Source organism: Pseudarthrobacter sp. J1763 (assembly GCF_050490295.1).
Classification (GTDB): domain Bacteria; phylum Actinomycetota; class Actinomycetes; order Actinomycetales; family Micrococcaceae; genus JBNPEO01.
Map to the genome: position 1 here is coordinate 1 of NZ_JBNPEN010000012.1, position 57,671 is coordinate 57,671.

51 protein-coding genes and 1 tRNA gene (1 of these 52 running past the window's edge) are annotated in these 57,671 nt (G+C 57.4%); 36 read left to right on the top strand and 16 right to left on the bottom strand.

Features of this window, described 5'->3' with window-relative positions:
- Nucleotides 1-12 precede the first annotated feature (12 nt).
- Nucleotides 13-1,314, bottom strand: coding sequence for an ISL3 family transposase (locus ACQQCD_RS11365; RefSeq protein WP_364275828.1), 1,302 nt, complete (start codon nucleotides 1,312-1,314; stop codon nucleotides 13-15).
- A gap of 27 nt (nucleotides 1,315-1,341) precedes the next feature.
- Between ACQQCD_RS11365 and ACQQCD_RS11370 the strand changes: the two genes are divergently transcribed.
- From ACQQCD_RS11370 to ACQQCD_RS11380, 3 genes are read left to right on the top strand one after another with little or no spacing between them, the layout of a single operon-like run.
- Complete coding sequence (locus ACQQCD_RS11370) at nucleotides 1,342-1,806, top strand: RNA polymerase sigma factor (protein ID WP_430268497.1); 465 nt, start codon at nucleotides 1,342-1,344, stop codon at nucleotides 1,804-1,806.
- Nucleotides 1,807-1,808: 2 nt separating this feature from the next.
- Nucleotides 1,809-3,242 carry a hypothetical protein gene (locus ACQQCD_RS11375; protein ID WP_430268498.1) on the top strand — a complete coding sequence of 478 codons (1,434 nt, stop codon included), beginning with the start codon at nucleotides 1,809-1,811 and terminating at the stop codon, nucleotides 3,240-3,242.
- A gap of 10 nt (nucleotides 3,243-3,252) precedes the next feature.
- A complete protein-coding gene (locus ACQQCD_RS11380) occupies nucleotides 3,253-3,771 on the top strand; it encodes an 8-oxo-dGTP diphosphatase (RefSeq protein ID WP_430268499.1) in 519 nt (172 codons plus the stop codon).
- 78 nt (nucleotides 3,772-3,849) lie between these two features.
- On the opposite strand, the gene ACQQCD_RS11385 is transcribed toward ACQQCD_RS11380, so the two are convergent.
- The 6 genes from ACQQCD_RS11385 to ACQQCD_RS11410 form a co-directional block, all read right to left on the bottom strand.
- On the bottom strand, nucleotides 3,850-5,004 hold the full coding sequence (locus ACQQCD_RS11385) for a bifunctional 2-methylcitrate synthase/citrate synthase (protein ID WP_430268500.1): 1,155 nt from the start codon (nucleotides 5,002-5,004) through the stop codon (nucleotides 3,850-3,852).
- Nucleotides 5,005-5,089: 85 nt separating this feature from the next.
- Nucleotides 5,090-5,995, bottom strand: a complete 906-nt coding sequence (gene prpB / locus ACQQCD_RS11390; RefSeq protein ID WP_430268501.1) for a methylisocitrate lyase — start codon at nucleotides 5,993-5,995, stop codon at nucleotides 5,090-5,092.
- Nucleotides 5,996-7,513 (bottom strand): MmgE/PrpD family protein, encoded by a 1,518-nt coding sequence (locus tag ACQQCD_RS11395; RefSeq protein WP_430268502.1) that lies wholly within the window; start codon nucleotides 7,511-7,513, stop codon nucleotides 5,996-5,998.
- On the bottom strand, nucleotides 7,510-8,172 hold the full coding sequence (locus ACQQCD_RS11400) for a GntR family transcriptional regulator (RefSeq protein WP_430268503.1): 663 nt from the start codon (nucleotides 8,170-8,172) through the stop codon (nucleotides 7,510-7,512). Before ACQQCD_RS11400 ends, ACQQCD_RS11395 begins: the two co-directional genes overlap by 4 nt.
- Nucleotides 8,173-8,243: 71 nt before the next feature.
- Nucleotides 8,244-8,975, bottom strand: a complete 732-nt coding sequence (locus tag ACQQCD_RS11405; protein WP_430268504.1) for a response regulator — start codon at nucleotides 8,973-8,975, stop codon at nucleotides 8,244-8,246.
- Nucleotides 8,972-10,615 (bottom strand): sensor histidine kinase, encoded by a 1,644-nt coding sequence (locus tag ACQQCD_RS11410; protein WP_430268505.1) that lies wholly within the window; start codon nucleotides 10,613-10,615, stop codon nucleotides 8,972-8,974. Before ACQQCD_RS11410 ends, ACQQCD_RS11405 begins: the two co-directional genes overlap by 4 nt.
- 200 nt (nucleotides 10,616-10,815) lie before the next feature.
- Between ACQQCD_RS11410 and ACQQCD_RS11415 the strand changes: the two genes are divergently transcribed.
- From ACQQCD_RS11415 to ACQQCD_RS11460, 10 genes are all read left to right on the top strand, one after another.
- Nucleotides 10,816-12,153, top strand: coding sequence for a cation:dicarboxylate symporter family transporter (locus ACQQCD_RS11415; RefSeq protein ID WP_430268506.1), 1,338 nt, complete (start codon nucleotides 10,816-10,818; stop codon nucleotides 12,151-12,153).
- A gap of 259 nt (nucleotides 12,154-12,412) precedes the next feature.
- A complete protein-coding gene (locus ACQQCD_RS11420) occupies nucleotides 12,413-13,312 on the top strand; it encodes a ParA family protein (RefSeq protein ID WP_430268507.1) in 900 nt (299 codons plus the stop codon).
- 16 nt (nucleotides 13,313-13,328) lie between these two features.
- The gene (locus ACQQCD_RS11425; RefSeq protein WP_430268508.1) at nucleotides 13,329-14,180 is read left to right on the top strand and encodes a segregation and condensation protein A; all 852 of its coding nucleotides are present in this window, start codon (nucleotides 13,329-13,331) and stop codon (nucleotides 14,178-14,180) included.
- Nucleotides 14,177-14,785 carry an SMC-Scp complex subunit ScpB gene (scpB, locus tag ACQQCD_RS11430; RefSeq protein WP_430268509.1) on the top strand — a complete coding sequence of 203 codons (609 nt, stop codon included), beginning with the start codon at nucleotides 14,177-14,179 and terminating at the stop codon, nucleotides 14,783-14,785. The genes ACQQCD_RS11425 and scpB overlap by 4 nt, the downstream gene beginning before the upstream one ends.
- Before the next feature lie 95 nt (nucleotides 14,786-14,880).
- Nucleotides 14,881-16,080 (top strand): pseudouridine synthase, encoded by a 1,200-nt coding sequence (locus ACQQCD_RS11435; protein ID WP_430268510.1) that lies wholly within the window; start codon nucleotides 14,881-14,883, stop codon nucleotides 16,078-16,080.
- Nucleotides 16,081-16,083: 3 nt separating this feature from the next.
- Complete coding sequence (locus ACQQCD_RS11440) at nucleotides 16,084-17,190, top strand: prephenate dehydrogenase (RefSeq protein ID WP_430268511.1); 1,107 nt, start codon at nucleotides 16,084-16,086, stop codon at nucleotides 17,188-17,190.
- Nucleotides 17,187-17,900, top strand: coding sequence for a (d)CMP kinase (cmk, locus tag ACQQCD_RS11445; RefSeq protein ID WP_430268512.1), 714 nt, complete (start codon nucleotides 17,187-17,189; stop codon nucleotides 17,898-17,900). The genes ACQQCD_RS11440 and cmk overlap by 4 nt, the downstream gene beginning before the upstream one ends.
- A 55-nt stretch (nucleotides 17,901-17,955) precedes the next feature.
- Nucleotides 17,956-18,633, top strand: coding sequence for a lysophospholipid acyltransferase family protein (locus ACQQCD_RS11450; RefSeq protein WP_430268568.1), 678 nt, complete (start codon nucleotides 17,956-17,958; stop codon nucleotides 18,631-18,633).
- Between the two features lie 10 nt (nucleotides 18,634-18,643).
- Nucleotides 18,644-20,191, top strand: coding sequence for a ribosome biogenesis GTPase Der (der, locus tag ACQQCD_RS11455; protein WP_430268513.1), 1,548 nt, complete (start codon nucleotides 18,644-18,646; stop codon nucleotides 20,189-20,191).
- A gap of 178 nt (nucleotides 20,192-20,369) precedes the next feature.
- A tRNA-Pro gene (locus ACQQCD_RS11460) sits at nucleotides 20,370-20,446 on the top strand.
- A 111-nt stretch (nucleotides 20,447-20,557) separates the two neighbouring features.
- Here the strand turns inward: ACQQCD_RS11460 and ACQQCD_RS11465 are convergent.
- On the bottom strand, nucleotides 20,558-21,277 hold the full coding sequence (locus tag ACQQCD_RS11465) for a hypothetical protein (RefSeq protein WP_430268514.1): 720 nt from the start codon (nucleotides 21,275-21,277) through the stop codon (nucleotides 20,558-20,560).
- A 108-nt stretch (nucleotides 21,278-21,385) separates the two neighbouring features.
- Between ACQQCD_RS11465 and gcvH the strand changes: the two genes are divergently transcribed.
- From gcvH to ACQQCD_RS11490, 5 genes are all read left to right on the top strand, one after another.
- Complete coding sequence (gene gcvH, locus ACQQCD_RS11470) at nucleotides 21,386-21,772, top strand: glycine cleavage system protein GcvH (protein ID WP_430268515.1); 387 nt, start codon at nucleotides 21,386-21,388, stop codon at nucleotides 21,770-21,772.
- Between the two features lie 76 nt (nucleotides 21,773-21,848).
- On the top strand, nucleotides 21,849-22,331 hold the full coding sequence (locus ACQQCD_RS11475) for an FHA domain-containing protein (RefSeq protein WP_430268516.1): 483 nt from the start codon (nucleotides 21,849-21,851) through the stop codon (nucleotides 22,329-22,331).
- Between the two features lie 26 nt (nucleotides 22,332-22,357).
- Nucleotides 22,358-23,080: a MerR family transcriptional regulator gene (locus tag ACQQCD_RS11480; protein ID WP_430268517.1), complete on the top strand. Its 723-nt coding sequence runs from the start codon at nucleotides 22,358-22,360 to the stop codon at nucleotides 23,078-23,080.
- Nucleotides 23,080-23,592 (top strand): bifunctional nuclease family protein, encoded by a 513-nt coding sequence (locus ACQQCD_RS11485; protein ID WP_430268518.1) that lies wholly within the window; start codon nucleotides 23,080-23,082, stop codon nucleotides 23,590-23,592. Before ACQQCD_RS11480 ends, ACQQCD_RS11485 begins: the two co-directional genes overlap by 1 nt.
- 251 nt (nucleotides 23,593-23,843) lie before the next feature.
- The gene (locus ACQQCD_RS11490) at nucleotides 23,844-24,437 is read left to right on the top strand and encodes a MerR family transcriptional regulator (protein WP_430268519.1); all 594 of its coding nucleotides are present in this window, start codon (nucleotides 23,844-23,846) and stop codon (nucleotides 24,435-24,437) included.
- 188 nt (nucleotides 24,438-24,625) lie between these two features.
- Here the strand turns inward: ACQQCD_RS11490 and ACQQCD_RS11495 are convergent, their stop codons facing one another.
- Nucleotides 24,626-25,426 (bottom strand): ParA family protein, encoded by an 801-nt coding sequence (locus ACQQCD_RS11495; RefSeq protein ID WP_430268520.1) that lies wholly within the window; start codon nucleotides 25,424-25,426, stop codon nucleotides 24,626-24,628.
- Nucleotides 25,427-25,727: 301 nt separating this feature from the next.
- Here ACQQCD_RS11495 and ACQQCD_RS11500 point away from each other — a divergent pair, with 301 nt between their 5' ends.
- Together ACQQCD_RS11500 and ACQQCD_RS11505 are read left to right on the top strand one after the other, a co-directional pair.
- Entirely contained in the window at nucleotides 25,728-29,129 is a 3,402-nt protein-coding gene (locus tag ACQQCD_RS11500; RefSeq protein ID WP_430268521.1) for a pyruvate carboxylase, read from the top strand.
- A 102-nt stretch (nucleotides 29,130-29,231) separates the two neighbouring features.
- Entirely contained in the window at nucleotides 29,232-30,611 is a 1,380-nt protein-coding gene (locus ACQQCD_RS11505) for a MinD/ParA family ATP-binding protein (RefSeq protein WP_430268522.1), read from the top strand.
- A 90-nt stretch (nucleotides 30,612-30,701) separates the two neighbouring features.
- Here the strand turns inward: ACQQCD_RS11505 and ACQQCD_RS11510 are convergent, their stop codons facing one another.
- A complete protein-coding gene (locus ACQQCD_RS11510; protein WP_430268523.1) occupies nucleotides 30,702-32,513 on the bottom strand; it encodes an AMP-dependent synthetase/ligase in 1,812 nt (603 codons plus the stop codon).
- Between the two features lie 126 nt (nucleotides 32,514-32,639).
- Between ACQQCD_RS11510 and ACQQCD_RS11515 the strand changes: the two genes are divergently transcribed.
- Nucleotides 32,640-33,704, top strand: coding sequence for an ROK family glucokinase (locus ACQQCD_RS11515; RefSeq protein WP_430268524.1), 1,065 nt, complete (start codon nucleotides 32,640-32,642; stop codon nucleotides 33,702-33,704).
- A 14-nt stretch (nucleotides 33,705-33,718) separates the two neighbouring features.
- On the opposite strand, the gene ACQQCD_RS11520 is transcribed toward ACQQCD_RS11515, so the two are convergent.
- From ACQQCD_RS11520 to ACQQCD_RS11530, 3 genes are all read right to left on the bottom strand, one after another.
- Entirely contained in the window at nucleotides 33,719-34,192 is a 474-nt protein-coding gene (locus ACQQCD_RS11520) for a hypothetical protein (RefSeq protein WP_430268525.1), read from the bottom strand.
- Nucleotides 34,179-34,994, bottom strand: a complete 816-nt coding sequence (locus ACQQCD_RS11525; RefSeq protein ID WP_430268526.1) for an alpha/beta hydrolase — start codon at nucleotides 34,992-34,994, stop codon at nucleotides 34,179-34,181. The genes ACQQCD_RS11520 and ACQQCD_RS11525 overlap by 14 nt, the downstream gene beginning before the upstream one ends.
- A 61-nt stretch (nucleotides 34,995-35,055) precedes the next feature.
- Nucleotides 35,056-35,868, bottom strand: coding sequence for an alpha/beta hydrolase (locus ACQQCD_RS11530; RefSeq protein WP_430268527.1), 813 nt, complete (start codon nucleotides 35,866-35,868; stop codon nucleotides 35,056-35,058).
- A gap of 110 nt (nucleotides 35,869-35,978) precedes the next feature.
- Here ACQQCD_RS11530 and ACQQCD_RS11535 point away from each other — a divergent pair, with 110 nt between their 5' ends.
- Entirely contained in the window at nucleotides 35,979-36,695 is a 717-nt protein-coding gene (locus ACQQCD_RS11535) for a lysophospholipid acyltransferase family protein (protein WP_430268528.1), read from the top strand.
- 61 nt (nucleotides 36,696-36,756) lie between these two features.
- On the top strand, nucleotides 36,757-38,187 hold the full coding sequence (locus ACQQCD_RS11540) for a class II 3-deoxy-7-phosphoheptulonate synthase (protein ID WP_430268529.1): 1,431 nt from the start codon (nucleotides 36,757-36,759) through the stop codon (nucleotides 38,185-38,187).
- Here the strand turns inward: ACQQCD_RS11540 and pknB are convergent.
- Together pknB and ACQQCD_RS11550 are read right to left on the bottom strand one after the other, a co-directional pair.
- Nucleotides 38,184-40,280 (bottom strand): Stk1 family PASTA domain-containing Ser/Thr kinase, encoded by a 2,097-nt coding sequence (pknB, locus tag ACQQCD_RS11545; protein ID WP_430268530.1) that lies wholly within the window; start codon nucleotides 40,278-40,280, stop codon nucleotides 38,184-38,186. The genes ACQQCD_RS11540 and pknB overlap by 4 nt on opposite strands.
- 105 nt (nucleotides 40,281-40,385) lie before the next feature.
- Nucleotides 40,386-41,756, bottom strand: a complete 1,371-nt coding sequence (locus ACQQCD_RS11550) for a LysM peptidoglycan-binding domain-containing protein (RefSeq protein WP_430268531.1) — start codon at nucleotides 41,754-41,756, stop codon at nucleotides 40,386-40,388.
- 264 nt (nucleotides 41,757-42,020) lie between these two features.
- Here ACQQCD_RS11550 and ACQQCD_RS11555 point away from each other — a divergent pair, with 264 nt between their 5' ends.
- On the top strand, nucleotides 42,021-42,374 hold the full coding sequence (locus tag ACQQCD_RS11555; protein WP_430268532.1) for an Rv2175c family DNA-binding protein: 354 nt from the start codon (nucleotides 42,021-42,023) through the stop codon (nucleotides 42,372-42,374).
- 72 nt (nucleotides 42,375-42,446) lie between these two features.
- Here ACQQCD_RS11555 and ACQQCD_RS11560 read toward each other — a convergent pair whose 3' ends face one another.
- The gene (locus ACQQCD_RS11560) at nucleotides 42,447-43,541 is read right to left on the bottom strand and encodes a polyprenyl synthetase family protein (protein WP_430268533.1); all 1,095 of its coding nucleotides are present in this window, start codon (nucleotides 43,539-43,541) and stop codon (nucleotides 42,447-42,449) included.
- A gap of 142 nt (nucleotides 43,542-43,683) precedes the next feature.
- On the opposite strand from ACQQCD_RS11560, the gene dinB reads away from it, so the two are divergent.
- The 12 genes from dinB to murG all read left to right on the top strand — a co-directional run.
- Nucleotides 43,684-44,838, top strand: coding sequence for a DNA polymerase IV (gene dinB / locus ACQQCD_RS11565; protein ID WP_430268569.1), 1,155 nt, complete (start codon nucleotides 43,684-43,686; stop codon nucleotides 44,836-44,838).
- A gap of 107 nt (nucleotides 44,839-44,945) precedes the next feature.
- Entirely contained in the window at nucleotides 44,946-45,314 is a 369-nt protein-coding gene (locus ACQQCD_RS11570; RefSeq protein ID WP_430268534.1) for a DUF3040 domain-containing protein, read from the top strand.
- A gap of 301 nt (nucleotides 45,315-45,615) precedes the next feature.
- Nucleotides 45,616-46,047, top strand: coding sequence for a division/cell wall cluster transcriptional repressor MraZ (gene mraZ / locus ACQQCD_RS11575; RefSeq protein ID WP_430268535.1), 432 nt, complete (start codon nucleotides 45,616-45,618; stop codon nucleotides 46,045-46,047).
- 213 nt (nucleotides 46,048-46,260) lie between these two features.
- On the top strand, nucleotides 46,261-47,259 hold the full coding sequence (gene rsmH, locus ACQQCD_RS11580; protein WP_430268536.1) for a 16S rRNA (cytosine(1402)-N(4))-methyltransferase RsmH: 999 nt from the start codon (nucleotides 46,261-46,263) through the stop codon (nucleotides 47,257-47,259).
- Entirely contained in the window at nucleotides 47,256-47,918 is a 663-nt protein-coding gene (locus ACQQCD_RS11585; RefSeq protein ID WP_430268537.1) for a hypothetical protein, read from the top strand. Before rsmH ends, ACQQCD_RS11585 begins: the two co-directional genes overlap by 4 nt.
- Before the next feature lie 49 nt (nucleotides 47,919-47,967).
- A complete protein-coding gene (locus ACQQCD_RS11590) occupies nucleotides 47,968-49,764 on the top strand; it encodes a peptidoglycan D,D-transpeptidase FtsI family protein (protein WP_430268538.1) in 1,797 nt (598 codons plus the stop codon).
- A gap of 92 nt (nucleotides 49,765-49,856) precedes the next feature.
- Complete coding sequence (locus tag ACQQCD_RS11595) at nucleotides 49,857-51,476, top strand: UDP-N-acetylmuramoyl-L-alanyl-D-glutamate--2,6-diaminopimelate ligase (protein WP_430268539.1); 1,620 nt, start codon at nucleotides 49,857-49,859, stop codon at nucleotides 51,474-51,476.
- 6 nt (nucleotides 51,477-51,482) lie between these two features.
- A complete protein-coding gene (locus ACQQCD_RS11600) occupies nucleotides 51,483-53,000 on the top strand; it encodes a UDP-N-acetylmuramoyl-tripeptide--D-alanyl-D-alanine ligase (RefSeq protein WP_430268540.1) in 1,518 nt (505 codons plus the stop codon).
- Nucleotides 52,997-54,106, top strand: coding sequence for a phospho-N-acetylmuramoyl-pentapeptide-transferase (gene mraY, locus ACQQCD_RS11605; RefSeq protein ID WP_430268541.1), 1,110 nt, complete (start codon nucleotides 52,997-52,999; stop codon nucleotides 54,104-54,106). Before ACQQCD_RS11600 ends, mraY begins: the two co-directional genes overlap by 4 nt.
- The gene (gene murD / locus ACQQCD_RS11610) at nucleotides 54,088-55,689 is read left to right on the top strand and encodes a UDP-N-acetylmuramoyl-L-alanine--D-glutamate ligase (RefSeq protein ID WP_430268542.1); all 1,602 of its coding nucleotides are present in this window, start codon (nucleotides 54,088-54,090) and stop codon (nucleotides 55,687-55,689) included. Before mraY ends, murD begins: the two co-directional genes overlap by 19 nt.
- Before the next feature lie 3 nt (nucleotides 55,690-55,692).
- Nucleotides 55,693-57,060 carry a putative lipid II flippase FtsW gene (ftsW, locus tag ACQQCD_RS11615; RefSeq protein WP_430268543.1) on the top strand — a complete coding sequence of 456 codons (1,368 nt, stop codon included), beginning with the start codon at nucleotides 55,693-55,695 and terminating at the stop codon, nucleotides 57,058-57,060.
- Between the two features lie 6 nt (nucleotides 57,061-57,066).
- Nucleotides 57,067-57,671, top strand: the 5' portion of a protein-coding gene (gene murG, locus ACQQCD_RS11620) for an undecaprenyldiphospho-muramoylpentapeptide beta-N-acetylglucosaminyltransferase (RefSeq protein ID WP_430268544.1). The gene runs 493 nt beyond the window's last position; only the first 605 of its 1,098 coding nucleotides appear in the window; its start codon is at nucleotides 57,067-57,069; its stop codon lies off the right edge, out of view.

Here is a 57,671-nt window from a genome sequence, read left to right on the forward strand (position 1 = left end):
GGCTCTTCGGAATCAAGGGTGTAGCGAGGGTCTGAAACCTCCGGCCTCGAGCAGGCTCCTGGCTGTGTAGTTCGCGAGGTTGCGGAAGCCGAGCGCGGAGCCGCGGAGGTGCTCGAGTCGGCCGTTGATCGCCTCTGTCGGACCGTTGCTCGTGCCGGGCAGGTCGAAGAACGCGAGGACGTCCGCGGCGCGCTGCTTCAACGTCCGACCGAGCCGGCGAATCTCGGCCAGCATCGCGGGGACGCCGCTGCTGACGGAATCGATCACCGACCGCATCATCTCCTTCGCCTTCTTCTTGTCGGGTTCGCGGTAGGCGGCGACGATGCGCTGGTAGATGCCCCAGGTCGCTTCGACCTCGACGTGCTCCTCGACCGCGAACACCGCGTCCAGCCGTGCGGTCTGCTTCTCGGTGAGGAAGCTCACGCCGGTGTGGAGGGTGCGGCGGACCCCGTAGAGCGGGTCCCCGGCGTGACCGCGGTGCCCGAGAGTGTCCTGCTGAACCCTCTGCCGGGTCCGGTCCAGGGCGTCACCGGCGAGCCGGACGACATGGAACGGATCCATCACCGGGACCGCGTCGGGGAGTTCCTCGGACGCGGCGGTCTTGAACCCACTGAACCCATCCATCGCGACCACTTCGATCTGCTTCGACCACTCCTTGGGCCGGGCGGCGAGCCACTGCTTGAACACCGCCTTCGACCGACCCTCGACCATGTCCAGCAGCCGTGCGGGACCTGTCTTGTTGCGGGCGGGCGTGAGGTCGATGATCACGGTCACGTACTTGTCACCGAACCGGGTGTGACGCCAGACGTGCTCGTCGACGCCGATCGTGGTGACGCCGTCGAACCTGGCCGGATCGTCGATCAGCCGCCGCTTGCCCTCGGCGAGGATCGCGGTGTTCGCGGTGTGCCACGACACACCCAGGCCTGCCGCGGCGCGGGAGACGGTGAGGTGGTCGACCACGATCGCCTTCAGCGCCCACCCGACCCCGCCGCGGGAGATCTTCGCCCGCGGCGCCGCCGCGTTCGTCGTGTCCTGCCGCCAGGTGCGGCGGCAGTGGCCGCACCGGTAGCGGCGCACCCGCACCAGCAGCGTCGTGGGCCGGTGCCCGAACGGCTCGTGCGCGAGCGGACGCGTCACGGTGTCGCGCGGCACGCCCTCGGCGCCGCACTTCCGACACCACGGGTCATCGTCAACGACGCGGCACTCGAGTACCGCCCGGTCGGGCTCGATCAACTGGCCGATGGCTTCGAGGCCGAGCTCATCGAGACGGCAGAACGTGGTGAGGTCAGGGGTCGCGAACGTAGGGTGGTGCAAGTCGAGGTCTTCCGGCAGATGGGCAGTGTGAGAACTTCCATCCTGGAAGACCTCGACGTCTATCCACGAACCAGCCGCCGACCCTCGACTACACCCTCAACTGCGAAGAGCCTCTTTCGTCTAGCGTGGCAAAAGTCAGAACTTCACCCTGGAATCGGTTGGCTACTAGCTACAGCCCGGAACGTTGTAGGCAACGAGTACAAGGCACGCGAACGCAGCCAAATGCTCCAAGAGCGGCTCCAGCAAGAGGCTATGGCGGCAGAATCCGAGCACAACACCAACGAACGTGCACTCGTAGCGCAAGTCCTAGAACAACTCAGTGAGAAAGAACGAGAAGTTCTCATGCTCAGTTACTGGGATGACCTGACCACCATTGAACTTGCAGAGGCGCTGGGTTGTAGCCCAACGGCCGCCGGTGTGCGCTTGCACCGAGCACGAAAATCTTTCGCTAAACACATTCCTGCCCAGCTCGCACAAGAAAGGACGGCCTAGTCATGGACCGCATTGAAGAGCTTATGAAGGCCGCCCGTCCCAACGTTGCGGATCCCAAACTGCCTGCTGCCGGTACAGTCCCCGGCGCCCAGGCTCCGTTGGGAGGTGCGGTAGTGCCTGATGAGGTAGGTTCGAAGTCCCGCTTTGGGACAGAAAGCCCTGACGCAGCCCCCGAGCATCTGGGTGAAGTTTCCACTGGATCGGTAGACGAACTGGAGCTCGCCCGGGCACGGCGCAAGCGTGGCACGCTTCGAGCCATAGCTGCAGTTGTGGCGGTTGCTGCCGCCGCTGCGGCGGTAGTTATAGGACTGAATCTGGCCCCGTTACAGCCGAAGCCAAGTCCTGCAACCAACCCGAACAGCGCCTCGCCAAGCCCTACAGCCTCAAGCTCGCCGTCAACCAGCGCAGCAGCACTGACAACGGGCGGCGTCGCTTGCACGGTAGAGAACATTGACGAGCGGATGAATACCCAGAATCCCCAAAACACTCCCATTGCCCCCGCCAACCAGGGGTATTACAAAGTACTCGGTTGCGCGGACGGCTGGTTGGCCTATGAGATTTCTGATGCGGGAGTTCGAGCCATGAAGCTGGACGGGGGCAACGCTTGGTACATGATCGCAAAGGTCAGCAACGGGCGGTTTTTGCATGACTCTGCCGCTGACTGGTCCACAGTACTGAACTGGGAATTCCAAGCCATGAATAACAGTGTTGGTGCCGACGGAAAGCAATTAACAGCACAAGAAGCGATGGACGCGGAATTCACGGCGAAGGGAATTCCCGTCCAGATTCGCCAGTCGTTGGTGGGTAAAGGACCCGGCGCCGGTGCGTCTGCCACACCTACCGGAACTGCAACCACCAAAAAATACAGCGGCGCTAACGGTGTAGTCAGTTTCCAGTATCCGAGCGATTGGACCGTGGCGCCGTCCACCGGCGCAAATGGTGGTGGCGCCACAGGGGCAGGCGCAGTGAACCTGACGGTCAAAGACGCTGCCGGGAAAGAAATGGCGAAATTGAGCTACGGCGGCGAGGTGGGCGGACTTGGTGGTGCTTGCGGTCCGGAGCGGTACCCCTACTCGGTTCTGGACTTTGAAGAAATGAATCTTCCTTATAACGCGGATGTTCCGGCCTCAGTGACTCCGCGGTTCACATATCGCGCAGTGGAACAAAGCGGCAAGGTGTATGGAACCCTTGGTCTGACCACCACAACGGCTGGAACCGACGGGACCACTTGTATGTTCTACAACGTTGTAAACGGCCCAACTGCAACGTCGAGGATCTACAGTTTCGCTGACGTCTTTGAATATAGCGCCTCAGCACCGGCGGATCCTGCGCTCCATACATTCAACTCGATGAACGAGGCTCAGGCGTACATGCTGACTCCGGAGTACCAGCAACTGCGTGCAATGCTGACCTCATTGAAAATCACCACACCGTAGGCTTGGTCTTATGACACCGGCGCCCGTTACCCTCTGCTTCCTCCTCGACGAAACATCAGGTGACGGGCACCTTGTACTGCTGGGCCTCAAAAAGACAGGCTTCGGTGCCGGGAAAATTGTGGGGATTGGCGGACACGTGGAACCGGGAGAGTCAGTGGCCCAGGCTGCGGCACGCGAGGTCTTTGAAGAATGTTCTGTGATCGTGCGGGAAGAACATCTTCAGCCGGTGGGCAGCATTCTCTTTACGTTCCCCACAAAGCCTGAATGGGACATGGATACCACTCTCTTTACTGCACGTCACTGGGAGGGCACCCCCACCGAAACGCACGAAATATCTCCGCAGTGGTTTGACATCAACGAACTTCCTTTTTCGCAGATGTGGGAGGACGCCAGGCATTGGCTCCCGGCAGCGCTTGACGGAGAAGTAAAGCGTTTGGAAGTCCGCCTCAAGGAAGATCACCAGAGTGTTGACTCCGTCACCAACCTGGGCCCGAGCAATCCGGAACCCGGAGTCCACACGGACATTTAAAAGCACGACGACGGCCAGGTCACCAGTATGGGTGACCTGGCCGCCGTCGTACTTCTTTTGGATGTCTGAATGGCTGAGTTAGCCGAGGTGCCGTTCCTCCACGCCGTTGTAGGCGCTCAACGGACGGATCAGCGAGTTGGAAGCAAGCTGCTCCATGATGTGAGCTGTCCAGCCAACAATTCGGCTGGCTACAAATAGCGGGGTGAACGTGGGGGTATCAAAACCCATCAGGTGGTAGGTGGGGCCGGCAGGGTAGTCGAGGTTAGGTTTGATGGACTTCGCCTCGTCCATGGCCTGCTCTAGACCGTTGTACAGTCCCAAAAGTTCTGGCCGGTTATAGTGCTTGACCATATCGTCCAGGGCAGCCTTCATGGTGGGCACACGGGAGTCACCGTTTTTGTACACACGGTGGCCGAACCCCATCACCTTTTTCTTCGCTGCAAGTGCTTCTTCCATCCAGGTCTTGGCACGGGCAGCAGCCTCAGCCTGAGTTTCTTCAGGGCGAATCCCAATTTCATCGAAGGTGTGCATCACAGCCTCGTTGGCGCCCCCGTGGAGAGATCCCTTCAGGGCACCGATGGCAGCTGTCACTGCCGAGTGAAGGTCAGACAGTGTTGAGGTCACCACCCGTGCGGTGAAAGTGGAAGCGTTGAACGAATGCTCGGCGTAAAGGATCATCGAAACGTTGAAAGCTGACACCACTTCGGGGGCTGCCTCTTCGCCGAACGCCATCCACAAGAAGTTTGATGCGTAATCCAAATCTTCACGGGGCGCCACTGCTTCTTGACCGTGCCGGCGCCGCTGATCGTACGCCACAACGGCCGGCATGGCCGCCAATAGGTCAATGGATTTGCTCAGGTTTGCTTCGGCGGAAGCATCCTCCGCAAGCGGATGGCGCGCGCCCAGTACGGACGCCGCTGTGCGGCACACATCCATGGGGTGGGATTCGAGGGGGAGTGTGTCAATGATCTGTTTGAGCACTGGATCAAGCGCTCTGGACGAGCGCTCGCGGGCAGTGAATTCCGCCAATTGCTCAGCGGTGGGCAGTTCTCCGTGCCACAACAGGTATGCCACTTGCTCAAAGCTGCATTTCGCAGCCAATTCTTGAACTGGATAACCACGGTACAAGAGTGAGTTACTCTCGGGGTTAACCTTTGAAATAGCGGTGAAATCAACCACCACTCCGGCTAGGCCCTTGTGAACCTCCTGGGCCGATGCTTCTTGGTTGCTCATGGGACTCCTTTGTCTGTCTAGTGCTGCTAGCTGCGTTGCGTCCGCTGAGGTTATATTCAGCTTCAGCGGATATTCACTGATTTGGCTAGTGCCGTCCAGGAACGTGGAAGTTGAAAACTCCCGTATCGAATTGGTTGTAGGCCTCGTAGTCCACTAATTCGTAGAGACGTGCTCGTGTCAACATATTGTGCACTTGTTGTTCTTGGGTTCCCTCGGACTTGATGGCGTCCAGAGTTCGCTCGGCTGCACCCATGGCAATTCTCAAAAGTGTCACAGGGTAAATCACCATGTTGATCCCCACGCTGTGGAGTTGTTCAAGAGTAAATAATTCGCTCTTTCCAAACTCTGTCATATTCGCCAAGATCGGCACATCCACAGCATCACGGATAGCTTGGAATTCGCCGAGATCTTTCATCGCTTCCGGGAAAATTGCGTCCGCGCCAGCCTCAACTAGTGCACGGGCACGGTTCTTCGCTGCCTCTAAGCCGTCTACTGCGCGAATGTCGGTGCGGGCCATGATCAGGAAGTTGGGATCCCGGCGGGCATCTGCGGCAGCCCGAATTCGCTTGACGGCAACGTCCTCGTCAACCACGTTTTTTCCGTCAAGGTGTCCACAACGTTTGGGATTGAACTGGTCCTCAATATGGCAACCGGCAAGGCCAGCATTCTCCAGTTCTTGGATGGTGCGAGCAACATTCATGGGCTCGCCAAAACCTGTATCCGCATCAACAATCGAGGGCAGGTTGGTCATTCGAGCAATCTGCCCGGCCCGCTGTGCCACTTCAGTGAGGGTGGTCAGGCCAATATCCGGCAGACCAAGATCGTTGGCCAGGACGGCGCCTGAAATGTAGACACCCTGAAATCCTTTTTCCTCAATCAGCCGTGCCGAGAGCGGGTTAAAGGCGCCCGGAAATTGGACAGTCTCGCCGGAAGCTAGGAGGTTCCGGAAAGCAATACGCTTCTGTTCTGGGGTGGTGGAGGAATACAACATTTAGAACAGTCCCTTCGGCGCTGCTGCAAGGTCAATAACGCCCGGTGCGGCAACAATATTTAGCTGGTCCAGTTCGCCGGCTGCTAGTTCCGGAAGCTTCTGAACAGCTGTGAGGAAGCGATCAATTTCTTCTTCAGTCACTAAGCCTGTGGCCAGGGTGCGGAACTTGTTGATGTACTGCTCACGAGCAAATGGCCGAGCCCCAAGGGGGTGGGCATCGGCGACGGCGATTTCGTCAGTGATAACGGTGCCGTCCGTCAACGTAATTTCTACAGAGCCACCAAAAGCTTTCTCGGCGATGTCCAGGGAGTGGTAGCGGCGCGTCCACTCAGGGTCTTCTTCGGTGGTGACTTTGTTCCAAAGATCCACTGTGTCAGGGCGTCCTGCACGCTCCGGGGAGTACGAATCCACGTGGTGCCATGTGCCGTCTTGCAACGCAACGGTGAAGATATAGGGGATGGAGTGATCCAGAGTTTCGCGGGATGCCTTGGGATCGTATTTTTGTGGATCGTTGGCGCCAGTACCAATCACATAGTGGGTGTGGTGACTGGTCTTGATGCGGACGCTCTTGACCTTGCTGGCGTCAGTGACTTCAGGGTGTTCGCGGTGGAGTTTCCGGGCTAGGTCGATCCACGCTTGAGCTTGATATTCGGCGGAGTGTTCCTTGGTGTAAGTGTCTAAGATGGCGCGCTTTTCCTCGCCGGCCTCCGGCAACGGTACCTCGTAGGCCGCCTCCGGGCCGTCGAGTAGCCAAGCGATAACGCCGTCTTCGCCTTCATAAATTGGTACGGGTGAAGTTTGTCCCCGCATGGCGCGATCCGCAGCTTCAACTGCCATCTTCGCTGCGAAGGCCGGTGCGTGTGCCTTCCACGTGGAAATTTCGCCCTTGCGGGATTGGCGGGTTGCCGTTGTGGTGTGCAGCCCTTGGCCTACAGCTTGGAAAATGGTTTCTACGTCAAGGCCCAAAAGGGTTCCGATTCCGGCAGCTGCTGAGGGGCCCAAATGTGCAACGTGGTCGATCTTGTGTTTGTGCAGGCAGATAGCCTTCACCAAGTTGACCTGAATCTCGTAGCCCGTGGCGATGCCTCGAATCAGCTCTGCGCCACTGGCACCGGTGTGTTGTCCCACGGCAAGGATGGCCGGGATATTGTCACCGGGGTGGGAATACTCGGCCGCCAAAAACGTATCGTGATAGTCCAGTTCCCGCACCGCCACACCGTTTGCCCAAGCACCCCACTCGGGGGAGACCTTCTCGCTGATGCCGAAGACCGAGGCTCCAGTGCCGCCCGTGCTCGGCGCATGGCTGAGGGCTTGGGCGCGTGCCGCAATAATCGGACCTCGGTTCAGGGACGCAATCGCTACCGAGGCGTTGTCGATGATGCGGTTGATGACCATTTGGGTGACGTCTTCGTTCACTGCAACGGGGTCAGCCGCAACTGAAGCAATCTTCCAAGCGAGTTGTTCTTCGCGGGGGAGGTTCTCGTCGCTCTTGTAGACGCGGACGTGATGGGTTTTCACTGGGCCTTCTCGCTCTCTTCGTGTGCTTTTAGTAAGTGTTCAAGACTTTTGTGTAGATGAATGCGTGTGGCGGCGGCAGCTAAGGCGGAGTCTCCAGCAGCAATCGCGGCCGCGATGGTGGCATGCTCGGCGGCGGCTGACTGGAGGCGAGCTGGGTTATCTTTGGCCAAGCGCCGTAGACGGATGAGGTGTACCCGCAATTGTCGCTGTGCTGCTACTAGATAGCTATTGCCACAGGCTGCATCAATTTCCTCATCGAGTCGGCTAGCCAAGGAGTAGTAGGCGGTCCGGTCTGGATCTTCGTCGGTACTTGCACTGATCTGCGATGCTGCGGTTTCTAGTTGGGCCTGAAGTTCCCGGAATAGTTTGGGATTGCCGCGTTGGGCGGCGAGTGCAGCGGCTTGGGAATCCAAGGCCACGCGGAGTTCAAACAGTTCGCGCACTCTCTCGGCCGAAACATCGGTGACTACTACACCGCGCCCGCCAGTCGCCGTCGTAAGTCCTTCTGCGGAGAGCCGGCTCAAGGCCTCGCGTAGGGGAGTGCGCGAAATTCCCAGACGCTGGGACTGCTCCACCTCGGTCAGCACGGTGCCCGGGGGCAGCTGCCACTGAAGAATGTCGTCGTGGAGCGACTGGTACGCGCGCTCACTGGCTCTCATGCCTTCAGTGTATACACTAGAGGCCTTTTTTGGGAGGAAAGTGAATAAAAAACCTTATGTTGTATACAAATCTATGGATTCCATGAATATTCGTTCTCTGGGCGGCCCGGCGTGCCATAGCGCGGCGTCCGCTTGAGAACGCCGGTGTCGGAGAGGTGTTCCAGATACCTGCGTGCCGTGACGCGTGAAACTCCCACGGCGTTGGTCAGCTCAGTCGCCGAGACCGCCCCCGGGTGCTTGCGGACAAAATCGCTGACAGCTTGGAGAGTTGTCTGAGAAAGTCCCTTGGGCAAGGGGGAATCAAGCGGCGTCCGGAGGCTAGCGAACGCCTGGTCAACATCGCTTTGCGAAGCCATACTCGCGCTTGATTGCGCCAACTTGCTGCGGAAGTCGCGGTAATTGGACAGCTTCTCGGCAAAGCTCGCATAAGTGAATGGCTTGATGAGGTACTGGACCACTCCGGCGGAGATAGCGTTGCGGACCACATGTAATTCGCGGACAGCTGTAATGGCAATGATGTCAGCTGCCATCCCTGCCGCACGGATCCGGCGTGCAACGTCTAACCCGTGCATGTCCGGCAGATTCATGTCCAGTAGGACAAGATCTACGCTTTGCCCGGCGGCATGTAGCTCGTTGAGAATTCTTAGTGCAGATTGGCCGTCCGGAGCAGCGCCCGCCACCACAAAACCATCAAGCCGGTTCAGATACGCGCAGTGCGCGTCGGAGGCAACCGACTCATCTTCCACCACAAGAACTCGGATAGCTCCTGAAGGGTCAACTGCTGGGTGAAGAGTGCTACTCACAGTCCTGATTCCTTGCTGTGTTCAAGAAGCGGAATTTCCACTTCGATAAAGGCCCCTTTGGGTATGTCCGTGACATGGGTCCTTTCAATGGTCATGGTGCCGCCAAGACGGTGCACTGATTGCCGGACTAGAGCCAAGCCTAGGCCTCGACCAAATCCCTGATGAGTTTTGGACGAGTAGCCATAGGAAGCCACCTTCTCCAAGGCATCAGGGGGAATCCCAGGGCCGGTATCTTGAACGCTGATTCGCAAACAATGCTCTTCAGCCTCAAGGCTGAGCCAAATCCGGCGCTCGCCGTCTACTTGGGCCACTGCGTCCATGGCGTTGTCCAAGAGATTGCCCATAATCGTGACGAGTTCGTGCACACTGACGCCAGAACCGCTGAGTTCCCCGGAAGCGTCCACCATGAGTTCAATTCCAAGCTCATTGGCCTGGGCTGACTTGCCCATAATCAATGCGCTGATCACCGGCTCGTCCACGGAATTAAGCATGTCGTCGGTGAGTTGCTGACTCAGGTTGAGGTCTCGGGTGGCGTAATCCAAGGCTTCAGTACTTCTGCCTAATTCCATCAGGGAAACCATGGTGTGCAGACGGTTAGCGTGTTCATGAGTTTGAGCGCGCAGAGCTGTGGAAAGTGTCTTGACGCTCTGCAGCTCGCTACCTAAGGATTCGAGCTCCGTTTGATCTCGCAGGGTTGCAACAGTGCCCATAACCGGCGCGGGACCTGGCGGTGTGGCTGAAGGGCGGGCCTCTTCTTGGTTGAGTACCAGAACACGTTTTTGGGTCAGATGAATCTCATCCCGCGCGCTGCGGCCGGACCCAAAGAGTTCTTTGAGGCTGGGCGCTAGCGGCAGGGAAGCGACGCTCTGGCTTGGAGTGGGTGTGCCTGCCTTTAGGGGAGGGAGGCCCAGTAGCTCAGCAGCTTGATCGTTGTACATCACCACGCGCCGGTTGTTATCAATCAGGACCACGCCTTCGCGCACGGAGTGCAGGACTGATTCGTAATAGGCAAATAAGTGGCCCAGTTCCTCTGGGCCCCACCCTCTGGTCACGAGGCGCAAGTATCGTCCCAAGAACCATGAAGCCAAAGAGCCTGCAAGGAGTAGGGCAGTGGCAATGAACAGAAGTGCGGGAATGCGGCCGCCGATCAGAATGTCCACAGTGCGTACCGTGACACCCGAAGCCACCATGGCTCGGACAACACCGGCGGAGTCCTTGATGGGCACAATGGTGCGCACACTCGGGCCCAAGGTGCCGGCCATTACTTCAGTTTGGCTCTCGCCGGCGAGTGCCTTGTCCACAGAGCCGATGTACGGCTTGCCAATTTCAGCTGGATTGGGGTGGGTCCATCGCGTTCGGTCTGGCGCCATGATGGTGATGAAGTCAGCGTCTGCGTCACGCATAAGGGCTTTGGCGTAGGGCTGCAGCTCAGCCGTTGGATTCGCCGACTGAACGGCCTTGAGCACCGAGGGATTGTCTGCGATGGAAGCAGAAATGGTGTGCATCCGCAATCCGGCTTGGTTGTAGGCGTGGTCCCGCGCATCCACAAAAAATGCTGTTCCCACCAAAAAAGTCATGGACACCACAAAGAGTAAATGAGCCAGGAAGAGCCGGCGGGCAAGGCTCCAATGGTGATGCATTCACGCTCCTTCGCAGTGACGGTGGCGGCCTAAGTCTGTTGAGTGTGAACAATATGACCGCAACAGTGACGGCGATCACAAGCTAGGCCATGCTGATACATAACCGGGGCCCGCAATGACTATCACCTACGGTAGTCCGAGCTCCCAACTACATGCCGCATGGTATGCCCACCTGGAACCATTGATCTCAAGGAGTGCCCATGGCGACGACGCCATCGACCCCGATTGTACCGAGCACTAAACGCAAAGGACTCGACAAGTCCCATTACCTATACATCGCCGTCATCCTCGCTGTAGTTCTCGGCGCAGCAGTCGGCCTGCTCTTCCCAGATTTTGCAAAGTCGTTGAAACCTCTGGGCGACGGATTTATCAAGCTCATCAAGATGATGATTGGCCCGGTCATTTTCTGCACCATTGTGTTGGGCATCGGCTCCATCGCTAAAGCGGCAACAGTCGGCAAGGTCGGCGGCCTGGCACTGGGCTACTTTATTGTGATGTCCACCTTTGCTCTGGCTATCGGTTTGGTTGTTGGCAACCTCATCCACCCGGGTGAGGGCCTCAAGCTGGCACCATATGACCCCAACAAGAAGGCGGCAACGGACAGCACCGTTGACTTCCTCTTAGGCATTATCCCCGGCGACATTCCAGTCCTACCCACGCTGCTTGCAGCCATCCTGGTTGGTTTTGCTCTCCAGCGGATGGGTGCTGCTGGTGCTCCGATCCTCAAGGCAATCTCTCACGCACAGGCGCTCGTTTTCCGCATTCTGATTATGGTTATGTGGGTTGCCCCGATTGGTGCATTTGGTGCCATTGCTTCAGTAGTTGGCAACACCGGATTCAAAGCCATCGTCTCGATGTTCACCCTTATGGTGGCCTTTTACATCACCTGTGCGCTGTTTATCATCGTGATTCTCGGCGGCATTCTGCAGCTGGTTGCTGGCGTAAACATCTTCAAGCTGATGAAGTACCTAGCCCGCGAATACCTGCTCATCTTCTCCACCTCTTCCTCAGAGGCAGCCTTGCCGCGATTGATCGCCAAGATGGAGCACTTGGGTGTCTCCAAGCCCGTTGTTGGTGTCACGGTGCCCACCGGTTACTCGTTCAACTTGGACGGCACTGCCATCTACCTGACCATGGCGTCCTTGTTCGTTGCTAACGCCATGGGAACCCCGCTGGATTTGGGTGCACAGATTTCCCTCTTGATCTTTATGATCATCGCCTCCAAGGGCGCTGCCGGTGTTAGCGGTGCGGGTCTTGCAACGCTCGCCGCTGGATTGCAGGCGCACCAGCCGGCACTCCTTGGTGGTGTTGGCATGATCGTGGGTATTGACCGCTTTATGTCCGAGGCCCGTGCCTTGACCAACTTCACTGGCAACGCAGTGGCTACCGTACTGGTGGGTACCTGGACTAAAGAAATCAACAAGAGCCAGGTGGACCAAGTCCTTGCCGGCAACGCACCGTTTGATGAGGCCACCATGATTGTTGGCCACGAGGTGAGCGTTCCGCAGGAATCTTTGAAGGTTCCGGCCACGGCGTAATTCCCTCAGGCCACGCGGAGTGGCTGGTAAATGTTCGACGGCGGTGGCTCACCTAAGAATTCTTGGGTGAGCCACCGCTGGCTTGCTTTAGCGGGCGCTGATGAGGGGCCTTCAATCTCAACCTTCGACTTCAGGTAGAAGGTAAGGCTCAAAACTCAAGAAAAGTCAAGGTCCGTGGATTACCGTGTCGTTAGCTGTAGCCTTGAAAGAAGACCAGTCAGAAGCTGACAACAAGATTCTCGAAAGTGTGGATAGATACGTGAGCAGCGAACAGGGTTCTGTAACTCTGGAAGGCACGGACTTGGACCCCGAAGACACCGTGATGGGGCCTACTGGGCGCCCACTGCGTGAATTCCCCGAACCCGCACCCTTGTCCTCTCATGGGCCGGCGCGAGTGATCGCCATGGTCAATCAAAAAGGTGGTGTTGGTAAAACCACGTCCACCATCAACCTTGCGGCCGCGCTCGCCGAACAAGGCCGGCGTGTATTACTCGTGGACTTTGACCCGCAGGGTGCCCTCTCCGCAGGCTTTGGCGCTAACCCGCATGAGCTGGACGTCACCGTTTACAACGTGTTGATGGACCGCAAAGTGGACATTCGTGACGCGATCCAAGCCACAGGTGTCGAAGGCTTGGACTTGCTGCCAGCCAACATCGATCTCTCGGCAGCCGAAGTTCAGCTGGTCAATGAAGTAGCACGTGAACAGGTTTTGGATCGTGCACTGAAAAAGGTTGAGGACGATTACGACGTTGTTCTCATTGACTGCCAGCCCTCTCTTGGTCTGCTGACCGTGAACGCTTTGACCGCGGCACACGGTGTGATCATCCCGCTGATTTGTGAGTTCTTTGCTCTTCGCGCTGTGGCACTCCTTGTGGAAACCATCGAGAAGGTACAGGACCGCTTGAACCCGGCACTGCAGATCGACGGTGTTTTGGCCACCATGTACGACGCTCGTACTTTGCACAGTCGCGAAGTTATTGGCCGGCTGGTTGAGGCGTTTGGTGACAAGGTCTTCGAGACGGTTATCAAGCGTTCCATCAAATTTGCTGACGCAACCGTTGCTGCTGAGCCGATCACAAGCTACGCCGGCAATCACCAGGGTGCTGACGCCTACCGTCGCCTAGCCAAAGAGCTGATCGCACGCGGTGGCGCTCCCTAAGTCCTCAAGCAGCTCTGTGCCTCAAGTTGGCGCCGCGAATCAAGCCAGTGCGGGAGGGCAAACCCGCACTGGCTTTGAAGTAAGACTCGGCAATTTCACCGGTCCCTTCGACTTGCTTTTGTCCCTGATTTCTAAACATGAGTTGGACATCACAGAGGTGGCTTTGGCCACAGTTACTGATGAATTTATTGCCTACATTCGTGCGCTTCAAGCCGCAGGTTCCGAATGGAAATTGGACGAGGCCAGCGAATTTTTAGTTATCGCTGCAACACTTCTGGACATCAAAGCTGCCCGTCTTTTGCCTGCCGGTGAGGTAGCGGATGATGAAGACGTTGCGCTCCTCGAAGCTCGCGACCTGCTCTTTGCTCGGCTGCTTCAATACCGGGCCTACAAGCATGCCGCCCAAGTAATAGGGGAGGCTCTTGCCGTTGAAGGGCTGCGGTTCCCTCGTCAGGCTGGACTCGAAGAGCGGTTTGCATCCCTTTTACCGGAATTGGTGTGGCGGCATTCACCGGAACAATTTGCTGCACTGGCCCAAGCGGCACTTGCTCCCAAGGAGCCGGAACCCACCGTGGTGGGCCTAGAACACCTACATTCCGCGCCCGTGAGTGTTGCCGAGCAGGCGGAATACGTGCTGGATCGCTTGCGGCAACAACAACGCATCAGCTTCGCGGACTTAGCGCAGAACGCAGTCAGTGGCGCCACGGTGGTGGCACGTTTCTTGGCGTTGCTGGAGTTGTTTCGGCAAAAGCTTGTGGCCTTTGACCAAAGTTCCCCGTTGGGCGAATTGACCATCAGCCTAGCTGCGGACGCTGAGGCAACTTCAGTGGGTGTGGATCATACGGAATTACAGGAGGTCGGCTGGTGAGTGTGGAACAAGCCGAGCTAGTGCGCGGCGGTGTTGAAGCGGTACTTATGGTGGTTGACCAGCCGGTCACCGCCTCAGAGCTCGCTGCAGCCCTCGAGGTGCCGGTCACCGAGGTTGAAACGGCCTTGGAGCAATTGCGTGAAGACTATAATGGGTATACTGAAAGTTCCTCGAATAACGCGGCCGGAATCGGTGGTGTGCGTCGAGGATTTGAATTGCGAAATCTTGCTGGCGGATGGCGAATCTATTCCCGTCCCGAGCATGCCGAAGTGGTATCTCGTTTTGTCCTAGACGGGCAAAGCACACGACTCACTCAGGCTGCACTAGAAACTCTCGCTGTGATTGCCTACCGGCAACCAGTAGCACGTGCAAGCGTCTCAGCAATTCGCGGAGTCAACGTTGACTCAGTCGTAAAGACCTTGCTGCAACGAGCACTGATTGAGGAATCCGGGGTTGATCCAGAGAGTGGTGCGCTTCTCTACCGGACTACCAGCTACTTCCTTGAACGCCTTGGCATCTCAGATGTTCAGGAGCTTCCGCAGCTCTCACCTCACCTTCCAGGATTGGAATCTTTAGGTGAGTTTTACGATTCCAGCCGGATCTGAGCATCAGATCCGGCAAAACACTACGAATTAACCATGCCGGAAACTAGGCTGTCGTTGGACAGTCTATAAACGGCGAAAAGAATATAGGACGGGTCATGACACAGTCGGGACGACAGGGTTCACCACGTAGCAACTCTGGATCAGGCAACCACTCAGCAGGCCGCTCAGGTAATACAGGCGGCGCAGGCCGCTCAGGAGGAGCGCCCCAGCGCGGTTCCTTCTCCAAGCCCACTCAGGGCTGGAACAATTCTCGAGGCGCAGCCGCTGGTGCCGGTAGCTCACGCGATGAAAACTTTGAAGCCCCTAAGGCTCGCCGGCCCAAGCCGGGTGTAGGCAAGCCAGGTTTCGCCAAGGATGGCCGGCCCAAGGCTGGCACCGGTCGCGGTGGCGCAGGACGCAACACTCCCATTCACAAGAATGCTTCAGGCCGGGGCCCCGCCCGTAGCGAAGGCGCCCAGGCTTTTGGTGACGAGCGCTTTGGACGGAACTTGGGTCCGGTAAAGCGCCCGCAGCGTTCTCGCCGCCCGCAGGTGGATGCCATTCACCCGGACATCCATGATGCTGACGGAATGCGCTTGCAAAAAATTATGGCTTCCGCTGGTGTGGCTTCACGGCGTGTGTGTGAAGAAATGATCGAAGATGGCCGCGTTGAGGTTGACGGTCAGATCGTCACAGAGTTGGGTCTCCGCGTAGATCCCAAGACCGCAGTGATCCACGTAGATGGCATCCGCATCCAGCTGGACGAGTCCATGATTTACATGGTGTTCAACAAGCCCAAGGGCGTTGTCTCCACCATGGAGGATCCTGAAGGCCGCCCTTGTGTGAGCGACTTCTTGAAGAACAGCAAGTCCCGCACTGAGCGTCTGTTCCATGTTGGGCGTTTGGACGTCGCCACCGAAGGTTTGCTGTTGCTGACCAACGACGGCGAACTCGCCAACCGCTTGACGCACCCTTCCTACGAGGTACCTAAAACCTATTTGGTTCAGGTCCGTGGCCCGTTCCCCCAGGGTGTGGGTGCACAGTTGCGCGATGGTGTGGAACTTGAAGATGGCTTTGCCCGTGTTGACTCGTTCAAATTGGTGGACTCCACCCCGGGACACGTGTTGATTGAAGTTGTTCTGCACTCGGGCAAAAACCGTATTGTGCGCCGTTTGTTTGACGCAGTTGGCTTCCCGGTCCAGCGATTGGTCCGCGTTAAGGTTGGCCCTATCGGTTTGGGCGATCAGCGTCAGGGCAGCATCCGCGTTATGGGTAAGCAGGAAGTTGGACACCTTCTGGCCTCTGTGGGGCTGTAAGGAATGGCGGGTGCATCGGCGCAACAGCGCGCGCATCTTGCTGGCCCCGTAGTTGTTCTGGGAACAGGACTGCTCGGCGCCAGTATTGGCCTTGGCCTTCGTAGCCGGGGTGTACCAGTTTTCCTTTTTGATCCCTCACCCACCCATCAAGCGGTTGCGGTTGACATTGGTGCGGGCAGACCGATCTCTGAGTTGGACTCTGCCCCCGAGCTAGTAGTGGTGGCTGCTCCGCCGGATGTCACGGTGGACGTTGTCCAGAAGGCGCTAGGGGACTACCCCGAGGCAATTGTTGTGGACATCGCCAGTGTTAAAGCTGGGATTGCCGCGGAGCTAGCTGATCGTGGGGTGGACTTGAGCCGCTATGTGGGCACCCACCCCATGGCTGGCCGCGAAAAGTCTGGCCCGGTAGCCGCACGTGGTGAGCTTTTCACCTCGATGCCGTGGGTTTTGTGCCCTGGTGGGCTGAGCTCTACTAAGGCGCTTGATACCGCACAGGCCCTCGCGACTGACCTTGGCGCCGTCGTGTCTGTTTTTGATCCTCAAGAACACGATGCTGCGGTGGCCTTGGTTTCCCACCTTCCTCAAGTGATGTCCTCTTTGGTGGCTAGCCGCCTGCAGGGGACGCCTGAGCATGCTTTGTCGCTGGCAGGGAATGGATTGCGGGACGTCACTCGAATTGCTGCAAGCGATCCAACTCTTTGGGTGCAAATTCTTGGCGGGAATTCCGGGCCGATGGGGGAGCTGCTCCGTGGTGTCCGGGAAGATTTGAACCGCCTCATTAACACCTTGGACGCTCCGAATGCGCCAGGTGCCAGACTCGATTTGGCACAGCTGATCAGCGAGGGAAACGCAGGTCAGGCAAGAATTCCTGGTAAGCACGGTGGCCCGGCCAAGTCTTATTCGTGGCTGACCATCCTTGTTGATGACAAGCCTGGGCAGATTGCGCAATTACTGACTGAGATTGGCCACATTGGGGTCAACGTCGAAGACTTGCGCTTGGATCATTCTTCTGGCCACAACGTGGGCATGGTTGAACTTTCGGTGCTGCCGAGCAAAGTCGAGCTTTTGAGCGAAGCGCTCGGTGACCGTGGATGGAGAGTATTGCAATGAGTAGCGTTGAGCAGAACACCGTGGAACCGCTCCGTCCGGGGCGGTCACTGTTGGTGGCGATTGATGGACCATCTGGTTCGGGCAAGTCCAGCGTCAGCAAGGAAATCGCTCGTCGACTGCATGTGGCCTATCTAGATACCGGTGCAATGTACCGTGCCTTGACTTGGTACTGCCTAGATCAGGGGCTTGACCTTGAAGACGCTGTGGCTGTGGAAGCTGCAGCCAAGGAATTGCCGTTGGACATCAGTACCAGCGCAGATGCTGAGTTTGTCCGCGTTGGCGGGATCGGTGTTGCTGAGGCAATCCGAGAGCCTCGAATTTCTGACGCAGTCAGTGCTGTGGCTACCACGCTGGGTGCCAGGACTGAGCTCATTCGCCGTCAGCGCGAGCTGATTACCGCGCACCACAACCGTATGGTTGTAGAAGGCCGGGACATCACTACCGTTGTGGCGCCTCAGGCAGACGTTCGGATGCTGCTCACCGCCTCGGAAGAAGCGCGGCTTCGCCGTCGCGGATTGCAGCTAGGCGGTCAGCAGGGTGCTGAAGAACTGGCTCGTCAAGTTACGGGCAGGGACGCCAAAGATTCAACGGTCGTCAATTTCACACTCGCCGCAGATGGTGTGGTGACCCTTGATTCTTCTGATCTGGACTTCGAGCAGACGGTGACGGCAGCCCTGAGCATTGTCAGTGAGGTCTTAGACCTTGACTAGCGTTGCGAGTGAAGCCGTTGTGCCACAGGCTTGGCGGCCGCGCTTAGCCCGGCCACTGGGCTGGTTTATCAATAATGTTCTCTACCGGACAGTGGTTTTGGGCAAGGAAAACATTCCTCAAGCCGGTCCGGTAGTTTTCGCTGCAAACCACATCAGCTTCCTTGACGGACCAGTTCTCTTTGCCGCAGCCTCACGCCCCATGCACGTGTTGATTAAGCAAGAAATGTTCAAGGGTGCGCTGGGTAGTTTCCTGCACGGCATCGGACAGCTGCCAGTTAATCGCAGCGGCGACCGGAAAGCACTACAGCGGGCCAAAAGCATCCTCGATCAGGGACGTAGCATCGGAATCTTGCCTGAAGGGACCCGCGGCGACGGAGCCGCAGCGTCGGTGAGCGGGGGAGTGGCGTGGTTAGCGCTGAACTCTGATGCCATCGTCGTTCCCGTAGCTATTTTGGGAACTCGCCACAGCGGTGAGGGCGTGAACCATGTACCGCGTTTTGGCCGGCGTGTGGTTGCTTCCTTTGGCGAGGGGCTGCGTGTTCAGCGCCAGCCGGGGGAGAGCGGCCGTGCTTCAATGGACAGGGCTGCGGAGAGTATCAGAGCGGCATTGGCTAACCACGTCAGTACGACGGCGATGCGCACCGGGGTGCCGCTGCCGGAAGTTCCGTTACGGGAACTTCAAAACAATATTTTGAATTCAACAACCAGCCGCTCCGCGGCGGACCACCACTAAGGACAGTGCAATGAGCGAATCCACTTCAAGCCGCGGAACGAACCGCGACGAGGACGAATACACGCCCACCGGTACCGACCAGGTGGCGGAAAACCTGGCCGCCCTGGACGACGAGGAAGCCGAAACGCGAGCTGCCTCGCTGCGCGCTGGATTGGCCGACTACGATCTCGACGACGAAGACGCGGCAATACTTGCCGGTATGGACGACGACGACTGGGAAGACGGACCGGCGAAACTGGATCCCGTGCTGGCTATCATCGGCCGACCGAACGTGGGCAAGTCCACCTTGGTCAACCGTATTCTTGGCCGACGCGAAGCCGTCGTTGAAGACGTTCCCGGTGTGACCCGGGACCGCGTGATGTACGCCGCCAACTGGAACGGCCGCAACTTTACAATTGTGGACACCGGTGGATGGGAACACGACGCTAAGGGTATCCATGCCCGCGTTGCCGAGCAGGCCGAAATGGCTGTAGAGCTCGCAGACGCTGTGCTCTTTGTAGTGGACTCCGCCGTTGGCGCCACGGCCACTGACGAGGGCGTAATGCGCATGCTGCGCAAGTCTAAAAAGCCGGTCATTTTGGTAGCCAACAAGGTAGACGACTTTGTGCAAGAAGCAGATTCGGCAGTCTTGTGGGGCTTGGGATTCGGTGAACCGCACCCCGTTTCTGCTTTGCACGGCCGTGGTGTTGCTGACCTTCTGGACAAGGTGATGGAAACTCTTCCCGAGTTCTCCGCCATTGACGGACCAGAACGTTCCGGCGGCCCGCGTCGTATCGCATTGATCGGCCGGCCAAACGTTGGCAAGTCTTCTTTGCTGAACAAGCTCGCAGGCTCTGAACGCGTTGTTGTTGATAACACCGCAGGCACCACACGTGACCCGGTTGATGAGTTTATTGAATTGGGCGGTAGGACCTGGAAGTTTGTGGACACCGCCGGTATCCGTCGTCGCCAGCACATGGCTCACGGCTCCGATTTCTACGCCTCCCTGCGCACGCAGTCAGCGTTGGAAAAAGCCGAGGTTGCTGTAGTGCTATTGGCAGTGGATGAAGTGCTCAGCGAGCAGGACGTACGTATTCTGCAGCTGGCCATCGAATCCGGCCGTGCCTTGGTCTTGGCCTTCAATAAGTGGGATCTGCTCGACGATGAACGACGCATCTACCTTGAGCGCGAAATCGAACAGGACTTGGCGCACGTTGCCTGGGCTCCGCGCGTGAACATTTCTGCCATGACTGGCTGGCACAAGGACCGTTTGGTGCCTGCCTTGGATCTAGCACTTGAGAGTTGGGACAAGCGCATCCCCACCGGACGATTAAATGCCTTCCTCGGTGAACTTGTAGCAGCCCACCCGCACCCGGTACGTGGTGGAAAGCAGCCGCGAATTCTCTTCGGCACGCAAGCCTCGAGCCGTCCGCCGAAGTTCGTGCTGTTCACCACTGGCTTCTTGGACCCGGGCTACCGTCGCTTTATTACTCGCCGATTGCGCGAGACATTTGGCTTCGATGGCACACCGATCGAAGTCAGCATGCGCGTTCGCGAAAAGCGCAGCCGCAAGAAGTAGTTTTAGCTCGGTAAATAGGCTAGTTGAACGGCTGGTTTGAGGCTTACGGCCCGGCGTCATTTTTTGATGCTGGGCCGTAGGAACCGAGGGGGGTTTCGATTTCTCATTAGACCTGCATTCGTATAAGCTAGTACGCGTTGCTTGAACGGCCGCGAACAGCGATAACGGTCAGGTAAGGCGGGCTGTAGCGCAGCTTGGTAGCGCACTTGACTGGGGGTCAAGGGGTCGCAGGTTCAAATCCTGTCAGCCCGACCAGCCAAAAGGTCCCGGAAACTTTTCAGTTTCCGGGACCTTTTGTTTTGGTTGTATGGGTCACTTAGTTTGGAATGCTCACCCCGGATGTCTTAGGGCCGAGCATTCCGTGCCCTAACGGACCTCGCCTTGGTCTTCCACAGTGCTCTGAGGCTGGCGGAGCGAATCGCGTTCTGACTCAGCCGCGCGTCGGCGTTCGGTTTCCGAAGCGATGTTGCGCTGGGCAATAACTTGCTGGCGCTCAGCTTCTTTGGCCTCTTCTGCTCTGCGCTTCTCAGAATCACGAACGTTTAGTTCTTGTGCGCGCTGTTCCGTTTTGAGGCGCTTAACGGTTCGGCGATTGCGGCGCCACGCGGTCCACAGAATCAACAGGATGACAAAGATGACCGCTGCAGCGATTGCAGAGATGGTGGTCCAGGTTGAGAAGAATCCGGCGTCAATGCTAAGTGTGCGTTGACCAGCGTGCGCTGATTCGGAAGAACCAATAAGAATCCCGGCGGTTAGGAGATTTGGAGTGGCAATGGCTACAGCAATTAGGACAATCACAAACTTCCATGGCCAAGACACCCGCTTGTTGGTTGCTTGCCAAGCAACCAACAGCGGCACAAAGGTAAAAACAAATCCATAGAATACGCCTACCAGGATGCTGGCTCCTAGATCACGCTTGATCTGGCCCGCGATCGTGTCCGCCCACCAGCGAGGCAAAATGGCGGCGAGGATGAAGTAGGCAACCACGGCGATGGCTATGGCCACCACAATGAGGACAAGTTTGGCAACCCAGTTGCCTCTTTTTCGTTCGGTGGCAGTAGTTTGCACTGTTGCTTCTTTGCTCATGACCACATCATCTCAGAGGACCGCCCTTTACCCGGTCAATTGTGCCTATACTTTGTGCGATGGTGACTACGCCATTAATGCTGCTGACATCCTGACGAAAGGCATCCGATGAGCAACATCCCCGCAGATCTTTCCTACACCGCTGAGCACGAATGGGTCTCCGCTGCTGACGAGAATGGTGTTGTTCGCGTTGGTATCACCGATTTCGCACAAGATGCCTTGGGTGACGTTGTGTACGCGCAGATGCCTGAGGTCGGCGCCACGCTCACCGCAAACGACGTTGTGGGTGAAGTGGAATCCACGAAGAGTGTCAGCGACATCTACGCACCAGTGGCCGGTGAAGTGGTTGCTCGTAACGAGTCTCTGGACACTGATCCTGCCCTGATCAACTCGGACCCTTATGGTGAGGGATGGTTGTTCGAAGTCAAGGTCACTGATGCGGACGTAGCATCGTCCCTGCTCAGTGCTTCGGAGTACGAACAACAGGTAGGCTAGTTTCTAGGCGGGGAGCCCGCCTAGAAATACAGCACTCATGCTGGATAACTCCAGTCAAGCGATAGAGGAGATACCCATGGCCGGGGATGAGCGGAACCACACCCAGAACGGACTGAGTGCCGACCGTGAGAAGTTGAACGCCTCCGAGACCACCTCGATTCAACTGGCACCTCTTCTTGGCGCACCCAGTGCAGCTCCTAAACTCAGCGCCGAGGAAGTTTCTTCCGTTGACGCGCTTCCGGCGGGTTCGGCTCTCCTGATCGCACACTCGGGCCCGAATGCTGGTGCGCGGTTCCTTCTAGACACTGACGTCACTACGGCGGGCCGTCACCCAGAGGCAGACATCTTTCTCGACGACGTCACAGTTTCGCGTCGGCATGTTGAGTTCCGCCGCACCGCTAACAGCTTTGAAGTGGTTGACACCGGAAGCCTCAACGGCACCTACGTCAACCATGACCGCGTTGACCGTTTGGTGCTCAAAAGCGGCAACGAGGTCCAGATCGGCAAGTTCCGCCTGACGTTCTACCTGAGCCAGGCGCCAGCGCCCGGCAACGTTTAGTTCAAAGAGTCGGTAGTTAGGCATAAGTGGTACTTGCACACGCTGAACACTCAGGACCGCGTGTCCTGAACATCGGTGAAGTTTTGGCTCAGTTGAGCGACGACTTCCCAACTATGACCGCGTCCAAAATTCGGTTCCTCGAGGAAAAAGGGTTAATTACCCCGAATCGGACGCCGGCTGGCTACAGACAGTATTCGGAGAACGACGTTGAGCGATTGCGTTTTGTGCTTTCGCTTCAGCGCGACCAGTATCTGCCTTTGAAGGTCATCAAGGACTACCTTGACGCCATTGACAGAGGCGAACGGCCAGAGAATCTTCCACCTGGCGTAAAGGTCTCACCTCGGATTGTCTCGGACGAATTCGCTGCCGAGATGACAGGTAGGGTGCGCGCCCTGACTGAGGAGCAACTCCGGACCGAATCCGGGGCCAGTGTTCCGCTCTTACAGTCCTTGTTAAGTTTCGGACTCATTCAGCACAGCAATGGCCGCTTTGATGAGCATGCACTCCAGGTGGCCAAAGCCTGTGTGCAATTAGAGAGCCATGGCTTGGAACCGCGCCACTTGCGTCCCTTCCAAGCCGCAGCGGAGCGTGAATTCGGATTGGTAGAGCGTGCCGTCTCTCCGCTCTCCTCGCGCCGAGATGCAGCCTCCCAGGCTCGCGCCGCTGAGGCTGCGCGTGAGATCAGCGAACTCTGCTTGACCTTGCACCGTGCTCTTGTGCAGGATCGCATCGCCCGCATGGACTCCTGATGATTGAAGTGGAGCTTGTGGGAGTTCGCATTGAACTGCCATCCAATCAACCGCTAGTCCTTTTGCGGGAGATCGGGGGAGACCGCCACATTCCGATTTGGATTGGAACACCAGAGGCGAGTGCCATTGCCCTTGCACAGCAGGGAATAATCCCGCCGCGTCCCATGACGCATGACCTGATGGTGGACGCTATCCACGCACTCGGACATTCGATAGCGCGCGTCAATATTGTGGCCGTTGAAGACAACGTCTTTTTTGGGCAAATACAGTTCGACGACGGCACAACAGTTAACTCGCGGGCGTCAGACGCCTTGGCTTTGGCACTTCGGGCGCATTGCCGTATTTGGTGCGCGGAGCAAGTTGTTGACGAAGCTGGGGTCCGAATCGCGGACAATGGCGACAGCGAAGACGGTAGCGACGCTGTGGAAGCCACGACCGTGGACGAAGAGCGTGAATTGCGGCGCTTCAGGGAGTTCCTAGACGACGTAGAACCGGAAGATTTCCAAGGCTAATGTCACGTTAAGGTTAAAGTTGAGGCTGAAAGTTCCGACACGGCGCGAAATTGCCTCGAACGTCTTTGACCTAAGGGCTGCACGGCTCTAACGTCGAAGTATCAGTTCCCATTGCATCCTGCGGCCCACCGGGTCACACTGGAGGGTAGACGGTCGTTGAAATTACACGACTGAGTTTTTGTAGCACCAGCTATAGAACCGTTCAGCAGGGATGCAACTCCCCCTGGGAGCTTTAGTCGAGGAGGGTTTACGTGAGTCCAATGGGCGAAGCTGGCGAGCTAAAGCGCGCCACAACGGGCAGCAATGCCCTTCCTGCCGGAGCGCAGGGCCTGCTGTTCACCGAGGACCTTCCCGTGTTGGACGAGGACGCTGGCTACCGTGGCCCGACGGCGTGCAAAGCCGCAGGTATTACCTACCGTCAGCTGGACTACTGGGCTCGCACCGGATTGGTAGAACCTGCCGTTCGCGGCGCAGCCGGCTCGGGGTCGCAAAGACTCTATAGCTTCCGTGACATTTTGGTACTCAAGGTGGTTAAGCGCCTTTTGGACACTGGGGTATCCCTGCAGCAAATCCGCACTGCCGTGGAGCATTTGCGTGAACGCGGCGTTGAAGACCTCGCTCAAATTACGTTGATGAGTGACGGCGCGAGCGTCTATGAGTGCACTTCCGCAGACGAGGTTATTGACTTGGTTCAGGGTGGCCAGGGCGTATTTGGTATCGCCGTTGGGCGCGTTTGGCGTGAGGTTGAAGGCAGCTTGGCACTTCTGCCTAGCGAGCACGCTGTTGACCAGTCGTTCCCGGATGACGAGCTCAGCAAGCGCCGCGCAGCACGTAAAGTCAGTTAGTCTCAGCAACATTTCAGGCCACCCTCTAGTGGCTCAGGATTCCCGTTTTATACCTTGGGTTTGATGGCACAAGAGGTAGAAACGGGAATTTTTTTGCGTCCACAGAGGCGCCAAGAAGGCACGTTCAAAACCTAGCGTCGAGCCAAGACTGCTTCAGGAAACAGGTCCAAGTCCAGCTGGTCTAGTTATTAGCGGCGTGTTTGTTTGCCCTGTTTGCGGACAGCAGCCAGCAGCTCGTCGAAGAGGGCAGCGCTGCTGCGGGCGGATTCGCCGGGCCAGTGGTGCACGGAGTGTGCGGCGCCTTGGATCTGTTGCCAGTTAGCTTGCTCCGGGATGTAGGGCTCCAGCATCAGCGGTCCGAACATGGAACGCATTTCATCAAGCCGGTAGGCGTGTTCGCTCGAGGTGCTCCGGACGCGGTTGGCAACAATTCCGGCAGCAGTGAGCGAGGGGGCAAACTCGCGCTTGAACAATTCAATGGCGCGCATGGTGCGCTCAGTGCCGGCTACCGAGAACAATCCTGGTTCGGCCACCAGAACCACGTTGTCGCTTGCGGTCCACGCCATCCGGGTGAGCCCGTTCAGTGACGGTGGGCAGTCGATCAGGACCAATTGGTACTGATCCACCCCGGCAAGGACGTTGGCGAGCCGGCGAAGGTCCCTCTTTCCCAAGTCGGGCCGATCGTAAATGCCGGTAAATGCTGAACCAACGGCTACGTCTAATGTTCCGCCGGCAGTGTTTCTTTGGTGTGTTGTCCAAGCGCTCGGGACTACATTTTCAGACAAGTGCGCACGCCGGGGTGCCTTGAGCATTCGGCCGATGTCTAATGAGCCGGTGGGAGCGCCGAGAGCCGTTGAGGAATCGCCATGGGGATCCAAATCAATCACCAGAGTGCGTACACCGGCGGCGAGGGCGGAGGAAGCGAGCCCTGTGGTGACCGACGTCTTACCGACGCCGCCCTTGAGACTGCTGATACTTACAACTTGCACTGGTAGATCAAAACCTCACGCTGTTGCTGAATTTCCGCCGAGGGACGCAGACTGACTAGTCAGTGTCCCCATCCATCATATGTTGTGGTGCGGGGGGATTTGGTCCACTTTTCTGGCACGCGGGCAGACTCGTCCAAGAACTAGGCGCCATTGCGGCCACGGTTGGCGCAGCCGATGAACTAGGGTCAGGACACCAAAATCGCATAAACTGTAATACCGATCACACTAGCTTGTGTTCGCTATTGGGCGTGAAACAAACTGTGAGCAACCGTCTCACTACCCGCGAGGATGCAGGAGCAGCATGTTTTCCAAAATTTTGGTGGCCAACCGTGGCGAGATTGCTATCCGTGCCTTCCGGGCTGGATATGAACTCGGTGCTAAAACCGTTGCTGTTTTCCCTCAAGAAGATCGCAACTCGATCCACCGTCAAAAGGCTGACGAAGCGTACTTGATTGGTGAAGAAGGCCATCCGGTGAGGGCTTACCTGGACGTGGATGAGATTGTCCGGGTTGCTAAGGAAGCCGGAGCAGACGCCATTTACCCCGGCTACGGCTTTTTGTCTGAAAATCCTGATCTGGCCCGTGCTGCCAAAGCCGCGGGGATCACTTTTGTGGGTCCGCCAGCAGAGGTATTAGAACTTGCTGGCAACAAGGTTGCTGCTCTCGCTGCGGCGCGCAAGGCCGGTGTGCCGGTGCTCAATTCAAGCAAGCCGTCCAAAGACGTGGATGAGTTGATTGCTGCAGCGGATGAGATTGGGTTCCCCATTTTCGCTAAAGCCGTTGCCGGCGGCGGTGGACGTGGCATGCGTCGCGTGGACACTCGTGAGGAATTGCCTGAGGCACTTCATGCGGCCATGCGTGAAGCTGATTCGGCTTTCGGTGACCCCACCATGTTCTTGGAGCAGGCGGTTCTGCGGCCACGCCATATTGAGGTCCAGATTTTGGCTGATGGTGAAGGCAACGTTATTCACCTCTTTGAACGTGATTGTTCACTCCAGCGCCGTCACCAAAAAGTGGTTGAGATTGCTCCGGCCCCCAACCTCGATGAAAACATCCGCCAGGCGTTGTACCGGGACGCAATCAAGTTTGCGAAGGCCCTGAACTATGTAAACGCGGGAACCGTTGAGTTCCTTGTGGACACTGTTGGTGAGCGCGCTGGACAGCACGTATTTATCGAAATGAACCCTCGAATCCAGGTAGAGCACACCGTCACTGAAGAAGTGACGGACGTGGACCTGGTACAGGCTCAGATGCGCATCGCCTCGGGACAGACCTTGGCTGATCTTGGATTGTCTCAAGACACGGTCCAGCTCAAGGGAGCAGCGCTTCAGTGCCGTATCACCACTGAGGATCCGGCTAATGGATTCCGTCCTGACGTGGGAAAGATTACCGGCTACCGTTCAGCAGGTGGCGCTGGTGTAAGGCTCGACGGCGGAACTGTCTACTCTGGTGCCGAGATCAGCCCGCACTTTGATTCAATGTTGGTCAAACTAACGTGCCGTGGCCGTGATTACCCCGCAGCCGTGGCTCGCGCCCGGCGAGCCTTGGCTGAGTTCCGTATTCGTGGGGTCTCCACCAACATCGCTTTCCTCCAGGCGGTGCTCGAAGATCCAGAGTTTATTGCCGGCAACGTGGCCACTTCCTTTATTGACGAGCGTCCTGAACTGCTCAAAGCCCGTGGCTCAGCAGATCGAGGCACCAAACTATTAACCTGGCTCGCCGAAGTTACTGTTAATAAACCCAATGGCGAACCGACTGTGACTCACGGTCCAGCCCGCAAGTTACCTGAGCGTGGAAACACCAGCGGGGAACTTCCCTCAGGTTCACGCCAGCGTCTCGCCGAGCTAGGGCCGGAAGGATTCGCCAAGGCGCTACGCGAGCAACAGGCCGTGGCCGTCACCGACACAACGTTTCGAGACGCCCACCAGTCACTTCTCGCTACTCGGGTACGTACCAAGGACCTGGTTGCTGCAGGACCGGCAGTTTCCCAATTGCTACCTGAACTATTTTCAGTTGAAGCGTGGGGTGGTGCCACTTACGACGTCGCCCTGAGGTTCTTGGGTGAAGACCCCTGGGATCGGTTGGCCGCGCTGCGGAAGGCCATGCCCAACATTTGTCTTCAAATGCTCCTGCGTGGACGTAACACCGTCGGCTACACCCCCTATCCCACTGAAGTTACTGAAGCCTTTGTGGCGGAAGCCGCAGCTACCGGCATTGACGTTTTCCGTATTTTCGATGCGCTCAATGACGTGAATCAGATGGCCCCCGCTATCAGCGCTGTTCGCGCAACGGGCACAGCAGTCGCCGAAGTAGCGTTGTGCTACACAGGCGACCTTCTGGACCCGGCCGAGGACCTCTACACCTTGGATTACTATCTTGATTTGGCGCAGCGGATTGTTGATGCTGGTGCTCACATCTTGGCGATCAAGGACATGGCGGGGCTCCTCCGTCCGGCGGCGGCAGCCAAGCTGGTCACGGCTCTACGCGAGCGTTTTGACCTCCCGGTTCATTTGCACACGCACGATACCGCTGGCGGTCAGCTAGCTACGTTGATGGCAGCCATTAACGCTGGCGTAGATGCGGTTGACGTTGCCTCGGCCGCGTTGGCCGGGACAACGAGCCAGCCGGCCATGTCTGCACTCGTGGCCGCCTTGGCGCACACTGAGCGCGACACCGGCTTGAGCTTAAGCAACGTTGGCGCACTTGAACCCTATTGGGAAGCGGTTCGCAAGGTTTATGCTCCGTTTGAATCCGGGCTGGCGGCACCAACTGGGCGGGTGTACCAGCATGAAATTCCTGGCGGCCAGCTCTCTAACCTTCGCCAGCAAGCAATTGCCTTAGGACTGGGTGAACGCTTCGAAGCAATCGAGGACATGTACACGGCTGCAGACCGTATTCTGGGCCGTCTTGTGAAGGTCACACCGTCCTCGAAAGTAGTGGGAGACCTTGCCCTGCACTTGGTCGGTCTCAACGCTGACCCGGCTGACTTTGAAGAGAACCCGCAGAAATTTGATATTCCTGACTCGGTCATTGGCTTTCTCTCTGGCGAATTGGGCGATCCGCCAGGCGGCTGGCCGGAACCATTCCGCACCAAGGCTCTGCAGGGCAGAAGTATCAAGGTACGGGACGTTGAGCTCAGTACCGAGGACAGCGAATCGTTGAGCCAAGATTCGGCAACTCGACGCAGTACGCTGAACCGGTTGCTCTTTGCTGGCCCCACTCAGGACTACAACAAGAGCCGCGAACAGTACGGCAACTTGTCAGTGCTGGACACTCGTGATTACTTGTACGGGTTGCAGCACGGCGAAGAGCACGTGATCGAGCTCGAGAAAGGCGTTCGGCTGATCGCCTCCCTAGAGGCCGTCTCCGAGCCGGATGAGAAGGGCATGCGCACCGTCATGACCACGCTCAATGGTCAATCGCGCCCAGTTGTAGTGAGGGATAAATCAGTGGTCAGCAACGTCAAGACGGCCGAGAAAGCCGATACCTCCATTGCAGGTCATTTGGCAGCGCCGTTTGCTGGTGCTGTCACTCTGGCCGTCAAGGTAGGCGATGAGCTCAAGGCCGGCGATACGGTTGCCACTATTGAAGCCATGAAGATGGAAGCATCCATCACCACGCCGATTGCCGGTACCGTGAGCCGTCTTGCAGTGGGGCCAGTGGAACAAGTTCAAGGCGGTGACCTACTTCTCGTTGTGGAGTAGGGCTGGTTCGGCCGCTATGGGGCATTGGGGCGATAAGCTGAATCTGAATGAAAGCTGTGGATACGCCATGCCATTTGCAGCAGTCAACACCAGGTTGGAGACATGACTCAGAAAAGCACGCCCACCCAGGGCACAGATCCTTCGGCGCAAGAAGTATCGGCAGAGGATGGTTCTGGAGAGTTCGTCGCCGAATTCGAAGGCTCCGAAGCGGCAGAAGCCGAGGACTCCTTCGCAGAAGAAAGCGGAGTAGAAGAAGGCGAGCCAGCAGAAAACGGCGTTGAAGAGGCCGAGCCAGAAGCTACAGCGGAAATCCGTGCCGCTACGGTTGTTGACCCGGCCACTATCCCGGGTATCCCCGCTGTTCCTCCTGCGGGGATGGTGACTGCCGGTGTCGGCATAGTTGGCGCCCAGACTCAGTGGAAGCCCAACGGTGCGCCACTGAGCACGGAACCAGCGCCTGAAAAGGTGAAGGTCGAAGAGGAGCTCAGCAATGAGCGCAACGCCGTGGACATTGGGGCCCCGGGCGTCAGCGAGCGTCGCACCAAGGCCGCTGGTCCTGAAGCTGCCTCGTCGCTAACGGCAGACCGGCTATTGGAGAAAACAGCTGCTGCACCAGTATCTGGTTGGCGCCGGTGGCTCTACCAAGCGACCTTTGGCTTCGTAAATTTGGGAGACTCGGACAGGGTTCGAATCCAGCGTGTTCTTGAGCACCGCATCGCAGTGCGGTTAGGCGAGCAAACTCGATATGTTCCTGTGCTCTCACGCAAGGGTGGTGTTGGTAAAACAACCGTAACCACACTCTTGGGTATGGTGCTGGCAGATCTACGTGAAGACCGTGTGATCGCCATGGACGCTAACCCGGACCGCGGTACTCTATCAGACCGCTCACCAGGCCGTGCGGACTTCACGGCTCGTCACTTGGTAAAAGAGCGCTTCAACGTAAATTCTTTTACTCAGCTCTCCAACTACACCGCGCGCGAAGGCTCACGTTTGGACGTGCTCGCCTCTGACACGGATCCCACCGTGGCACACGCCTTCGACGACGCCGACTACCGTGCCGTTACTGACATCTTGGGCCGCTACTACTCTATTGTTCTCACCGATTCTGGTACCGGAATGGTTCACTCGGTGATGAAAGGCACGCTAGAAAAGGCCGACGCCGTTGTGTTGGTTTCCGGTGGCAGCGTTGACGAAGCACGGCTCGCCTCGGAGACGCTGTCGTGGCTAGAAGCACACGGCAGGGAAGACCTGGTCCGCAAGGCGACAGTGGTGATCAACATGTCCGCAGGCGTTGGCACCCGGGTGAATGTCAACGAGATTGAGGATCACTTCCGCTCCCGTGTGAAGAACGTAGTGCGCATTCCCTACGACAAACATTTGGCGGAAGGCTCGCGTATTGAGTTGGCTAAGCTTGCGCCAGCTACCCGAAGCGCAGCTGTTGAGCTTGCGGCTCTTGTGGTTGACGAACTCGTCGACGACTAGAAAGTCCGTCTGATAGGAGCTCATACGTAGAAGGGGCGGACCAAGCAAATGCTTGGTCCGCCCCTTCTGGCTTAGCTGCTAGTAAAAGAGCTAAGACGGCTTTTTCGCTTCATACATTTCTTCCACAACGGCATTATAAGCCTTTACGACCTGAGCTCGTTTGACCTTCAAAGAGGGAGTCAGGTGACCCGATGCTTCAGTGAAATCACTGGTGACGATCCGGAATGATTTGATGGCCTCCGCGTGGCTGACCGACTGGTTGGCGCGGTCAATCAGCTTCTGGACCTGAGCATGAATCTGAGGATCCTTGACGGCGTCATCGATGCTCATTTTGCCGGAAAGGTTGTGACGTTCCAGCCAGCCCGGAAGTGCTTCCTCATCGAGGGTAACCAGGGCTCCGATAAAGGGGCGGTTGTCACCAACCACAAGGACCTGGGACACCAAAGCATCGGCGCGAATCTGGTCCTCAAGGAGGGCCGGAACAACGTTCTTTCCACTGGCGGTAACGATGATTTCCTTTTTGCGGCCAGTAATCTTCAAAAAGCCGTCGGTATCGAGCTCGCCAATGTCTCCGGTGTGGAACCAGCCATCGGTAAAGGCCTGCTCGGTGAGTTCGGCGCGCTTGTAGTAACCGCGCATGACACAGAAACCCTTGGCGAGAATTTCGCCGTCGTCTGCAATCTTGACTGCGTTACCTGGAAGTGGGCGGCCTACTGTCCCAATCTTGATGCGGGCCGGAGTGTTAACTGTGATGGGCGCAGTGGTTTCAGTGAGCCCGTAGCCTTCGAGGATCTGCATTCCAATCCCTTGGAAGAAGTAGCCTAGGCGTTCACCCAGCGGGCCACCACCAGAGACAGCATGCGCAACGTGGCCACCCATGGCCGTGCGCAGTTTGGCGTAGACGAGCTTGTCGAACACGGCGTGCTTGATCTTAAGACCCAAGCCGGCTTTGCCGTTCTGCTGCGCGCGGGCGTAGGCGATAGCGGTCTCGGCGGCCTTGTGGAAGATGGCGCCCTTGCCGCCGTCCTCGGCCTTGGTCAGTGCTGAGTTGTAAACCTTCTCGAAAACGCGGGGAACGGCCAAAATGAAGGTTGGCTGGTAGCTCTGCAGATCCGCCAAAAGGTTCTTGATATCTGGCGTATGGGCAACCGTGGCTCCCGCTGCAACACTGAGCACTGAGATGAATCGAGCGAAGACGTGGGCCAAGGGCAAAAACATAATGGTCTTGGCGTTCTGATTCACGATTTCGCCCAAGCTCGCAAGAGCATTGTCCGAAAGCTCCACAAAGTTGCCATGTGTCAGTTCGCAGCCTTTGGGGCGTCCGGTGGTTCCGGAGGTGTAGATAATCGTGGCAACGTCAGCAAGGTTTGCGGTGGAACGGCGGGTTTCCAGTTCTTCATCGCTGACATTAACGCCCGCCTTACGAAGCGCATCGAGTCCACGGCCCTCCAACTGCCAAACGTTTTTTAGCGCTGCCAGGTTCTCTGAGGCGGCTGCTGCACGGATGATGTTCTCGTGGTTACTAGATTCGGCAAAAGCGGCGACGGCACCCGAATCGCCCAGGTTCCATGCGACTTGCGAGGGGGAGGAGGTTTCGTAGATTGGTACAGAAACGGCGCCGGAGAACCAAATAGCGAAGTCCACAAGGGCCCATTCGTAACGAGTGCGGGCCATAATTCCCACACGGTCACCGGCGGCCACACCGCTTGCCATCAAGCCTTTTGCAATGCGCACCACATCGGCGTGGAAGTCTTTGGCCGAAATATCATTCCATGTTCCTGCAGCGTCACGGACCGAAAATAGTGCAGGATTCGCGGCAGAATTGCTTTGCCGCAGTACTAGATCGGTGATGTTGATCTCCGGGGCCACATTGACCAGGGGAGGGACGCTGAGTTCGCGCACGATAGCTCCTTCGATATCCGTTCCCCAAGGGGGCTTGATCTAACTCTAGTCGCCCGGGGATTGCTGTGATTTAGATTATACCTACTCGCCAGTAACATTGGGCATTCCGCCGTAGGATGGTTGCTTATGGCACCCTTTTCCGCGCATCATCAAGGCCCCCGCAGCTCGCGCCGACAAGCGTTTCGTTCAGTACCGCGCCCTAGAGCAGCCAGTCTGCGGCTGCGCCGACGAGGGCACGCCATTGGTATAGACATCGGTGGGACCAAAGTTGCGGCCGGCGTTGTGGACGCTGACGGGAACATTCTAGCCAGCGCCCGGCGCGAGACCCCGGGAAGTGATCCTCGCGCCGTCGAAAGCGTGATCGTTGAACTTGTTAAGGAACTTAGTGAGGGGCACCGCGTATCAAGCGTTGGCATCGGTGCAGCTGGCTGGATGGATCTGGCCGGTGCCACAGTCCTCTTTAGCCCGCACCTCGCTTGGCGCAATGAGCCCGTTCGGGAAAATCTGGAACGGCTTTTGCAGCGCAAAGTCCTTTTAGTGAACGACGCCGATGCCGCCGGCTGGGGCGAGTGGCGCTTCGGAGCGGGGCGGGGCGAAGACCGCTTGGTGTGCATCACTTTGGGAACCGGAATCGGCGGCAGTATGGTTTACGACGGCAAACTCGAACGTGGCCGGTTCGGTGTGGCAGGGGAGTTTGGGCATCAGATTATGGTCCCGGGCGGGCACCGCTGTGAATGCGGCAACCGTGGCTGTTGGGAGCAATACGCCTCGGGGAACGCCTTGGGCAGGGAAGCGCGGGGGCTCGCTGAGGCTAATTCGCCAGTGGCCCAAGAACTTCTACGAGCCGTGGGTGGTGTCAGTTCAAAGATCACGGGAGTGACAGTCACCGAAGCAGCCCAAGCTGGCGACGCTGCCTCGATGGAACTCATCCAAGACGTGGGGGAATGGCTGGGCCTAGGCCTTGCCAATCTCGCCGCGGCATTGGACCCCGGAACCTTTGTGATCGGCGGGGGGCTTTCCACAGCCGGTGCACTGTTATTGGAACCCGCTGAAAGATCCTTTAAACGGCACTTGACCGGCCGTGGCTTCCGCCCGCCCGCAACAATCACCCTCGCCGCACTGGGTGAGCATGCCGGACTGATCGGCGCGGCAGATCTTTCGCGGGTTAGTGGGCGGACGGCGGGCCGCTAAAGGCGCGTTGGCTGCTAAAGCCTTGCTCCGTCGTCGTGGTCATCTTTTTCTTGCGGAAGTCGCCACATCAAAAAAACCACCGAGGCAACAAAAATGGCGATGAGGGCCCACACGCCCACCGCGGGAACGTTTCGGAAGAAGATCACACACAAGACCAAAGCAAGCGGGGCTCCCACTGCGCCCAGCCAAGCGAGCACCGATTGTGGCGCGGCCCCAGCTAACGACGGCGGTTCTTCGGGAACGAATTCCTCCGGTTCCTCCTCTGCGATGTAGTCACGCGGACCGTAAGCAGGGGTGACTAAGTCTTTGACGCTCCGCTCTGGTTTGGCTTCCGGCAAGGGCTCCTGCCGTGACTGAGTTTCAGGCTCCTGCTTAGACTCGGGAAGCGCAGTTGGCATGGACTCTAGGCGCGCCACAAGATCCAGCCACGTGGCTTGATCATTCTGGTTGGCTCCGGTGCCGGAACCCTCCGCCTCAGACCTTGTCATCAGCGCTCTCCGCAGTAGTGGAGGAGCCCATGGTGGACCGAGAAACTCGTCTGATGAACTCCACTGAGCCGTTAAAAATGACCGGCGCGTCGTTGTCCATGGTGGCCACGTGATAGCTGTTGAGCAGCGGAATGACTTCTAGCGGTGCACCAGTCAGACCGCTGCGCAAAGCGACCATGCTGCTCTCGGAAACCACATGGTCTGTGGTCGACCGGTAAACCTGTACCGGCGCCGTAATCTGCGGCAGCAAATCGCGGGTGTTGGCGAAAAGTTTTCCAAGTTCGTGGGCGGCGGCTACCGGGGTGCGTGAATAAGCGCGCTCGTCCACTCCCGACTTGACGATGTCATTAGAGATCGGAGGTGTGGATTTCACAATGTGTTTGAGGAAGCCAGTGAGCGGCGCGCGCCAATCATCAATCACCAACCCTGGGTTGACCAGAACCACACCAGAGACCGGCCGGAGAGCCGCGGCACGTAGAGCCAGGCAGCCGCCCATGGAAAGACCCACCACAAAAACGTAGTCGCAACGGGAAGCGAGATCTTGGTAGGCCGCGTCAAAAGCCTGGTACCACTCTTGCCAGCGACGCGTTGCTAGGTCTTGCCATGAGGTGCCGTGACCGGGCAACAAGGGGAGCTCCACACTGAAGCCCGCGTCAGCAAGGTGCTGGGCCCATTCACGCATTGAGGCGGGGCTACCGGTGAATCCGTGGCACACTGCAACACCAATCCGGCATAGCTCGCCCGAACCTGTGTGACTAAACGGGTTATGGGCGGGATCTGAAACGGCTGGCAATGACGTCATATAAATTATCTTCCCCTACAGCTGCCTGATGCCCAAGGCCCAGCGTGATGTGCGCGGCGAATCAGCGAGTCATGCGGGAAATGAAGTCCACACTGTGTTGGGCAATGAGACCGGCTTCAACATCCAAAGTAGCCACGTGCGAACTACGAACCAGGGTCACCACTTCAAGTCTTTGTGCCGCTACCGATGTTCGAATAAATTCCAGTGAGTTCGCCGGAACCACCGAGTCCTGCTCTGACTTAAAGACCAGCACGGGTACATCGAGTCCCCGAATTTTGCGCCGTGTATTGCTAAAAAGACGCTTTAGCTGATGGACAGCGGCCAAAGGTGTCACGGAGTAGTCGCCGCCAGTGTCCGGGAGCCCCTGGGTGGAAGTTGTTGTCTCGCCCTCTTCGATTGGCGACGTGGTAGGCATCAGGTACTTCAGCAACGCCACAGCTTTGACGCGGCGATCGTAAAAAGACAGCGCAGGATTAACGGCTAATACTCCACAAGCTCCGTGCGTCGATGCCGTGCGAAGGGCAAGAGTGCCGCCCATTGAGAGGCCAGCGGTGAAGGTGAGACGAGTTTGTCCTCGAAGTTCTAGGTAGGCAGCTTCATAGCAGGTGGCCCACTGCCGCCAGCGGGATATCTGCAAATCCCGCCATGAAGTGCCGTGCCCTGGCAGCAAGGGAACACGTACTGCGTAGCCTTGTGCTGCCAAAGCTTGTGCCCACGGTAGGACGTCTTGTGTGCTGCCGGTAAACCCATGGCTCACAGCTACCCCAATTTCGGCGTTCTGGCCGTGACCCGGGTACTGATATCCGCCAGCACTATCAGCTTTCAGCAGCCCAGATGTAGCAAGCGGAACCACGGGTTTTTCGAGTGAATCCATAGTTCCATCGTGTCACTGTTCACTGGATTTCTCACTAGAGTAGGCTTGCACCGGTACGCCTGAGGTGGGGAAATAGTCGCCGGTGCAAGCCTGCCGAAAGAGGTCTGAACGTGTTCTATTGGGTGATGAAGGTCATTTTTTTGGGCCCGATTGTGAGATTGCTGTTCCGGCCATGGGTTAAGGGCTTGGACAACATTCCGCGCGAGGGTTCTGCCATCTTGGCTTCCAACCACTTGTCTTTTTCTGACTCCATTTTTATGCCTCTGATGGTGCCACGGCCTGTGGTCTTTTTGGCCAAATCGGAGTACTTCACTGGTAAAGGGATAAAGGGCCGTTTGACCGCTGCCTTCTTCCGCCTGACCAACCAGCTGCCGATGGACCGCTCCGGTGGCGCGGCCTCCGCATTGTCTTTGAATGCTGGCGGGGATGTTCTGAACCGCGGGGAGCTCTTAGGCATCTATCCCGAAGGAACGCGCAGCCCCGATGGTCGTTTGTACCGCGGCAAAGTTGGTGTGGCCAAGCTTGCCCTCGAATCCGGTGTTCCAGTGATTCCCGTGGCCATGATTGGCACGGATAAGGTTCAGCCCATTGGCAAACGAATGCCCAACATCCGCCGGATTGGCGTGATCTTTGGCGAACCAATGGACTTCAGCCGCTACGCCGACCAAGCTGATGACCGAAACGTTCAACGGATAGTGGTGGATGAGATCATGGCTGAATTGATGCGACTTTCCGGCCAGGAATACGTTGATGTCTACGCAGCCACCGTCAAGCAGCAATTGGCCGCAACAGAAGCCACCACCACGGATCCACCGCAAAACGTATGACGGTACAACGCCCATGGTTACGTCCTTGTGAGCAATTCCTCCCCAAGGGCTCTAATCTGGAGTGGTGACTGAGACTTCCATTACCCCAGCATCTTCCCCGTCCACGCCGGCATACCTAGGCTCGTCTGATCAGCTGTCCAGCACCGCCCAGAGCGGTGCGGCTAGCTATCCGGGCCTCGACGACTGGCGGCAGCTGCCGATTTCGCAGCAACCCACGTGGTCTGATCGCGATGTATTTGATGCGTCCGTTAAAGAGCTTTCCATCGTCCCGCCCCTAGTATTTGCCGGGGAAGTCGACGTTCTTCGGGCCCGCTTGGCCGAGGCCGCGAAAGGCAAAGCGTTTTTGCTGCAGGGTGGTGACTGCGCTGAAACGTTTGACGGTGCAACGGCAGATAAGATCAGCGCGCGTGTGCGCACTATCCTTCAAATGTCAGTGGTTTTGACCTACGGTGCATCAATGCCCGTGATCAAAATGGGCCGAATGGCTGGCCAGTTCGCCAAGCCCCGTTCCTCAAACGATGAAACGCGCGACGGCGTCACTCTCCCCGCCTTCCGCGGCGACATTGTGAATGGTTACGAATTTACGCCAGAGAGCCGCAAACACGATGCGTCTCGGATGCTCAAGGCGTACCACACGAGCGCTTCTACGCTTAACCTGATCCGGGCTTTCACCCAGGGTGGGTTTGCCGATCTGCGTTTGGTTCATCAGTGGAACAAGGGCTTCACCTCCAACCCGGCACACGCACGCTATGAGTCTTTGGCCCGCGACATTGACCGGGCCATTAAGTTCATGGGTTCTTGCGGTGCAGATTTTGAAGCACTCAAGCGGGTGGAATTCTTTGCCAGCCACGAAGCACTGCTCTTGGACTACGAGCGCGCGCTAACTCGCATCGATTCACGGACCGGTTTGCCGTATGACACCTCCGGCCACTTCTTGTGGATCGGTGAGCGGACACGCGGCCTCGAGGACGCTCACGTGGACTTCTTGTCCCGTGTCCGGAACCCCATCGGTGTGAAACTGGGCCCCGGTACCAGCGGAGATGATGCGCTGGCATTGATCGACAAGCTGGACCCCAACCGCGAACCCGGCCGTCTCACTTTTATTACCCGGATGGGCGCCAAGAATATTCGCGAGAAGCTGCCTTCTCTGGTGGAGCGGGTTACGGCCAGCGGTGCCCAGGTTCTTTGGGTTACTGACCCCATGCACGGCAACACCGTGACCTCACCGAACGGTTACAAAACTCGCAACTTTGACGATGTCATTGACGAAGTTCGTGGATTCTTTGAAGTGCACGAAGCCCTCGGCACCTTCCCCGGCGGTTTGCATGTAGAGATGACCGGCGATGACGTTGCCGAGTGCTTGGGCGGTGCTGACCCAATTGATCAGGAAGCGTTCCTTGACCGCTACGAGTCAGTATGTGATCCGCGACTGAACCACATGCAATCCCTCGAGATGGCCTTTTTGGTGGCTGGAGCCCTGGCTAAGCGCTAGACGTAGCTCAGGTGAATGGTGGAGCCCTCCGGGGCTTCACCATTCCCCGGCTCTTGGAATCGCACGGATCCGAAGAAGCCTCCGAGTAGTTCTTCGACCGTGACCTTGAATCCCAGGTCCTCAAGGATCTGGCGTGCATCGTCAATTTGTTTGCCAATGACGTTGGGGACCTTGATCATTTTGGGCCCCTTGGAAATCGTCAAGGTAACGCTCTCGCCCTTGACGAGTGTGCCGTTTGCCGGTTCCTGAGAAATCACATGGCCCTCTGGCACGGTTTTGCTGAATTCCCGCTCCGGCGCAACCACTGCCTTCAAACCAGCATCAGTGATGGCTCCAACAGCTGCCTCTTGCTCTTGACCCGTTACATCCGGGACGTTGATGGGCTGAGGGCCCTTAGAAACCGTGAGAGCCACGGGAGTGCCGTGGCGAACTGCTTTGCCCGCAGCAGGGGATTGTTTAAGCACAAAGCCGGCGGCAGCAACGTCGTCGTACACCTCGCTGATGGTGCCCAAGGCCATCTCTGCCTTGTTCAATTCATCCTTGGCGACGTCTAACTGCTTGGACGTCAAAGTGGGCAGAGCAAAAAGCTGCGGGCCTTTGGAGACCAACAGCGAAATGTTTTGAAACTTGCGGATGCGGGTCCCCGTGGGAGGGTCACTCGCCACCACCATGCCTGCTAAAACGTTGTCATCAAATACTTCTTGGGTGGTGTTGTGCATTCCCGCTGCGCTGATTTGTTGCTGCGCCGTGGAGACCGTTTTGTTCCGAACGTCCGGAATGGTGCCCTCAGCGCCCGGACCCAAACCAAAAAACCACCCGGCACTTGAGGCAAGAAGTGCCAAGAGCACAATTACCACAATCCAAATAGCACCCCGACGGCGGGAGTTCCCGTGGCGGAGAGAGGCGACCGGGGTGGCTGCAGCTTTGACCCGGTCACGCTCTTGGGCTTTGGCAGCCTTTTTCAACTCGCGTTTACTCGGCCGAGGTTCTCCACTGCCATTACCGGGACGATCGTGAACCTCGGGCACCATGGGTGAATAAGGTTGCTGCCACCGGACGCCTTGGCCCAGCACGGTAGTGGGGGACTGGCCCCCAGAAATGACCTGCGTTGCCTCGCTGTTGTAGCCGGGGCCCAAACCACCACCGTTGCCCAATACTTGGGTCCGTGTTTCGAGTACTTCGGTTCGATGGTTGTTGGGCCTCAACACCTCTGTGTTGGACGTACCTTGGCTTCCCAAGTCCAGCTCGGAGTTACTGAGAGTCGCACGCACATGACGCAGTTCACCCAGTAGCGCATCGGCATCCACTGGACGATTTTCAGGGTCCTTGGCAGTGCACCACAGCACTAACTCATCAAGGTCCTGAGCTAGGCCCGGGACGAGGGTGGAAGGTGCTGGGACGGTGGAGTTGGCGTGCTGGTAGGCCACCTGAAGGGGAATCTCGCCCGTAAATGGTTGTTGCCCGGTGAGCATTTCGAAGAGCATAATGCCCACCGAATAAATATCACTCCTTGCGTCGGCAGCACGTCCCAACACTAGTTCGGGAGAAAGGTAAGCAACTGTGCCAATAAGGGCGCCAGTGCTTGTAGTGGTGGTGACTGCTCGGGAGAGACCAAAATCGCCAATTTTGATGTGACCGGTATCTGAGAGCAACACATTCTCAGGTTTGACGTCACGGTGGATCAGCCCCGCACGATGTGCAGCGGCTAGACCCTCTACGATCGCATCCAAATACGCCAAGGCGAGGCGCGGTGTCAGCGCACCCTTATCTTTCATCACGTCCCTGAGCGTGTGGCCCTTGATGTACTCCATCACCAGGTACGCAGTGTGCTGATCTTGCCCCTGATCCAGAACGGCCACTACGTGCGGGTGTGAGAGCCTGGCAGCCGCTTTGGCTTCGCTGCCCAAACGGTCGAGGAATTGCGGGTCGCCAGAGAGGTGTGGGTGCAAAACTTTCAGGGCAACTTCCCGGTCCAAACGCTGGTCAATTGCCAAATACACAGTGGACATACCTCCGCGTGCCAGCTTGGCGCTGACGCGGTACCGCATATCTACTAGGGTGCCAATCAAGGCATCGCTCACGTGTTCCTGCACCCTTCGATCCTAAATGCTTGCGAAAAGGGGTCCCGAAGCGACATGCTCGGGACCCCTTTTCGTTATGTAGTGCTTTTGAGCTCTACCGAACCACCTTGCGTGCGTTTAGAAGGTAGCGCGGTGTGCTTTGATCGCGGCTACGTACGCCTTGGTATCGGAATACATGCCGTAAAGCTCTACCGAATACTGCCCCTGATAGTAACCGGCAATAGCGTAGTCAGTGTTTTTGCTGGTTCTAAGCAAAGAACGGATGAGCGCCACGCCGGCGGTGACGTTGTCATAGGGGTCCAAGAGATTGAGCTTGCGGCCCACCATCGAGGAAGCCCACTCACCCGAGCTCGGAATAACCTGCATGGTGCCAATGGCATTGGCGGGGGAGACTGCACGCTGATTGAAGCCCGACTCTTGGTAGGCAAAAGCCATAGCCAACTTGGGATCCACTCCCATACGAACTGCCGTGCTGCGAACAATCTCTTTCATCTGTGCCTGGCTCGGAACAGGAGCCGCGTTGAGCAGGGCCTTGTTAGCGTTAGCTGAGCTGACCACAGCTGCGGGGTAGTGGTAGCCCAAGAAGCTGCTGGGAACCAACGGCGTAGTAGTTCCGCCGGCGGGCTGAACAGCAGTGGGTGTGCTGGCTACTGAGCCGCTAAGCCGGATTTTCTGGCCCGGGTAGATGATCGAGCTCATTGAGAGTCCGTTGGCGCTGAGCAGCGAGGACAGCGAAACGCCGTGCCGTCCTGCAATACCGCCGAGGGTGTCGCCGGACTTGACTGTGTAGGTACCGGTGGTGGTTGCGGGTTTGCTGGCCGCTGGCTTGCTAGCGGCAGGCTTGACGGCCGCCGGTGTGCTGGCTGCCGAGCCGCTAAGCCGGATTTTCTGGCCCGGGTAGATGATCGAGCTCATTGAGAGTCCGTTGGCGCTGAACAGGGAGGAGAGCGAAACGCCGTGCCGTCCAGCAATACCGCCGAGGGTGTCGCCGGACTTGACTGTGTAGGTACCGGACGTGCTGGCAATTGCCGTCGGCTTAGGTGCGGTGGTCTTGACCGGTGCTGCTGCCGTGGCGGTGCCACTGAGCTTGATCTTTTGACCAGGGTAAATGATCTGGGTTGCACGGAGGTTATTGATGCGCAGGACTTCAGAGGTCTTCAGACCATAACGAGCTGCGATTCCGCTGATCGTATCGCCGGACTTGATGGTGTAAGTGCCGGGAACGGAAGCCATGGGGCGCAATGCCGAAGGGACGGTGCTGGCAACTTTGGCGGAAGGGATTTGGACCTTGGCCGCGGCTGCTTGGGCTTCCATAGCCGCCTTGAGCGTAGCCGGAATTTTTTGGTAGGGCTGAGAGGGCGCTTGGGCTTCTGCCGGCTGCGCGAGTGCCAGCGAGGACAGTACGACGACGGGCAGTGCCGCCGTTGTAACGGCCACTTTAGCCCTTGACTGCAGCGGACGGAACTTCGGCGATGGGGGGGTCGTCATAAAGAAGATCCTCATTCTGGGTGTAGGCGCCATCCGATCGGACGGTCTGTTGCCAGTGTGACTGATGTTATTCAAGTATGGTCATGTTACAAATGTGACCCATGTGAATCTCTCACGAATTTCGATCTAGCACAAGATTTGAACTACAGCCGACAAGACAAATTCCCGGAGTGTCGACATTTCTTCATCACAAATTCACTACCAGCGGCCTCAAAATGGCTCCGCCTTTAGGCTCCAAGCCTTGTGCCGTGGCAACCTTTAAGCGTGAGTAATGCAGAGACCCTTGTGGGTGAGTGGCTACCGTTCCCGGACGTAGCCCAAATGTTGGATGTAACAGTTACCAAGGTGCACGGACTTGTTGACGAAGGTGCTCTTGTAGCCCTGCGTGTAGGCGACCGCGGAATCCGCAAGATTCCGGCCGCGTTCTTGAACGACGGCGTGATTTTGGACAGTCTAAAAGGCACCGTCGCTGTCTTGCGCGATGCAGGCTACAACGACGAGGACATGCTCGTGTGGTTGTTTACCGAGGATGAGTCACTGCCTGGACGTCCGATCGATGCCCTTATTGAAGGTCGTAAAACGGAAATTCGTCGTCGGGCCCAATCGCTCGCCTGGTGAGTTGTCGCTCGCCTGGTAGGTAGTCGCCCGCGTAGTAGTCAGAACTGCCTGGTAGGCAAGCTGGTTTTCAGACTACGCTGCGCGACGAACTGCGCCGTGCGCCAAACGGTCCAGGGCCTCTCTGACCTCCACCGCGAGGCCCAAAGAATCCAGCGCGGCCAAGGCGTCCCCGCTGAGCTCTTCGATCAGGGCTTCTGTAGCAGTGAGTGCTCCACTATTGGTGATGACTTCGCGAATGCGAGCCAAGTGTCCGTCGCTGAGTTCGGGCTTGCCCAAGTGCTCTTCGATCAGGGCAGCTTCCTCGGTAGAGGCGTGTTCCAAGGCAAGCGCCATCAAGACGGTGCGCTTACCTTCTCTAATGTCGTCACCAGCGGGTTTGCCAGTGACTGCCGGGTCGCCGAAAACTCCTAGTACGTCGTCGCGCAGTTGAAATGCTTCTCCCAGTGGAAGCGAAAAACGCGAGTATCCGGCGGTGAGTGATGTCGGCGCTCCAGCGAGTGCACCGCCCAAAGCAAAGGGATGCTCTGTGGTGTACTTTGCGGATTTAAAACGAATGATGGACCGGGCACGCTTGACGGCTGTGGCGGGATCGCGCAGCGGACCAGCCACTTCCTCGAGGATGTCTAAATATTGTCCGGCCATTACTTCGGCGCGCATCTGGTTGAAAATCTCTCGAGCCCCCGTGCCATGAGCCGAGAGTGGACCAATCGCGGAGAACACTTCCTCGCTCAAAGACAAACAAAGATCCCCAGTCAGAATGGCGGCTGCATGGCCGAAGCGCTCCTCGTCCAAGGCCCAACCTTCAGCACGGTGGAGGAGGGAAAAACGGCGGTGGACGCTGGGGCCGCCGCGGCGAGTATCAGAACGGTCAATGATGTCGTCGTGAATCAACGCAGCGGCTTGGAACAACTCCAAGGCTGCACCGGCGATCACAATTTCTGGCGCTAGGGCTGCACCACCTGCACCGCGCCATCCCCAATAGCAGAGAGTAGCCCGCAAGCGCTTCCCGCCAGTGACTAGCGCGGAGATTGAATCCAGGAGCGGCTGAACATCGGGGGAGATGTCATCAACCAGTTTCTGGCGAGAAGCCAAGAATTTTTGGAGATGATCGGCAACAGCGGCGACAAACTGCTCTTGTTCTTGGGCACTTGCTGCGTCCGAACTCACTACTTGGCTCCTTGGTTGATACTTCTACGGCTCATCGCTCATAGACCCCCACTCAGTTTAGTCAGTGCTGGCGCCTAAGATTGAAGCCGTGAACCAGGAACAGCTGCGCGAATTGCGAAAATGCAGCATCCTGCACGTGGACATGGATGCGTTCTTTGTCTCGGTAGAGCTGCGTGAACGTCCAGAACTCGTGGGCAAACCCGTGATTGTGGGTTTTCCCACGGGCCGCTCCGTGGTGCTCTCAGCTTCTTATTCAGCTCGCAAACTCGGTGTGAAGTCTGCCATGCCCATGGCGGTTGCCATGCGAATGGCTCCTACGGCGGTGGTTATTGAGCCACGGCATTCCTTGTACTACGAGGTATCAAAACAGATCATGGAGATCTTCCACTCGGTTACCGATCAAGTGGAGCAGCTAAGTGTTGACGAAGCATTTTTGGACGTGGCAGGTGCCATCCGTCGTTTGGGAACACCGGAAGAGATCGGACAGATGATCCGACGCCGGGTGGCAACAGAGTTGGGAATTACGGCTTCTGTGGGAATCGCCGCGAGCAAGTTCGTGGCAAAGATCGCCTCCACACGATGCAAGCCCGATGCTCTGCTGAAGATTGAGCCGGATCAGACCATTACTTATTTGCATTCGCTGCCCGTCAGCGCGCTCTGGGGTGTTGGGGCAAAATCCGTCGAAACCCTGGCGCGGATTGGAATCCGAACCGTGGCAGACGTAGCCGCCACACCGCCGTCGTCCTTAAAGAAGCTGCTTGGCGCTAGTGGTGAGCATGTCTACGAGCTCGCTTGGGGACGCGATGGTCGAAAGGTCACCCCTGAACGCACGGAGAAAAGCATTGGGGCCGAAGAGACGTTCTCGATCGATGTTCATGATGTTGGCCGGCTCAAACAAGAACTCCTTCGGCTCTCGCATCGAGTAGGCGAGCGGCTGCGCTCCGGTGGAGTCGCTGGACGAACCGTGGCGCTGAAGCTCCGCTACGAGGATTTCAGTTTGGTGAGCCGGAGCCGGTCACTCACGGTACCAGCGGACAATGCAACGCAGATTTACCAGACTGTGTGTGGACTCTTGGATGCTTTGACGCCGTTGCCGCAGTCCGTGCGTTTGATTGGGGTTCGCGTTGAATCTCTGGAATCGGCCGGCAACGGAGCTCTGCAGTTGAGCCTTGATCGGCGGGAAAATAATTGGCGCGCAGCTGAAGCCGCTTTGGACCAAGCTGCGGCTCGTTTTGGTTCCGCAGCCGTCACGCCAGCGAAGTTGATGCCTAAACGCAACAACAAGGGCCAGCTGTGATCTGCACGTCTTTCAGTTAGCCCCGCAACAACCTATTCTAGATAGACACAGTAATTGTGAATTGATTGATGCCAACGGCACAACGCAGTGACACCTAGGAGGTCGTGATGCCGCTTTCGGAGCACGAACAGAGGCTACTCGAGCAGTTAGAGAAACAACTGCATGAGGACGATCCCCGTTTTGCTAGCTCGATGGAGACTGGCGCCGCACGTCGCTGGTCTACGCGCCATCTCATTTTGGGAGTGCTGGCAGCGATAGTAGGCATCCTGGTCCTGTTGGTTGGAGTCTCAACTCAGCTGATCATTGTGGGTGTGCTCGGCTTTCTGGTGATGGGCGCTGGCGTTTACTTTGCAACCTTGCGCCCCCGCGGCGCGGGGAAGGTGAATAATCCGTCCAGTACAGGGACCAAGCCCCGTAGTTCTTTTATGAACAACCTCGAAGAACGTTGGGATGCCCGGCGCCGTGAAGAGCCGTAATTTCGGTTCTTCAAGCACCCTGTAGCTCCTCCACTTTGCACCACTTGAGCGCTGCAACGTCACAATAAGCTCCAAAAACCCTTCATAGGCTCGCTTCGGCGGGCCTTTGACGTTTAAATCCCTCCACATTCCACCACTTGCTATTTCCTTGCAGTGACGCGGAATTTATTCCCAACACACCCTGCGGAAGTGCTTTTTTGTCTTGACCGTGGTGCGAAGTGGAGTAAAGTGGAGCATGTAAGAGGGTAGTGGCAGCGCGGGGTACGTGTAGCCCCCTTTTGAACAGATCGGCGGTGGGTACGTGTTTCTTGGCACGCATTCTCCACGTCTGGATGAAAAGGGACGCATCATCCTGCCAGCCAAGTTTCGCGAGGAACTGTCCAACGGTTTGGTTCTCACTAGAGGCCAGGAGCGTTGTATCTACGTCTTCAGTCAGCGGGAATTTGAAAAAGTTCACGAGCAAATGCGGGAGGCTCCGATCTCCTCCAAGCAAGCCCGTGACTATATTCGAGTTTTTCTCTCTGGAGCCTCTGACGAGGTACCTGACAAGCAAGGGCGCATCACCATTCCGCCGGCATTGCGTGCATACGCCGGGCTGGGCAGGGAACTGGCTGTCATTGGAGCCGGATCCAGGGCCGAGATTTGGGATATGCAGGCTTGGACTGACTACCTCGAGGAGAAGGAAAGCGTCTTCTCCGAAACGGACGACAACGGGATTCCCGGAATCTTCTAAGTTGTGGCCGGGCCACAACACAGTGGAAACCGGTTCAGGAACCAAGGTTCCTGGATGAGATCTCCAGCCGCCCAGACTGCACCAACCTGGCTTCACTTCCCCGGAGCCAGGCGGGACGCACTCTAGGCGCGGATGGGGACCTGATCTAGGAAACATCAGCAGGGATCATCAACACCACGCCAGTAACGAACAAGTACGGGAAGGGGAAACTTCATGGTCGAAGGCGATGGCACTAAGCCCACCTCCGAGCGTCACGTTCCCGTACTCAAAGACCGTTGCATCAAACTTCTTGAACCAGGTTTCGAAGCTGCCCGCCAGCGTGGTGAAGTCCCTGTTGTTATTGATGCCACTCTGGGCATGGGTGGTCACTCCGAAGCACTTTTGCAGCGGCACCCTGATCTGCAGCTCATTGGTATTGATAGGGATGAAGAAGCGCTTGCTTTGGCCGGCGAACGTCTTGCTCCGTTTCAAGACCGCATTGACTTGGTTCACGCGGTGTATGACGAAATTGGAGACGTGATCGAAGATCTCGGACTTCACCAAGTGCACGGAGTCCTGATGGACTTAGGTGTTTCCTCCCTGCAGCTGGATGAGCGTACCCGAGGATTTGCCTATTCCTACGATGCCCCGCTGGACATGCGAATGGACACCAGTCGCGGGCAAACAGCGGCTGACGTGGTCAATAACTACAGCGAAGAAGAGCTCGTTCGGATTATTCGTAAGTGGGGCGAAGAGAAGTTCGCTGGCCGGATCGCCAACCGCATTGTTGCCGCTCGGGAGATCAAACCGTTCCAAGGCACAGGCGAACTCGTTGACGTGATTCGGGCGGTTGTTCCCGCATCGGCCGCACGCACCGGGGGCCACCCTGCCAAGCGAACATTCCAAGCCTTGCGTATCGAAGTCAACGAAGAGCTCGACGTTCTTGAGCGTGCTGTCCCGGCTGCAGTTGCCTCGATCGCCTTGGGTGCACGCGTGGTGGTGATGTCCTATCACTCGCTCGAAGACAAGATCGTCAAGAGCGTCTTCGCGGCAGGGTCCAAGTCCTCGGCGCCCCTTGGGTTTCCAGTGGAACTCGAAGAGCACAAAGCACAACTCAAGACCATCACTAAAGGCACCGAGGTGCCCACCGCGGCAGAAATTGCTGAGAATCCCCGTGCCGCGTCAGCTCGTCTGCGCGCCGTAGAACGTATCAAAGCCAGGAGGGCCAAATGAGCGCCGGAGCAAACTACAGCTTCCAGTCTGTTGTGGGTAACACCGCACGATCATTGGTTGGCGCTGCGCAAGCGCCTTCCCGGCGTCAGCGCACTCCGCTGTCCCTGGTGCAGAGCACACCGCGCCGCAAACGCGCCCCGTTTGTGGTCTTCTGCTTCGCAGTGCTCGCTGTGGCTCTTCTAGGAGTACTGGTTCTCAACATTCAGGTTTCCAAAGGTCAGTACCAACTCGTTGAGCTGAAGGCCGAGCAGTCCTCGCTCAACAAACAGAACCAAGAGCTGACACAGCAAGTCCAAAACTTCGAAGCTCCCCAGAATTTGGCGGCCAAGGCTTCACAATTGGGAATGGTTGCTTCGACAGTCCAGGGTCAGATTGATCTTAAAACCTTGGCTGTAAGCGGTAAGGCAGCTCCGGCGGTCAAGGATGACAACAACAAGGGCGCCATCATCGCTGCTCCGGCAGTGGCTGGCCAACTTGCTGTGGTTCCCCCGGCTCCGGCTCAGGAGGCCATCGAGAACCGGGCCGCTGCCGCTGAGCAGACGGCCGCAACTCCTGAAGCTGTGGCAACGCCAGCAGCTAAGGCTCCGGAAGCTAAAGCACCCGTGGTGCTGAACGGCGGCACCATTCCGGCTCCGGCGCAGAAAACGCCAGGTCAGTGAGTAAGTGAACTGCCCGGGTAAACCGGTCAACGATCAATGAGGTAAGTACGTGGCGCAGAGCAGCAAAAAGGCAAAAGCTCAGAGGAACACAGGCGCCACTCGCCGCCTCCGGGTGGGCTTGGCAATTATGCTCACCCTCTTGCTGGTCGTAGCTGGCAAGCTTTTTTTGGTTCAAGGCCTTGACGTTGGCGGATTAGCCGAAGCGGCGCAGAACAACCGGGCGCGAAGCATGATTCTTCCGGCCGCTCGTGGACAGATTGTTGACGAAAAGGGCACTGTTCTGGCCACATCAGTGATCCGTTATGACATCTCCATCGATCAGGCGCTCAACACCAAAACCACCGAGTTCCCGCACAAGGATGACAAATCTGGTGAGGTGCTTGAGGTTAGCCGTGATCAAGGCTTGAGCGATTTGGCCAAATTGCTGGGTATGGAAACAGCCCAAGTGAAAGAGCTAGCTACTGGCGAATCCGCTTACAAACTTATGGCCCGCAATGTCAAGCCGGATGTGGCAGATGCCATCATGGCACTCCACGTGCCAGGTGTTGTAGCCAGCGGCGTGAGCCAGCGTGTTTACCCGAACGGTGCTGTTGCTGGCGGCGTGGTTGGATTCCTGCAGGATGGCACCACGGGTCAAGCAGGCATTGAGCAGACTCAGGACTCGGTGCTCAAAGGCAAAGCCGGTGAGCGGAGCTATGAGATCGGCGCAGACGGTTTGGTCATCCCGGTAGCCCCGGACAAGTTGACCCCAGCCGAAAATGGCAAGACGGTGAAGCTTACGCTCAACAGCGACATTCAATACTTTGCTCAACAAGCTATTCAGACTCAGGTAGACAAGCTGAACGCTGAATGGGGCAGCATCGTGATTATGGACAGCAAAACCGGCAATTTGATAGCCCTTGCTGATACCAACTCACCGGACCCTAACGATCCTGGCAAAGTGGCGGCTGAAGACCGCGGTGTGCGTTCCGTGACGGCAGCCTATGAGCCCGGCTCGGTGGAGAAAGTTCTCACCGCTTCCGCGTTGATCGAAGAAGGCAAAGCTACCCCGCTGTCCACCTACACTATTCCTCCCACGTACACCGTGGATGGCCAGACCTTCAGCGATGCCTTCGAGCACGGTACTGAAAAGCGGACATTGGCCGGCATCTTAGGGTTCTCCATGAACACCGGAACCGTCATGGCTGGCCAAGCGCTGAGCCGTCAACAGCGTTACGACTGGCTCAGCAAGTTTGGCATCGGTAAAACACCAGACATTCCCTTGCCGGGTGTTGGTCAAGGCATCTTGTCCAAGCCAGACAAATGGGATGACCGCCAGCAGTACACAGTGCTGTTTGGCCAGGGTGTTTCACAGACAACCTTGCAGACCGTCCGTGCGTACCAAAGCATCGCAAACAACGGTGTGATGCTTCAGCCCCGCCTCATTGATTCATACATCAACCCAGATGGCACCGAAGAGAAGGTTCCAGCGGCTGACCCGCAAACCATCGTCTCCGATTCCACGGCCAAGCAGGTTCGCTCGATTTTGGAAAGTAACGTGACCGAGGGCGAGATCAAGGAAGCCGCAATCGACGGCTACCGGATCGGTGCAAAAACCGGAACCTCGGAATCGCCGTGCGACAACGGGCAGCCAGGCTTCTGTGGATACACCGCTTCGATGGTGGGTATGGCTCCAATGGACGACCCGAGGTTTATTGTAGAAATCGTGGTTCAGCGTCCCAAGGGCGACATTTATGGCATCAGCAACGGCCCAACGTTCCGTTCAGTTATGAGCCAAGTCCTCCGCACCTACAACGTTGCACCTTCCACCGGCAAGGCAGCGCACTTGCCGCAGTACGCAAAGTAATCTGAAAGCATTGGGGTTGGCCGTCAAACCTGCGGCGGCAGAACACCGTTGGTATTGCCAGCGGCCTAGAAACTAGTACTACGGAGTGTCATTTGTCTGATCAATCGTCCGGGGAGTCCGGCCAGAGCGGACGCTCACCGTTCCGTCCTTCCAACAGGACCGAAGTTTCTCTTGAACAGATCGCCCAGCAGCTCAGTGTCCCTGCACCGGGTGCGGCCGAAGTTACGGGGATCACGAGCGATTCGCGTGGTGTTGAACCGGGTGACTTGTACGTTGCGCTGCCGGGCGCCAACCGGCACGGTGCAGACTTCGCTGCTCAGGCGGCCGAGCGGGGGGCAGCGGCTGTGCTCACCGACCAAGCAGGTGCTCGTGCGCTGGCTCTTGATACTGATTTTGCCCTGCCGGTTCTTGTGACCGAGGACGTACGTGCCGTCGTCGGACCGTTGGCCGGTCTTATCTACGGCAGCCAGCCAGAAGGCGTCCTCCGTCCAGATCTTTTTGCTGTGACAGGTACCAACGGTAAAACCACCACTAGCTATTTTGTGAACTCTCTTTTGCGTTCACTGGGCAAAACCACCGGTTTGATCGGCACCATTGAGATCGTTGCCGGGGACGAACCGATTCCCAGCAAGTTGACCACTCCAGAGTCCACTGATGTCCATGCCTTGCTGGCGTTGATGCGAGAGCGCGGTATTGACGGGGCCTCCATGGAGGTTTCCTCGCACGCTTTGTCCTACCACCGTGTGGATGGAGTGCACTTCGATGTTGCGGGTTTCACCAATCTGACCCAAGACCATTTGGATCTCCACGGCACCATGGATGAGTACTTCGCCACCAAGGCCGAGCTATTTACCCCGGAACATACCGGCAGGGCAGTGATTCTTGTCGACGACGAATGGGGACAGCGCCTTGCAACGCAGGCTAGTGTTCCGGTCACTACCGTTTCGGTAGCGTCAGAAAACACTTACGACGCCGACTGGAAGTTGAGCAGCCAACAAGCCGCTGGCTTGGGTACAGACTTTGTTCTGACAAAACGTGACGGTCAAAGCCTTGCGGTCCACAGTGGCCTGCCCGGCAATTTCAACGTGGCCAATGCGGCACTGGCTGTCCTGATGGTTCTCGAATCGGGTGTACCCCTTCAGGCTCTCCAAACAGCTTTGGACACTCACGATCCACTGACTGTGGAGGTTCCTGGCCGGATGCAAATGGTGGGTACTTCGCCCGCGGCCATTGTTGATTTTGCTCACAACCCGGACGCCTTGGCACGCGCTCTTGGCGCTGTTCGATCCGGCGAAGAAGGCTCAAGGGTCATCGTCGTATTTGGGGCAACAGGACAACGCGATCAAGGTAAGCGACCCACAATGGGTGCAATCGCCGTCGAACTCGCAGACGTGGTCATCATCACCGATGATGACCCGCACGAGGAAGACGAGGCCAGTATCCGTGCAGATGTGATGGCCGGCGCCATTGGGGCGAATGAAAAGCTGACTGTGCCCCGCGTTGTGGAGGAAGTTTCACCACGTAAGGATGCCATCCGCCGTGCCGTTGAACTTGCCACCGCCAAGGACACCATTTTGGTTGCCGGACGTGGCCATGAGGTGTGGCAAGAGGTCAAAGGTGTGAACCTTCCCCTTGATGACCGCGCCGAACTTCGTAATGCCTTGACAGCATTTGGATTCAACGCTTCCTCCGCCGAGACGTTAGGCTCCTAAACCGAGATGATTCAATTTACAGCGCAAGAAATCGCCCACATTACCGGTGGAACGCTCAGCCCTGTTGAGGGTATCGAGCTCCTCACGCCCCAAAACGTGGTCACAGACTCACGCGAAGCTACCAATGGCAGCCTCTACGTTGCCAAGCCGGGCGAACACGCTGACGGACACGACTTTATTGGCGCAGCGATGACCAACGGTGCCACTCTGGTCCTGGGCGAACGCCAAGTTCTCGATCCCTCAGGGGCTCCGTATCCGACTGTTATTGTTCCGGATGCTGTGTTGGCGATGGGCGCCCTCGCCAGTGCATCGGTCCAACGGATCCGCACCGCTCGTTCTGCTCAGGGGCATGATTTTACGGTGGTGGGAATTACCGGATCAGCCGGTAAGACCACCACGAAGGATTTACTAGCTGGCATTTTTGGTTCAGTAGCCAAGACGGTGGCACCGCAGGGCTCATACAACGGCGAGGTGGGTGTACCCCTCACAGTTTTTATGGCTGATGAATCCACACGATTCTTGGTCATCGAGATGGGCGCCACCTCCATTGGTCATATTTCTTATCTAGCCGCCATGGTCAAGCCCGATATTGGTGTTGTGCTGGGCGTTGGCACAGCTCACGCTGGAGAATTTGGCGGCGTGGAAAACATTGCCAAAGCTAAAGGCGAGCTCGCAGAAGCGATTGCTCCAGAAGGAACTGTGGTCCTGAACCTGGACGACGCGCGGGTAGCGGCCATGCGATCACGTGCTGTTGGGCGCGTGCTTGGGTTTACTGCACTTGGGAGTCCGGAAGCTACTGCAGACACCGTGCGGGCCATTGATCCGGCGACGAATGCTGAGGGTTATCCCGAGTTTGAGCTGCAGTTCGCCATGGGAGAACGATTCCCGGTTTCCGCCAAACTTATTGGCGCCCATCACGTCACCAACTTGTTGGCCGCTGCTAGTGCTGCAAGTGCAGCTGGGGTGGAGCACAGCGTTATTGTGGCTGCGTTGAACACTCAAAGCGCTGCGAGCCGCTGGCGGATGGAGAGAACTGAACGTGGCGACGGCGTGACGATCATCAATGACGCGTACAACGCCAACCCTGAGTCTATGCGGGCGGCGCTACGGACTTTGGCTGATCTAGGTAGAGGACGGCGCACTTGGGCTGTTCTGGGCGCCATGCTGGAACTGGGCGAAGAGTCAATCCGCGAACACGCCGCAGTGGGTACCCAGGTTGTCAGGCTCAACATCTCAAAACTTTTGGTGGTCGGGCAGGCGGCAAGACCCCTGTACATTTCCGCTATTCAAGAAGGATCGTGGGGCAGCGAAGCGCTTTTCGCCGCCACGGTTGAAGAGGCTATAGAAATCCTCGACGAACAACTCGAAAGCGGAGATTTGGTTCTTTTTAAGTCCTCCAACGGTGTTGGGCTGCGGTTCCTAGGTGATCAGATAGCATTACCAAAACAGGCTCTGTCAGGACAGAGCATCGACCAGCAACCCGGTGTTGAAGCACCCGCCAACGAAGGGAATGATCAACTGTGATTGCACTCTTGACCGGCGCAGCGCTGGCACTGCTATTTGGGTTGGTGGGGACACCACTTTTTATCAAGCTTCTGGTCCGCAAGGGCTATGGGCAGTTCATTCGTGATGACGGACCGACGTCACACCACACCAAACGCGGAACTCCCACCATGGGTGGGGCCGTATGGGTACTCTCGGTGGTGGCGGCATACTTCCTGACCCACTTGATTATGTGGCTCATTAACCCCCGGCTTGAAGGTCCCACGGCCTCTGCAGGGCTCTTGTTGTTCCTGATGGTGGGGATGGGGCTGGTTGGTTTCCTCGATGACTTCATCAAGATTTCCAAGCAGCGCTCACTTGGGCTCAACGCCAAAGCCAAGCTTATTTTGCAGGCAGCAGTCGGAATCATTTTTGCCCTCTTAGCCTTGGGATTCCCGGACGACCGTGGAATCACACCGGCTTCAACACACGTTTCATTAGTGCGCGACATCCCTTGGCTGGATTTGGCCTTCGGCGGATCCGTGCTTGGAGCAGTGCTCTTTGTGATCTGGTCCAACTTGATCATTACAGCGGCCTCTAATGGAGTGAACCTCACTGACGGTTTGGACGGCTTGGCTGCCGGTGCTGCCATCATGGTTTTTGCCGCCTACACGATCATGGGAATCTGGCAGAACAACCAAGCATGTGGATCCCCCCGGCAAGCGGGCGGCGCATGCTACGCAGTTCGTGACCCCTTGGATCTGGCCTTGCTCGCAGCAATTATGAGTGCAGCTCTGGTGGGTTTCCTTTGGTGGAACACCTCTCCCGCGAAAATCTTTATGGGGGATACGGGATCGCTCGCAATTGGGGCCGCTGTGGCTGGTTTCGCCATCCTGAGCCGTACCGAAATCTTGTTGTTTGTTATCGGTGGCCTTTTTGTTCTCATCACTCTCTCGGTCATCATCCAAGTCGGTTGGTTCAAGATCTCCGGCGGCAAGCGAGTGTTCAAGATGGCGCCACTACAGCACCACTTTGAGCTCAAAGGCTGGGCTGAGGTTACGGTTGTGGTCCGATTCTGGATCCTGTGTGGGCTCTTTGTTGCCGTTGGTTTGGGAATCTTCTACGCCGAATGGGTTGTTGGACTGTGACACAGAGAGATTTGGAAGCCCAAGAAGCGATCGATACGCGCCTAGCCTCATTGACGTCTTGGGACGCTGATTGGGCAGGGCTACGAGTAGTTGTAACGGGCATCGGTATTTCCGGGTTTGCCGCAGCGGACACCCTGATTGAGCTTGGTGCCCATGTTGTTGTGGTGGACTCTGCCACCACAGAAAAGGCAATGGCTCACGCTGACACTCTCCGCATTGTGGGCGCGCAAGACGTTCTGCTTGGCGAAGAAGCCGTGGCTTCCTTGCCAGAGGTGGATTCCCAAGCACCGGACCTTGTGGTCACCTCACCAGGCTGGCACCCTGATCAAGCGCTCCTTGCAGAAGCTGCCAGGCGTCACATTGCTGTTTGGGGCGATGTTGAGTTGGCCTGGCGTTTGCGTATTCGCGAGGGGCGCAAAACGGCCGAATGGCTCACGATCACTGGTACCAACGGCAAAACCACAACGGTTGGCCTCACAGAGTCAATGCTTCAAGCAGCCGGGTTGAAGGCCATCGCCGTGGGGAACGTGGGAACCCCCATTCTCGACGCGCTACGCGATCCGGTGGAGTACGACGCGTTCGCTGTGGAGCTTTCGAGCTTCCAACTCCACTGGAGTCATTCTTTGGCCCCGTTGGCCAGTGTGTGCCTGAACGTAGCTGAAGACCACGTGGATTGGCACGGAAGCTATGAAGCGTATCTGCAGGATAAAGCCAGTGTCTATGCCAATACCAAGGTTGCCTGCATCTACAACGCAGAGTCGCCTGAGACTGAACACATGGTGATGGAAGCTGACGTTCAGGAAGGTTGCCGTGCTGTAGCGTTCACCACCAACACTCCCGCCATCAGTATGGTGGGCGTGGTTGAGGACCTACTGGTAGACCGAGCCTTTATTGCTGAGCGCAAAGACTCCGCAAAGGAACTAGCCGCCATTGCCGATTTGGGTGCCATTGCCCCGCGCCACATGGTGGCAAACGCTCTCGCGGCCGCAGCGCTGGTTCGCGCCTATGGCGTTGATGCAACAGCCGTTCGTGAGGGCATCAAAAACTATGTGCCAGGGGACCACCGAATTCAGGCGGTAGCAAAGTCCAAGGGTATTTTGTGGGTCAACGACTCCAAAGCCACCAACCCGCATGCAGCAGCTGCCTCCCTAGCCGCTTTTAGCTCAGTAGTGTGGATCGCTGGCGGTTTGCCAAAGGGTGTCAGTTACGATCAGCTGGTTATTGATCATGTGAGCCGGCTCAAAGCAGTTGTTCTGATCGGTGAAGACAGCAGCACTTTGCGCTCGGCCCTTGAACGACACGCTCCCAACGTCCCGGTGATTGAGCCCGGAACCGGGGAAACTGAAGATGCGCAGAGTGAACGGCCAGTCTCTGAAACGCACATCACCAGCAAGTCGGGTGAGCGCGTAATGTCTATGGCCGTCAATGCGGCCGCACAAGTGGCCGTTGACGGTGACACGGTCTTGATGGCACCGGCCTCTGCTTCCATGGATCAGTTCTCTTCCTATGCTCACCGTGGCGAAGCCTTTATCCAGGCCGTTCGGGAGCTCGTGGAAGGGCAGGCTCAGACCAGCGAGGAGTAGGCAATGGTCAGCACGCCCACACGGCCCACCAAACGGACGCCTTCAAAACCAACAGCACACCCCCTAACACCTTTGGGACGCGTACGCACATGGTTTTCCTCTTTTTGGGAGGGAGTAGAAGGTCACGATGCAGCGAAAAATGGCTCCACGTACTACCTGATTTTGGGTTCGACCATTGCCTTGACCGCAATCGGCATCATGATGGTGCTGTCCGCCTCAAGTGTTGAGGCTATTGCGCAGGGGCAATCACCTTTTGCTGCTGCGATGAAGCAAGGTGTTATTGCCATCGCTGGTTTTGCGGTGATGTTTATCCTCTCGCGTGTCAACGTTATGTGGCTCAAGCGCTTGGCATGGCCCGGCATCATTGGCAGCTATGTCCTTTTGGCTCTGGTGTTGGTGATCGGAAACTCGGTCAACGGTAACCGCAACTGGATCGACATCGCTGGGTTCTCACTGCAACCCTCGGAGGCTGCAAAGCTGGCCTTGGCATTGTGGATGGCCACCGTGTTGGCAACAAAGGCAAAGCTTTTGGACCGTTGGATGCACGTGGTGATCCCGGTAATTCCCGTAGCAGGCGGCATCATTGGCTTAGTCCTCATTGGCAATGACCTAGGTACCGGCATGATCATTATGATGATCATGGCCGCAGCGTTGTTCTTTGCTGGAGTACCTATGCGAATGTTCGCCTTAGCTGGCGTTGTCCTGATCATCGGCACCTTGGCCATGGCACTCACCAGCTCCAACCGTATGTGCCGCATCACCTCGTGGTGGACAGGCGCTGCGTGCGGGGATGGATCTGACACCAACTATCAGTCCACGAACGGCCTAGGTGGTTTGGCATCTGGCGGATGGTTTGGCGTGGGTCTGGGCCAAAGCCGGCAAAAATATAGCTGGATTCCGGAAGCCCACAATGACTTCATCTTCGCCATTATTGGTGAAGAGCTTGGCCTGATCGGGGCTCTAGTAGTGGTGGCCTTGTTCGCGATCTTGGGCATCTCCATCTACCGAGTGGTCATTCGTCAGGAAGACTTATTTCACCGGGTTTTGGCCGGAACCATCATGGTTTGGATCTTGGGCCAAGGGACCATCAACATGGCAGTTGTGACCTCGTTGATTCCCGTCATCGGTGTTCCGCTTCCTTTCATTTCCTATGGCGGTTCAGCCTTGTTGATGTCCCTGGCAGCCATTGGGGTGGTACTTTCCTTGGCCCGGGAACAAATGGGTGCGAGCAATAAGCTCAAAAGTCCAAAGTTCCTCAAATCAGCTCAGACCGGTTCAAAGAATGCTCGACCAGGCACCACCAAGAGGGTGGGCATTGGCTCGAACAAGCCCAATATGGTTTCCCGTCCCTCGCCACGAAAGCGCAGTTAGAACTCTATGAGCTCACCATCCTTGTCCGTTGTTTTAGCAGGCGGCGGGACTGCAGGCCACATCAGCCCCATGCTTGCCATTGCCGATGCCCTGCGTGCCCGTGTCCCCGATGCCACGTTCCTAACGGTTGGGACGGCCGAAGGAATGGAGACACGTATTGTGCCGCAAGCTGGCTACGAATTAGCCACTATTGCTAGGGTTCCGTTGCCGCGCAAACCGTCTCCGGATTTGCTCAAATTGCCTTTTCGTATGGTGGCCGCCGTACGTAGCGCGGGGCGAATCTTGGACGAGTCCCATGCGGATGTTCTGGTCGGCGTCGGCGGTTACGTCTGCACGCCGATGTATCTAGCCGCTAAATTCCGGAAAATCCCCACGGTGATTCACGAGGCCAACGTCCGTCCGGGATTAGCCAACCGGGTAGGTGTGGCTCTGGGAGCCAGCGTTGCCACAGCATTTGCTCGCACTAGACTCGGCAAGTCCGTCCACGTGGGAATGCCAATGCGAAAGGGTATCTCTAGGCTTGACCGCGAAACTGCCCGAGCCGCAGCACTCGAAAAGCTGGGGCTCAACCCGGCTCGCCCGGTCCTGGTAGTAACCGGCGGATCCTCGGG

Coding starts and splice junctions, on each gene's coding strand:
- ACQQCD_RS11375 (WP_430268498.1), top strand. CDS start 1,809: ATGGACCGCATTGAAGAGCTTATGAAGGCCGCCCGTCCCAACGTTGCG.
- ACQQCD_RS11380 (WP_430268499.1), top strand. CDS start 3,253: ATGACACCGGCGCCCGTTACCCTCTGCTTCCTCCTCGACGAAACATCA.
- ACQQCD_RS11385 (WP_430268500.1), bottom strand. CDS start 5,004: ATGAGCAACCAAGAAGCATCGGCCCAGGAGGTTCACAAGGGCCTAGCC.
- prpB (WP_430268501.1), bottom strand. CDS start 5,995: ATGTTGTATTCCTCCACCACCCCAGAACAGAAGCGTATTGCTTTCCGG.
- ACQQCD_RS11400 (WP_430268503.1), bottom strand. CDS start 8,172: ATGAGAGCCAGTGAGCGCGCGTACCAGTCGCTCCACGACGACATTCTT.
- ACQQCD_RS11410 (WP_430268505.1), bottom strand. CDS start 10,615: ATGCATCACCATTGGAGCCTTGCCCGCCGGCTCTTCCTGGCTCATTTA.
- ACQQCD_RS11415 (WP_430268506.1), top strand. CDS start 10,816: ATGGCGACGACGCCATCGACCCCGATTGTACCGAGCACTAAACGCAAA.
- ACQQCD_RS11435 (WP_430268510.1), top strand. CDS start 14,881: ATGACACAGTCGGGACGACAGGGTTCACCACGTAGCAACTCTGGATCA.
- ACQQCD_RS11440 (WP_430268511.1), top strand. CDS start 16,084: ATGGCGGGTGCATCGGCGCAACAGCGCGCGCATCTTGCTGGCCCCGTA.
- cmk (WP_430268512.1), top strand. CDS start 17,187: ATGAGTAGCGTTGAGCAGAACACCGTGGAACCGCTCCGTCCGGGGCGG.
- der (WP_430268513.1), top strand. CDS start 18,644: ATGAGCGAATCCACTTCAAGCCGCGGAACGAACCGCGACGAGGACGAA.
- ACQQCD_RS11465 (WP_430268514.1), bottom strand. CDS start 21,277: ATGAGCAAAGAAGCAACAGTGCAAACTACTGCCACCGAACGAAAAAGA.
- gcvH (WP_430268515.1), top strand. CDS start 21,386: ATGAGCAACATCCCCGCAGATCTTTCCTACACCGCTGAGCACGAATGG.
- ACQQCD_RS11475 (WP_430268516.1), top strand. CDS start 21,849: ATGGCCGGGGATGAGCGGAACCACACCCAGAACGGACTGAGTGCCGAC.
- ACQQCD_RS11485 (WP_430268518.1), top strand. CDS start 23,080: ATGATTGAAGTGGAGCTTGTGGGAGTTCGCATTGAACTGCCATCCAAT.
- ACQQCD_RS11500 (WP_430268521.1), top strand. CDS start 25,728: ATGTTTTCCAAAATTTTGGTGGCCAACCGTGGCGAGATTGCTATCCGT.
- ACQQCD_RS11505 (WP_430268522.1), top strand. CDS start 29,232: ATGACTCAGAAAAGCACGCCCACCCAGGGCACAGATCCTTCGGCGCAA.
- ACQQCD_RS11515 (WP_430268524.1), top strand. CDS start 32,640: ATGGCACCCTTTTCCGCGCATCATCAAGGCCCCCGCAGCTCGCGCCGA.
- ACQQCD_RS11520 (WP_430268525.1), bottom strand. CDS start 34,192: ATGACAAGGTCTGAGGCGGAGGGTTCCGGCACCGGAGCCAACCAGAAT.
- ACQQCD_RS11525 (WP_430268526.1), bottom strand. CDS start 34,994: ATGACGTCATTGCCAGCCGTTTCAGATCCCGCCCATAACCCGTTTAGT.
- ACQQCD_RS11530 (WP_430268527.1), bottom strand. CDS start 35,868: ATGGATTCACTCGAAAAACCCGTGGTTCCGCTTGCTACATCTGGGCTG.
- ACQQCD_RS11550 (WP_430268531.1), bottom strand. CDS start 41,756: ATGACGACCCCCCCATCGCCGAAGTTCCGTCCGCTGCAGTCAAGGGCT.
- dinB (WP_430268569.1), top strand. CDS start 43,684: ATGGATGCGTTCTTTGTCTCGGTAGAGCTGCGTGAACGTCCAGAACTC.
- ACQQCD_RS11570 (WP_430268534.1), top strand. CDS start 44,946: ATGCCGCTTTCGGAGCACGAACAGAGGCTACTCGAGCAGTTAGAGAAA.
- rsmH (WP_430268536.1), top strand. CDS start 46,261: ATGGTCGAAGGCGATGGCACTAAGCCCACCTCCGAGCGTCACGTTCCC.
- ACQQCD_RS11585 (WP_430268537.1), top strand. CDS start 47,256: ATGAGCGCCGGAGCAAACTACAGCTTCCAGTCTGTTGTGGGTAACACC.
- ACQQCD_RS11600 (WP_430268540.1), top strand. CDS start 51,483: ATGATTCAATTTACAGCGCAAGAAATCGCCCACATTACCGGTGGAACG.
- murD (WP_430268542.1), top strand. CDS start 54,088: ATGGGTTGTTGGACTGTGACACAGAGAGATTTGGAAGCCCAAGAAGCG.
- ftsW (WP_430268543.1), top strand. CDS start 55,693: ATGGTCAGCACGCCCACACGGCCCACCAAACGGACGCCTTCAAAACCA.